This is a genomic window from Pseudomonas sp. 1L-E-NC-VB-C3 (genome assembly GCF_057291535.1).
On sequence record NZ_JBXAWD010000010.1, the window covers coordinates 226,085 to 277,428 of the forward strand.

A 51,344-nucleotide genomic window follows, 5' to 3' on the forward strand; every position below is an offset into this window, starting at 1 on the left:
CTGATCAACGTCGGCAAAGAGGTCGCCGATCTGACCATCGCGGTTCACCAGGCGCTGGATGACAACCACGTCAGTTCTTTTGAGAAAAACTTGATCCGCCAAGAGATCAATCACGTTCGGCAGAGCCTAGACGTGATGGATGCCTCGGTGAAGGCTGCCTGAATCCCGGGCACAAAAAAGCCGACGGAGAAGGTCGGCTGATTCGCAAAACTAGAGAGACACGATTATGCAGAGCCAGCCAAATTCTATCAATACCCAGAACAATGTCGCGACACGTTTTCAGAGTTCGCAAAGCGTGTCGCAGCACACGTCATCTCGTTTTGCCGAATTGAATATCGGAGCCTCGCTGTGAGCGTTCAAGCAATGTCATGGGCGCTGTCTTTGCCCACGCAAGTTCTCAAGGATGCCAGTGCCCGGCACGTTCTGCTGTGCCTGGCTAACTATGCCGGATCGAATGGTGCTGGCGCGTTCCCGTCGGCTACCACGCTGGCTCAGGACACCGGTCTTTCCGAGCGCACCGTGCGTTACAAACTGAATGACTTGGAGACGTCCGGGCTAATCAAGCAGGGCAACCAGGCGATCGCTGCTGTTCACATTGATCGCCACGACCGCCGCCCAGTCGTTTACGACCTTCAACTATTGCGGGGTGCAAATTCTGCACCCCGTTCCGAACGGGGTGCAGATGACGGCACGGGGTGCAATTCACAACAGAACGGGGTGCAACCTACGACAGAACGGGGTGCAGCGGCTGCACCCAATCCGTCACTTAACCATCAATTAACCGAAAAGCAGCAACAGCGCGAGATTGATGCCGCGATCGCGGAGCAGAACAACGCAGCAATCGAGCCGCAGGATAATCACCAGCGCTTCTCCATGTTCGCGACTTGGTTGCCGAACGAGAAAGCGTTGTCGGATCAGATCGCCATCGCGGGGCTTCCGGCCGACTGCGTCCCTGACGAAGCGGTTCGCAAGTTCAAGGGCTTTCACTGCGCCAAGCCAAACACTCTCGATTCCGGCTCCGGCTGGTGCTACCGCCTGGTCCAGTGGGTGAAGCGTGAGCGAGTGCAGGCAGCAGGTCGTGGTCAAGAGCCTGATTTCAACGACACCAGTTGGGGTGATGACCTGGGAGGTCTGTGATGAAGTCTGTTTCGAGTGTGCTGCAAATGTTACCCAATGTGGCGTCGGCTGAGGTCGCGCCAGTGAAGGCGGATGCGGGTACCGTCCAAGTCATCAACGCACTGTTCCGCGAGCTGATGGCAATCTTCCCGGCGTGGAAGCAGGCCTGGCCTGATCAAGAGGCCGTCAACGCCGCGAAAGCCACTTGGACCAAGGCGTTCATGGCCGAGAAAATCACGAAGGTCGAGCAGATTCGCTTCGGCATCGAGCAGTGCCGGAAGCTTGGCTCTGACTTCGCGCCGAGCGTAGGCAAGTTCATAAACCTGTGCCAGCCCACGCCTGAAATGCTTGGGCTGCCACCGCTCGAAACGGCGTTTCGCGAAGCGAGCCGCAATGTCCATCCGTCGATGGCCGGCCAAGCGAACTGGTCACATGATGCGATTTGGCACACGGCCAAGGAGTCGGGTTTCGAGAGTCTGAACCGCCTCGAAACCTCGCTGGCGCGCAAGCTGTTCGAGCGCAACTACGTGATCACCGTGCGCCGTTTGATCGATGGGTTGCCGCTCCAAAAGATGCCGCTGGCATTACCCGCCCGAGTTGACGGCCGCCGTACACCTGAGATCGGAAAGAGAGCGCTCTCCGAGCTGCGCGCCATGAGATCGGGGGCTGCCCGTCATGCCTCACCGCCGCCTGGCTGTTCCTGAAATCGATACCTATCGCTTCGCAGTGTTCTGCTGCTCGTTCAAGGTCGATCTGAGTTCGCCGCCTGATCACGCGCTGGCGCTGTTTGCCGACGAGGCCATGGCCAAGCGTTATGGCTCGTGGATGTGGCCTGGGACCTACGAAGTCGTCGACGTAGTGACGGGGAAGCCTGCATGCGAGTGAGCTCGAGGAAGCTTCGCGCCTCGGCAAATGGCCAAGAGTGCACCGTCCGGATGCCAAACATCTGCAATCACAATCCAGAAAACACCGTCCTCGCGCATCTGCCTTGCGGGCAGAAGGGTATGGGCATGAAAGGTTTTGACACCGTGGCGGTGTACGCGTGCAACGCTTGCCACGACGTGATCGACGGCCGCGCCGCCGGCGAGATCGACTGGCAGGACGTGCCGCGCGCCATCGCCGAAACCCACGAAGCCCTGATCAGGGCTGGAATTCTCACCGTTAAGGGGGCCGCATGAGTACCGCCGCGGTGAAGATCACCGAAGCTGAGATCAAGCGCCAAGTGGCCGGCACCGTACAGGACGTACGTGACATTGAGAATAAGGGCCTGTACCTGCGCTTCAACAAGGCTCGAACCGGTGGCTCGTGGTACCTGGTGTTGAAGGGCAAGTGGAATCCCATCGGGACGTTCCCCGAGCTAACTCACAAACAGGTTGTAGCGGCGCTGCCGTCGCTTCGGCTGCGCCTGGCCGCCGGGGAGGGTGCGAGCCTGTCGAAGTGGTACGCTGTTGGCGAACTGCTGGACTGGTTCGCGGATCGCATGTCGCGCGATCGCAATCTGTCGACCAAGCGCAAGAACACCGGTGCCTCGATCATCAAGTGTCACCTTAAACCGCGCCTCGGCAAACTGCCCCTGATCGGTATCGACAAGGCTGCGCTCGACACCTTGCTGATGTGGCCGCTGCAAGAGATGGTTTCCATCGACTACGTGCGTTCCGCATTCCAGCTACTGGCCCTGGCATTCCGGCAGGCGGCCAAGCTGGGGATGATCACGTCCAATCCGATGGCGGCGATCCGTTTCAACGACTTCTCCAAAGCGAAGGTCGGCATCAAGCCGTCCCGTCTGCGCGGCGTTCAGTTGGAAGGCCTGCTCGGGCAACTGGCCGACGTCATGACCACGGCGCCGCTGGATTCGATGCTCGCACTGATGATGCTCTGCCATGGCACGCGGATCGGTGAAACCCGGATGGCGCGCTGGTCACACATCAGCCTTGCCGAGCGCGAATGGTTCATCCCGGCCGAGAACACGAAAACCGGTGTCGAGCATCACCTGCCCCTGACCGAGCAAGTGTGCACGCTGCTGACCCGGTACCGCGAAGGCCAGTTCGCCCGAGGCTATGAGGGCCAGAGCCTATTCCCTGCGCGCAACGGCAAGGCGCTGGGCGAGGCTCAAGGTTGCGCAGTGTTTCGTCGGTTGGGGCAGGGCGAGTGGACCAGTCACGACCTGCGCAAGGTGGCCCGCACTGGCTGGGCAGATCTCGGCATCGACCACCTGATTGGCGAGCTGCTGATCAATCACGCGATGGGCCACAACGTGAAGGTGTACATCCAGTCGGACGTGATGAGCCGCAAGCGGGATGCCCTTGAACAGTGGCACGCGCATCTAGATCAGAAAGGCTTTGCAGCGATTCATGGATTGACCGGCTTTAGATTTGAAGATTCTGGTAATTCGCTGCAAGCCACAGACCATAAGGCCTGCGAGGCCATTGAAGAAACAACCATAGGCGAGGTTTCAAAACATGCAAAAAGGGCTAGTGCCTGGCTTCAAGCGGGATCGGATCGAGCTGGAGCCTTGCCCGATTTGCAAGGGGAAAGCGGTAGTAAGCGGGCTGTTTTATGAGCTGGTTTGTACTGATTGCAACGGTTCAGGTTGGGTTGTTCAGGGCAGCAAGTTGGCGCTTTCTTCCGATGAGTTGATCACCCAATTAAGTTTCAAATTGCAGAATGCTCAGCGTGAAATTTCAGCGTTAAAAGGTTCGCTGCTGATGAGCGAACCACAAAGCCAATACGAACGATCGAACCGCCTAGGGGCGGGCGGCACAAACTACACAGGGGATTGAAGGAATGATGATTCGTAAGCCGGCTGGCCGACCATTGGGAGACACCGAATACTTACTGGAGCAGTGGGGCTGGTGGAGGATGGATGGGATGGGGGTGCCAGGCTATACGTCCCCAACATTAGCTTTGATGCGTCAGGCGATCGCGCAGGTATCCGAAACCAAAAATTATTGCATTACTGATGATTGGGCAATTGCTATCGACAACGCCGTAGCGAAACTAGCGCATCGTGATCAACAGATGGGAGATATTATTTGGCTGTACTTTGGCACCAAATGGCCGATGGCTCGTGTAGGAAAACACTACGGGATTAGCGAGGGTAAGACTAGGGAGTTAGCCAGAGCTGGAGCTGCTTGGATTGACTGCGCTGTAGATTGGCTACGAACTGCGGCTTAAAAATGGCATGTTTTGATATTGCCCCTTCAGTAGCCATGGTTATGGCTACTGAAGTTTCTTAAAGTGGATTAGGTTGCCTTAGGCGCTTTCTCTGTTTTTGATGCACTGATCATCTTTCCGCCTTTTAATTGAATATTTGAGTTGTTGACGCCCTTTAGTATCAGTTCGTAAGGGTGGTGGGCCATTTTTTCCCGCTCTGTACGGTTCAAAAGCAGTAATTTTAAAACCTCGATATCCCTGTCGCTTGGTGAGGCTCCGGGTTTTAATCTTTTTATATAGTCATCAGCATCATAATATTTTTTCGCATCCTCTCTTAGCGCTAACAGTACTGCTGATCGGAAGTTTGATGTCCTGTAGATGTAGACGATAAAGGCAGCAAGGCTGATATAGAGGCCCACGATTCCGGAGACCGCTTGGCTGGTTAAAGCGGTGCCGGCAAATAAATAAATCAATAGAATTCCGATGTTCACCATTACAAATAGATTGATCATGACTGCCTTAAGTCGGCCAACACTTTGCATTTGCTCTTGAATTGTTCTTTCTAAAGTGTTTCCTCTATCGCTACGCTCTGATGCGCGCAACTGCTCACGTCGATCTTCGAGTAGTTTGGTAGGCTCGTGGGAGTTAAGAAATTTTATAACTTCAGCTTCTACAGCTAACCGGATGTCTGAATCGATTGAAGTATTAAGTTCTTTTAGTTGGGTAAGTTTTTTTCTTACAAGTGCCGGAAAGTTTTGAGTTAGCTGGAGTTCTAACTCTTGCTCAATAGCTTTTCGTTGGGTTTCGAGGCTTTTGTTTTCCGACGCTTTTCTGAGTTGTGAAATTTGGCCTTCGAGGATGTTTATTCTTTGAAGTAGTTTCTTTGTTTGGAAAAAATCTGACTCGGAATAAAACATAAAGCGAGTTATTTTGAGCGCTCTTGCCAGTATTCCGCTCTTTTCTAAAACAAAAATCATGGCACTTAACGATAGTATTATTCCTATAATCGGTGCTGTTTTCGTGAAAAATTCTTGAAGTGAGTCCATAGGTCGATGCATTCCTAATTTAATTATGGCGACGCAATGCGGCGCGAAACCCGCAGATGTTAAATGCAGGTGTGGCAAAAAGCCATTTTTCTCATGCTGCCTCCCGGCTCATTGCATTTACAAAAAAAGGAGTAAATGCATGTTGGAAAAGGTTTTCCGCGCGTAATACATCTGTTTTCATAGCAGCGTGTGTTGCTGTGAACGCAGCGAGACGCTTTCAAAAAACCGGCCAATAAGTCGGTTTTTTTGTACCTACTTACAAGCCTCGCCATTGAGCGGGGCTTTTTCGTTTTCGGCCCCATGCCTGGCTCTTTGCTCTTAGCGGATGACAGTGACATGGAGGCCGAACCTATTTGAGGACTACAGATGAGCACCGAGCAACAAGCTCTCGCGGATGTGCCCCTTTGGCTTTTGATCCTGCTGAGCATGGCGGGCCTGTCGGGGGAAATGCTGAGGGCGTCAGGAAGCGACCTTGGTCTTCGACAAATCCTGCAACGAGTGGCTTTGCGATTTCTCGCATCTGGTCTGTTGGGTATGGCGACGTTGCTGCTAGCGATGGCGCTCTGGAACAACCTTTACCTGGCTGCTGGATTGGGCATCGTCATTGCGGTGATTGGTGCTGATGTAGCCGGTGGTTTGTACACCCGGTTCTTGGCAAAGAAGGCAGGTATTCAAGTCGACGAATAGGTCGCTGACAATCAAATACTCTAAGGAGATCGTCCTATGCATGTCCGCGTAATAGGCGATGACGGGCAGGAGTTGTGGGTCAAAGGTGAACCCCGACCTGACCTGGAGCTGACATCGCCGGGGACCCTAGGGTTATCAGAAGGGTACGGGGTCGGAAACCCGCGGGAAAGCGTTAGCCGCAGGGCTGGAAAGTTAGTTGACAGCGGTTGACAGGTTGACAAGGAATGCCGGGTTTTCAGCGACAGAATTTGCGTGATCCAAACAAAGGTTTTTAGTGAAGTCCCCCCGGTTCTATTGGGCTGTAGGCGTTTTCATGCCTGTTCAATTTCTTGAACAGCAGCCCCTGTGCAATGGCCAGAAGGCTTGTCAACTAAGCCGGGTTAGTTGACAGGCTTAACAAGCCACGACGATGGAGGCCGCATGGCTTTTGTAACTCGCAAGGAGTACTGCGAGCTGAAGGGGTGGTCGAGGCAGTACGTCGGCAAGCTGGTCAAGAATCAACGACTGGTTCTGAACGCTGCCGGGCAGATTGATGTGGAGGCCAGCGAGCAGCTTCTGGCCATGACGAGCGACCCGAGTAAGGCCGCCGTCGCCGCTCGACATGAGCGCAATCGCCCGAAGCGGAGTGATCAGCCACCGCTGGAAATAGTCATCGCAGACTTTGTAGATGACCCCTCTGGTCAGGTACCCGACTTTCAAAAGTCACGCGCGCTTCGTGAGCACTACCTGTCGCTTCAGGAAAAAAACAACTTCCTTAAAGCCCAAGGCACCTTGGTAGAGCGCAAAGCGGTCGAAGATGCGGCCTATAACGCCGGTCGCTTACTGCGCGATCTTTTGCTTGGAATGGCGCCACAGCTATCACCGGAACTGGCCTCGCTGTCTGATCCATGGCAAATCGAAAAGCGTCTGACGGCGGCTTTACGACAAACACTGGAAGATGCTGAGCGGCTGTCTACAGCAGATTTAGAACAAGCCATTACCCCGAGCTAAACCTATGTCCTTAGAAATGTCGAACGGTGCGACGGTGTACCGCGAAGCGTATTTCCGTGGGCAGCGACCAGAGCCAGATGTCTGGATTGATCAGTGGGCCGACGAGTACATGCGCATTCCGCGCGACACGGGTGCGGCCGAGCCTGGTCAATACCACACTTCGCGCACCCCTTATGCGCGTGAGCCGATGCGCTGTCTGTCACCTGCCCACCCGTGCAAGCGGGTGGTGACCATGGTGGCTTCGCAGTTGATGAAAACGCAGATCGCCTTGAACTGGATCGGCGGCCTGATCCATATGGCCCCGTCCAACATCCTCACGTTGTTGCCCAGTCTGGGGTTGGCCAAGCGGGTATCGTCGCGGATTGGTAAAACCATCAAGGCTACGCCGGTGCTGCGTGAGCGCGTGGCGTCCAACCGCTCGCGAGATGCGCGCAACACCATGGACACGAAGGAGTTCGAGGGTGGTTCGCTGTACATCACCACGGCCGGTTCTGCGGCCAACCTGGCGGAGCTTTCCGCACGCTACATCTACGGCGACGAGGTTGATCGCTGGAGTGTGGACGTGGGCGAAGAGGGCGACCCGGTCGAACTGGCCGAGACTCGCGGCAGTACTTTCGGCCGTAACGCCAAATTTTACTTTTCCAGTTCGCCGACGGTCAGGGGGGCGTCACGGATCGCTGATCTGTTTGAGGTCAGCGATCAGCGTTACTACTACGTGCCGTGCCCAACCTGTGAACACATGCAGGTTCTGGAGTGGGAGCGTTTGCATTACTCGGCGGATTTTCAGGTTGTGCATTACCAGTGCGCCGGCCCCGACTGCGACGTCCTGATCGAAGAGCGCTATAAGGGCGAGATGCTGGCGAAAGGGGAGTGGCGAGCGCACACCCAAGGCGATGGCGAAACCATTGGTTTTAACTTGAATGCGTTGTACTCGCCGCCCGGCTGGACCGGTTGGGCCTCGTTGGCCAAGCAATTCGAGAAGGCTAAAAAGGCTCAGGCCAAAGGCGATCTGGAGCCGATGCAGGTGTTTTATAACACTCGTCTGGCCAAGGTCTGGGATAGCGCTCAGGAGCAAACCTCGGCCGATGTGCTGAGGGATCGGGCGCGGCTGGAAAACTACGGGCTTGGCTCAATGCCCGACGGCGTGTTGATGCTGACCGCTTCTGTTGACACCCAAGCCAACCGCCTGGAACTGATGGTGATGGGTTGGGGCGCTGGCATGGAGCGCTGGGTGGTCGACTTTCAGGTGATCTCCGGCGACCCCGCCGATGAGCGCACCTGGGCGGCGCTGGACGAGTTACTCAAGGCCCGTTACCGACACCCTTGTGGTGCTGAGCTGATGATCATGGCTACTGCGGTCGACTCCGGTGGTAACCATACGGATGAGGTCTATCAGTTCTGTCGTATGCGCCGCTGGCGCAGCGTGTTCGCCATCAAGGGGGCGAGCAAGCGGGGCCGGCCGGTGATTGCGCAGCGACCTTCGATGGTCGACGTGACATGGAAGGGCCTGACTGAACGGCATGGCGCCGAGCTTTGGATTGTCGGTACCGACACGGCGAAGGACTGGATCTATAACCGCTATGTATTCGACACCGGCCCGGGAGCGCTGCACTTTGCCAACGACCTGCCGGATGACTTTTTCGCCCAGTGCGTTGCTGAGCGCAAAGTCACCCGTTACGTCAGGGGGCATAAACGCATCGAATGGACCAAGGGCAAATCCGAGCGTAACGAAGCGCTCGATCTGTTGGTTTACAACCTGGCCATGGCCCATTACCTCGGCATCAACCGCTACCAAGATCACGATTGGGCGCGGATTCGACAGGCGGTCAACGAGTCGGTTTCGGGCGATAGCAGCCAACCCGTTCAGAGCGAACGGCTCAGCCGGCCAGTCGTAACACCGGCAGCACCGCAGGCGCCGCAACCAGCCGTGAAATCACGTCCGGCAGCCGCTCCCCCACAACGCCGCAGTTCCACCAGTGGCTACCTGAAGAGACGCTGATATGTCATTTACGAAAAAGCACCTCGACGCGGTTGAGGCGGCCATTGCTCGCGGTGAGAAAACTGTGCGCTACACCGACCGCACCGTGGAATACCGCACGGTCGATGAGCTGCTCAAGGCGCGCGAAGAAATACGCTCGTCGCTGGCCAGCGCCGCCGGGCCACGTTCGCGCGTGGTTCGCCTTTATCACGGGGGCAAGGGACTTTAATGGCCCGACATTTTCCGACGTTGACCCGTAACGGCTTTGTGCTGCCGTCCAACATCAAGGCCAGTTACGAAGGCGCTGGTGAAGGCCGCCGATCCGCTAACTGGGACGCTCCCGACAACGGGATCAACAGCATCAACACCCCGGCACTGCGCAATTTGCGCTCGCGCTCCCGGGCAGCGGTTCGCAATGACCCGTATGCCTTCAACGTGATCGACAAGCGCGTCAGCAACCTGATCGGCACCGGCATCACCCCTCGGCCAGCGACCGATGATGATGCCCTGCGCAAGCTGCTGCAGGAGCTGTGGAGCGATTGGGTTGATGAATCTGATGCGGATGACCGCACCGACTTTTACGGCCAGCAGGCGCTGGTGGCGCGCACGGTGGAAACATCGGGTGAATGCTTTGTTCGCTTGCGTCCTCGCAGTCGGGACGAAGGCTTGGCGGTTCCGCTGCAGTTGCAGATTCTGGCGCCGGAGTTCGTGCCGCACGACAAATTCGAGAGCACCAAGAACGGCAACGTAATCCGCGCCGGCATCGAGTTCACGCCCGGCGGCAAGCGGGTAGCGTATTGGATGTACCTGTCGCACCCGCGTGATGCGGCCTCGTTGAATGCCGGCTACAACCAGCTAGTGCGCGTCCCGGCCGCACAGGTGCTGCACATCTTCGAACCGGTCGAACCTGGCCAGTTGCGCGGTGTGCCGCGATTGTCGCCGGTACTCAAACGGCTGCGCAGTCTGGACAACTACGACGACGCGGTGCTGTTCCGTCAGGAGGTGGCCAACCTGTTCGCCGGTTTCATCAAGCGCCCTTCGCCTGACTCGGGTCCGGCTCCACGCGATCCGGTCACCGGCGCGTTATTGGATCTGGACCGCGACGGCTTCACGCCCATGGTTGCGCTCGAACCCGGCACCATGCAGGAACTCGGTCCGGGCGAAGAGGTGGAATTTTCCAAACCGCCGGACGCGGGCAACAACTACCCGGACTTCATGCGTCAGCAGTTGATGGCTGCAGCGGCGGGTAGCGGTACGCCTTACGAGATCCTCACCGGCGACATGCGCGGCATCAACGATCGAGCGCTGCGGGTGGTACTCAACGAGTTTCGGCGTCGCCTGGAACAACTGCAGTTCAGCGTGTACGTGCATCAACTCTGCCGCCCGGTACGGGCAGCGTGGATGGACATGGCGGTGCTGTCGGGTGTCTTGGTGCTGGACGATTACGCACAGAAGCGCCGCCAATACCTGCGCACCCGCTGGGTGCCACAAGGCTGGGCTTACATCCAGCCGGTGCAGGACGTGCAGGCGCGAGCGATGGAGGTTAGAGCCGGTTTTTCGTCGCGCAGCGAGATGGTCCTGCGTACCGGCTACGACGCCGAAACGGTCGATCTGGAAAACGCCGCCGATCTGAAGCGGGCCACAGAGCTGGGCCTCAACTACAACACCCTGGATGCCGTCGAAGACACCGACGACAAGGAGCAACCATGAGCAAGAGCGCGAAACCGCGTATTTACAACCGCGCCGGCAAACGCGTCGAGGTCAAGGACAAGACCTGGTATGCCGTTAATGCCAGCGGCGAAGCGGCCGATCGAGTGATCGAAGTTTTCGTCTATGGCGAGATCGGCGCGTGGGGCATAACTGCTAATCAGTTCGTGCAGGATCTGCGCGCCATGGATGACGGCGTTTCACCAGTGGTGGCCGCGTTCAACAGCATCGGCGGCGATTTGTTCGATGGTCTGGCCATGCACAACGCGCTGTCGCGGCTGGGCGAGCGCTGCACTGGTCGCATTGATGCACTGGCAGCGAGTGCGGCCAGCGTGGCCGTGTGCGGTGCACACCGCGTAGTCATCGCGGCGAACGCCATGTTGATGATTCATAACCCCTACACCTATACAGGCGGGGACGCTGAGGACTTTCGCCGGGTCGCTGATGTGCTGGATCAAACCTTGGAGGCGATCATTGCGGCCTATAAGGCCAAGGCGCCCAACATCGACGACGCAGAACTGCGGCGAATGGTTAATGCAGAAACCTGGCTGACTGCCAATGAAGCATTGGCCCTCGGTCTGGCTGACGAAGTCGGCGACGGCATCAAAGTCAAAGCGTGCCTCGGTCAAGGCGCGGTGCTGCAACGATTCCAGCACGCACCGGCTGATTTGCTGGCCCAGCTCGACGAGCCACCTGAAGCGGATCCGGATCTTGATCCTGTCGAACCGCCGCTGGTGCCGCCTGTAGTCTACTCGGCCAAGTTGGCATTGATGGTCACTCAGCGCTGCACGGCGGCGGGCATCAGCAACCTGGTCGAGCCGCTGCTTAAGTCCACCCAGCTTGAAAGCGAAGAGGTCGTTTTAGCCGGTCTGGCACGCGCCAAGGCGGTAAACGACCTCTGCGTGGCCGCGCGGTTGCCGGAATTCAGCGCCGAGTATGTCGCGGCAGGTCTGGACGAGGCGTCGGTACGGGCGCGTCTGTTCGACAAGATTGTCACCAGCGGCAAGGGCTTCGAAATCGACAACAGTCTGCCGCTGGCGGACGACCCAGCGCCCAAGGTGCTGGCCAAACAACCTGATCCCAACTCGATTTGGGCTGCTCGCCAAGCGGCCCAAACTGGAACCGCGCAAAGCGCGAAAGGAGCACGAGCATGACTATCAAACAGGAACCGATGCACGCAGGTGAATTCCTGCTGTCCGAAGGCGCCGGCACCATTTCGCGTGAAGCGATCAACGTCGCGGCCGGCCCAGCATTGTGGCCGGGACAAATCCTCGGGCTGGTGACCGCCTCCGGCGAATTCGCACCCTACGACCCGACTGCTGAGGACGGCACCGAAAACGCTGTCGCCATTCTCTACGGCCCGCTCGGTGAATCCGACGTGGTGCGTCGCGGTCGTGCCGTAGTGCGGTTGGCCGAGGTCAGCGAAGCGCACTTGACCGGCCTCGATCTGGCCGCTGAGAAAGCCCTGGCCGCACATTCGCTGATCGTCCGCTAAAGCATTTCCCTCTTATTTTGCATCCCGCCGCGTGCGGGATTTTTCGTTTCTGGAGAGTACCCATGGCCGATATCGCCATTTTTGAAGACGAAGCGTTTACCGTTACCTCGCTGACCGCTGCACTCAATGATCAACCGTACCTGCCGGGCCGTATCAGCGCCTTGGGCCTGTTCCGCGAGGAAGGCATCACCACCCTGACCGTGCAGATTGAAAAGGACGGTGACACCCTGGCACTGGTGCCGGCCGGTGAGCGCGGTGGTTCTGGCCTGGTGGTTGCTGCGAGCAAGCGCAACCTGATCCCGTTCAACACCGTCCACCTGCCTGAGCGCTTCACGATCAAGGCGGATGAGATCCAAGGCATCCGCGCCTTCGGCACTCGCACTGAGCTGCAGGCGGTGCAGGATGTTGTCAATGCACGCCTGGCAAAGGCACGTCGACAGTTGGACGCCACGCATGAATTCCAGCGCATGGGCGCACTCAACGGCCAGATCCTCGACGCTGATGGTTCGACGGTGCTGCTGGACTTGTATGAGCGCTTCGGTGTTCAGCGTCAGAAGTTGTCCATGGGGCTGACTGAAGCCGGTACCGAGCTGCGGGTCAAATGCGGTGAGGCGCTGGACATGCAGGAGGATGCGCTGGGCAGCGTGACCAGCACCGGCTCGCGCGCCTTCTGCGGCAAGAACTTCTGGAACAAGCTGATCGTTCACAAGTCGGTCAAAGAAACCTACCTCAACAGTCAGCAAGCGGCGGCCTTGCGTGGTGATGCGCGCGAAAGCTTCGAGTTCGGCGGCATCATCTGGGAGCGCTATCGTGGCAAGGTCGCCGGTGTGTCTTTCGTCCACGACGACAAGGCACTGCTGGTGCCTGAAGGCGTGCCGGATCTGTACATCTCGGTGTTCGCGCCGGCCGACTACATGGAAACGGTCAACACCCAGGGCATTCCGTACTACAGCATGATCGAGCCGCTGCCCTTCAACAAAGGCATGGCCGGTGAGGCGCAGTCCAACCCGCTGCACCTGTGCACCCGACCGCGCGCCCAGATCCTGCTGGAACTCTGACCGTGGGCTTTCGCGATCTGATAGCCGAAGTCGACGCGGTGGTGTTCGAAACGCTGGGCGACACCGCGCGGATCGAGGGTCGCGAAGAGCCAGTGCTCGGCATGTTTGCCGCGCCCTGGCTGCAACCCAAGTTCGGCAAGCTCAACACCGGGTTGCGTGAGCCTCGTTTCGAGATCCGCGTCAGCGATTCGCAAGGTCTGGAACAGGGCATGCTGGTCAGCGTTGACCTGCCTGCCTTGGATGGCGGCGGTGACTACGACCTAATCCAGCTCGAACCGAGCGGTGACGGGCTGGTCGCCCTGATTCTGAGGTTGCGGCCATGAGCGTCGGCAGCTATTTCAAACCCTCGGCCGGGGGCGGGATGATCTCTATCCAGTCCTCGGCCGCAGACTTTCAGGCGTTCCAGGACTTCGCCAAGGTGGTGCCGAAAGCGGCTGCTGCGGCGCATCGGCGCGCAATCAACAAGACGTTGGGCTGGTTGCGCACGCACATCGCCCGAGCCGTCAGCCGGTCAGAGCGCATTGCTGTTGCAGCGGTGCGTCAGCGGTTGCGCAGCTATCCGGTTTCCGGCGGTGCTGCGAGCGGCAAACTGTGGTTCGGGTTGAACGCCATCGAATCCAGCCGGATCGGCCGGGCGCGGCAAACCGGCAGCGGTGTGTCGGTGGCGGGACGGCGTTACCAAGGGGCTTTCCTCAAGAAGGTCTACGGCAACAAACCCGACATCTGGATCCGCACAGCCAGCAAGCATTTCAACGGGGACGATTACCCGGACAGCACGGTGTCACCTGGTCGCGGGCCGAGTTCGGGCTGGGTCGCCGAACACGGCAGTCGTTTCCCGCTGGCCAAAGCCAAAGTGTCGCTGGAACAGGCCCGACCGCATTTCGATAGCTGGGTCAAAAAGGCCGATGAGCGTCTGCTGGAGGTTCTCAAGCAGGAACTCAACTTTGAGCTGCAGAAATACCTTAAGAGGATCGGCAATGTCTGACGAACCGTTCAGCCTGGACCAGCTTTATCGGGCGGTAGAACAGCATCTGCGTACCCACTTGCCTGGCGTGCAGGCCGTCACAGCCTGGCCAGATATTAAGGATCGCGTGTTGCTGCCAGCGGTGTTTCTGGAGGTGGCCGAGATCGAGCCGGGTACCGATATCGGCACCGGCGAAACTTCGCTGGTGTGCAAGTTCGAGGCTCGGATCATTGTTGACCCGATCAAGCCGCACCATCATCAACAGGCCGTGCAATTGGCGACCCAGTTGGCGGTGCTGCTGCGTGCGCAGACGTGGGGGTTGGCAGTTGAACCCGCCGAGTTTGTGCAATCGCTGCAGGACTGGACCCAGCCGCACCTGGATGGATACACCGTGTGGCTGGTGGAGTGGACTCAGCAGGTTTATCTCGGCGTTGAGGAATGGCCGTGGCCGGACGAACCACCGGGGACGTTGGTGTTTGAAGTCGATCCGGGTGACGGGCAATTCAGGCCGGAGGATCTGCCATGACTTACGCGAGCGCCCAACATGACCGCATGATCGCGGGGGCGGTCAAGGCTTGCTATGTGGTCGCGGTGGATCTGTCCGCATCGCCGCCAGCGTGCAGGGTATCTGATGGTGAGTGGACCAGCGCCTGGGTGCGCTGGCACAGCATCGCAGCGGGCAAGGCCAGGCACTGGCGGGCGCCGTCTTTGGGCGAGCAGGGCAGTTTGATCAGTCCCAGCGGTGACGTGTCACAAGGCACGTTTGTCCCGGGCCTGTACGGGAATGCCGGACCGCCGCCGGACAACCGCGACCACGTCGAGGTCTGGCGTTTCGATGATGGCGGCTCGCTGGTCTACGACTGGCAGGCTAAGTCTTACACCATCACCTTGCCGAGTGGCACGGTGGCGATCAAGGTCGGCGGCACGGATGTCGTCGTTACGGATAACGCGGTAACGGTGAAGTCGGGAACGATCGATCTTGAAGCGACCGTGAATATCAAAGGGCCTGTCAATATCGACGGCCCGTTATCCGTAACGGGCAACATCGACGGCGCCGGCGACATCATGGCCGCCGGTATCAGCGACAACCACCACAAGCACTAACCCGAACATTCATCCAGCCCGCCGCGTGCGGGCTTTTTTGTACCTGGAGAAAATACATGGCCAAGATCAATGACCAGTCTGTCGAGGAGCAATCGCTGCCATTAACTCGACAACCCGCTACCGCTCTCCTGCGAGCGCCGGATCTGCTGCTGAAGTTTCGCGACAAGCTCTATACCTCGCGAACCCTGTGCATCCCTGGAACGGATCGCACCTTGGTGGTGGCCAAGCACACGGTCGAGGTGTCGGCGTCCGATGAGCAGGCTGTCAGCTTCCTGAAGACGCATCCCGAACTTGAACCGCTGGAGTGACCTAGATGATCGGAATGGATCGCCACACCGGCCAACCCATTTCCGGCATCAAGCACTTGCGCCAATCCATCGCAGACATCTTGGGCACGCCGCTGGGCAGTCGCCGGCACCGTATGGAGTACGGCAGCAAGCTGCGCCGGTTTGTCGATTTGCCCGTTAACGAGGGCTGGAAAAGCGCCGTACAGGCTGAAGTCGTCCGCGCTCTAGGGCGCTGGGAGCCGCGTTTGAAGCTGGATCAGGTGCGCGTTATTTCCGTCGTTGGCGGGCAAATCAATATGCAAATCGTCGGGAAGTACCTGGGCGACAGCGTCACGTTGGAGGTGGCCGCATGAGTACCGTTGATCTGTCGTCGTTGCCGGCACCGACCGTGTTGGAGCCTTTGGACTTTGAAGAGGTTTATCAGGACGGGCTGGGCGTGTTTCGCGGGTACATGGGCGGCAACTGGACGGCCGCGCTGGAAAGCGATCCGGTGGTCAAAGTGCTTGAGGTTGGGGCTTACAGCAAGGTCGGCAACCGCGCCCGGGTCAATGACGCCGGCAAGGCGCTACTGCTCGCGCACGCCATTCGCGGCGACCTCGATCAGTTGGGGGCTAACGTCAATCTGAAGCGCCTGGTGATTCAGGTGGCGGATCTGCAAGCGGTGCCACCGGTGCCCGAGGTCATGGAAGACGACGACCCGTTTCGCGAGCGCATCCAGTTGGCCTATGAGGGCTTGACCACGGCCGGCCCGCGTAACAGCTACATCCTGCACGCGCGTAACGCCTCGGGGCTGGTGGCGGATGCCACGGCTGAAAGCCCGGCGCCTTGTTACGTTACGGTAACGGTGCTGGGGCTGGACGGGGAAGGCGAAGCGGCGCCGGATCTGCTGGCGACGGTGGCCGCTGCGTTGAATGACGATGACGTGCGCCCGGTCTGTGATCGGGTGACCGTGCAGAGTGCGCAGGTGATCCGCTACGAGATTGACGCCATCTTGCATATGACCGGCGCCGGCCCGGAAGTGGATGCCAGTTTGGCCGAAGCGAAAAGCCGATTGGCCGGTTGGATCAATCCACGCAAGCGGCTGGGCGTCGAGGTCGCACGCTCCGCTGTTGATGCTCAGTTGCACGTTGCCGGCGTTGCCCGGGTTGAGTTGGTTGGGTGGCAGGACCTGGCCCCGACCAAGGCTCAGGCGGCGTTCTGCACGCGCTACAACGTGAGGCTGGCGGGCTGATATGAAAAGTCTACTGCCGCTTAATAGCACGCAACTGGAACGGGCCATGGAGGCCGCGTTTTTCGAAAAGACGATTGTCCCGCTGCGCGACCTCTACAACCCCGACACCTGTCCGGTGCATCTGCTGCCGCATCTGGCGTGGGCGTGGTCGGTCGATCGCTGGGATTACCGATGGTCTGAGGCGACCAAGCGCGCGGCCATCAAGGCGTCGTTTTACATCCACAAGCACAAGGGCACGATCGGCGCGCTGCGTCGTGTGGTCGAGCCGCTGGGCTATCTGATCGAGATTGTCGAGTGGTTCCAGACGGTGCCCGAGGGCGTGCCGGGCACCTTCGCGCTGAAGGTCGGCGTGCTGGACACTGGCATCACCGAGGAAATGTATCAGGAGCTAGAGCGCCTGATTGACGACGCCAAGCCTGTCACGCGGCACCTGACCGGGCTGGCGATCAGCCTTGAAACTCAAGGTGATTTGAATATCGCCGTGTCCCTTTACGAAGGCGACGAAATCGACGTTTACCCACCCGTCATGCGTGACATCGAGGTCACCGGCAGATTTGGCGTGGTCGGCCGCGAACATTCCATAGACACCCTGGACGTTTATTATGATTGATGCGAACTCGCAATTTTTTGCGATCCTCACGACCGTGGGGATGGCCAAGCAGGCGAACGCCGACGCGCTTGGCATTCCATGGCTGATCACGCAAATGGGCGTGGGGGATGCCAACCCGGGCGGGCTGGCCGATCCGCCTAATCCAGTGCCGTCGGCCGGTCAATCCAAGCTGCTCAATGAGTGGCGCCGCAAGCCGCTCAACCAACTGAAGATCGACCCGGTCAATCCGGCGGTGATCATCGCAGAGCAAATCATTCCCGCCGATGAGGGCGGTAAGTGGATTCGCGAAATCGGCCTCTACGATGCGGACGGCGATCTGGTAGCGGTGGCCAATTGCGCGCCGAGCTTCAAGCCGCTGCTGTCGCAAGGCTCGGGTCGCACGCAAATCGTGCGGATGAACTTCATCGTCACCAGTACCGGCAACATTCAGCTCAAGATTGACCCGTCGGTGGTGCTGGCGACGCGAGAGTATGTTGACGCAAAGATTCTGGAAGAGCTGTACAAACTCGACAACAAGCAGTCGGTGCGGGTCGCGACCACGGCCAACATTGCGCTGACCGGGCTTCAGTCCATTGATGGCGTGGCACTGGCTGTCGGTGACCGGGTATTGGTGAAAAACCAGAACGCCGCCAAGGACAATGGCATTTGGGTTGCAGCGGCGGCAGGCTGGTCGCGCGCAGTGGATGCTGACTCTAGTTCAGAGGTGACGTCGGCGTTGCTGGTGTCGGTCGAGCAGGGCGCAACGTTGGCCGATACCCGCTGGCAGTTGATCACCGACGGGGTCATTGTCCTGGGCGCCACGGCGCTGACGTTCCAGAACGTGACCCAAGGCTTTGCGCCCATCAATTCGCCGGCGCTGATCAATCCGACAGCAAATACCCCGGCTCAGTTTGATGTCAGTCAGAAACTCGCTACGACGGAGTTTGTGCAGCGCGCGGCGGGTAGTTTGGCCGGCTACGTTGCCTATGCGGTGAGTACGGATTTGACGGCGGCCGATGTTGGTAAGTACGTCTACGCAAGCGCGCCAGTCATGATGCTTACATTGCCTGATGCGGCCCTGCTGCCTGCTGGGAGCAGGATCTATATACAGGCCGCTGCTAACACTACCTGCACCGTAAAGTCCATCAACGGCAATTTAAGCGGGCCTAATGGCAATACACATGGCTCGCCCAATTTGGTGCTGGGTAATGGTACGGCGTCGGAGTTCATCGCGGCGGGCCTGGGCTGGCTAGCCGTTGGTGGATCTGGGATTGCGGTTCTAGCGGCTAGCGGTTATCAGAGGTTGTCGGGCGGTCTGATTATTCAATGGGGTAGCGCTCTGGCAACGGCGGCTGATTACTTAGTCACCTTTCCGATCGCCTTCCCAGTTGGGCCGATGTCGCTGGTCTTTGGGCAGAATGAGGGTAGTACCAGCTTCCATAACAACTACCTGACGGCTACCGGGTTCAAGTATCGAAACGCCGCTTCGACTTACCCCGATCAATTTACGTGGATCTGCATCGGTTACTAAGGGGGCTTATGTTTGCTTCAAAATCTACTGGCGGGTTTTACGACTCAGCTACTCACGTATCAATGCCCGGGGATGTGGTGGAAATCACCGCCGAAGCGCATGCCGCGCTTATGGCTGGGCATGGTCAGGGAAAAGTCGTTGGCTGGGGTGAAGATGGCTACCCGATGCTCATCGATCCGCCCTTGCCATCTTCTGGATATTTCGCGGAAGTTGAACGGTCATGGCGCGACGTGCAGCTAGCCGCTACTGACGGCGTTGTTGCTCGGCATCGGGACGAGCTGGAGGCGAGCGTCGAGACGACTTTATCCCCTGATCAATACACCGAACTTCAGATGTACCGCCGTTCATTGCGCAATTGGCCGGAGGCGGGGGAGTTCCCGCTAGTCGACCATCGCCCGATCGCGCCGCCTTGGCTCATAGAGCAAACCCAATAAACGCCCCGCACTGACGGGGCGTATTTCATTCCGTACGCGTAACACCAACACCCTCACAGCCTCGCTTATGCGGGGCTTTTTCGTTTCTGGAGACTGACCCTTATGAGTTTTTTCCACGGCGTCACGACCACCTCGGTCGACACTGGCGCGCGCACCATCTCGCTGCCGTCGTCGTCGATTATCGGTCTGTGTGACACCTTCACCCCGGGTGTCCTCGGCGGCGGTACGGCCAAGGCGGGCGAGCTGAAGTTGATCACCACCGAGCGCGAAGCCATTGCCGCCTTCGGCGCCGACTCGGCGATCACCAAGGCCTGTCAGGCCATCTACGTCAAAGCCAAGGCGGTGATCGTCGCCATCGGTGTAGCCAAGCTGGAAGACCCTGCGCTGCAAACCTCGGCGATCATCGGCGGCGTGCTGGAGTCGGGGCAGCGTACTGGCCTACAGGCGCTGCTCGACGGCAAAAGCTTGTTCAACGCCCAGCCGCGATTGCTGATCGCCCCGGGCCACACCGCGACTCAGGCGGTGGCCACGGCCATCGACAGCGTGGCGCAGAAGCTGCGTGCCATCGGCATCATCGACGGGCCGGGTACGACCGACGAGGCTGCTATTGCCTACGCCGAGAACTTCGGCAGTCGCAACCTGTTCATGGTCGACCCGGATGTGAAGTACTGGGACACCGTCACCAGCTCGACGGTCGATGCACCCGGCTCGGCTTGGGCGGCAGGCCTGTTTGCGTGGACGGATGCTGAGTACGGTTTCTGGGCCTCGCCATCGAACAAGGAATTGACCGGTATCACCGGTACCGGCCGCGCGGTCGAGTATCTGGACGGCGACGAGACGTGCCGGGCCAACCTGCTCAACAACGCCAATATCACCACGATCATTCGCGACGACGGTTACCGCCTGTGGGGCAACCGCACACTGTCGAGCGATCCGAAGTGGGCATTCGTTACCCGCGTTCGCACGCTGTTCATTCTCATGGATGCGGTGCAGGCCGGGCACAAGTGGGCGGTCGACCGATCGATCACCAAGACCTACGTGACCGATGTCACCAACGGTCTGGATGCGTTCATGCGCGATCTGAAAGCCCAGGGCGCGATCATCAACTTTGAAGTGTTCCCCGACACCGAACTGAACACGGCCAGCCAGATCGCCCAGGGCAAGGTGTATTGGCGCATCCGTTTCACCGACGTACCGCCGGCGGAAAACCCGAATTTCCTTTTTGAAGTCACCGATCAATGGATGACCGAAGTGCTTGAAGCAGCCTAAGGGGGCGTAACCAATGATTCCTCAGACTTTGTACAACACCAACCTGTTCGTCGACGGCGTGAACTTCTCCGGCGACGTGCCGAGCCTGACGCTGCCCAAGCTGACCACCAAGACTGACGAATATCGTGGCGGCGGCATGGCCGGGCCCATCGAGATGGATCAGGGGCTGGAGAAAATGGAAGCCTCGTTTGTCACCAAGGGCGTGCGCCGCGAGTCGCTGAAGTACTTCGGCCTGGCCGACGGCACAGCGTTCAACGCCACGTTCCGAGGTGCCTTCAAGGGCCAAAAGGGCACGGTGACAGCGGTCGTTGCCACCCTGCGCGGTCGCCTCAAAGAGGTCGATCTCGGTGACTGGAAAGCGGGCGATGCTGCTGAGATCAAACACGCCGTTGCGGTCACGTATTACAAGCTCGAAATCGATGGGCGCCTGATGTACGAGGTCGACATGGTCGCCGGCATTCAGGTGATCGACGGCAAAGACCAACTGCTCGAAGTGCGCAATGCGCTCGGCCTGTAAGGAAAGATTTAGATGACTCAAGCAATCGCTCAAAACCTGCCGGCCTGGCTGTCGCTCAGTGCGCTCGGCGCCGTTGTAACGCTGACCCGACCAAGCAAGGCCAACAGCATCGACGTCGAGGCGTTGAACCTGCGTAACCCGACTGTGCGGGAAGTGCGCGCGGCCGACCGTGCTGCCAACGGCGACGACGAACAACGCGAACTGATGCTGTTCGCAGGTCTCGCCGAAGTCGGACTGAAGGATCTGGAAGGCCTCAAGCTGACGGATTATCGCCGCGTGCAAACGGCGTATTCGCACCTGGTACCGAGAACTGATTATTCGGACTCGATGCCGGCGTGGTTGTCGCTGACCACCGATCAGGTGCAGGTAACGCTGTCGTACCCGAGTGAAATCAACGGCGTGACGGTCGACAAGCTGGTTTTGCGTTCGCCGACCGTGGGCGACGTGCGTGCGGCCAACCGTGAAGTGGGTGGTGATGATGAGCAGCGCGAGCTGGTGTTGTTTGCTGCGTTGTCCGGTGCGCCTGTCGCGGATCTGGAGGGGCTGAAGCTGGTGGATTTTAACCGCTTGCAGGCCGGCTATTTTCGCATGGACAACGACGACGGGCTTTAACCCCAGCGTGATCAAGTCGGCGGCGAAACGTCTGGCGGCGGAAACCGGATTTTCCGCCGCCGAGATCCAGTCGATGCCGTTTGCGGAAATGGTGTGGTGGCTCACGGATTGAGCCGCCATCGGTAATGCTGGGCACATGGGGGCCGTGATATGGCAAACAAACTCGCCCTCGGGCTGGTGATCGGCGGTGCCGTCAGTTCCACGGTCGGCGCCGCGTTCAAGGACGTGACCGGGCGCATCAAGCGCCTCGAGACAGAAGGTAACAAAGCGCGGGTGCTGCAGCGCACGATTGGCGACACCATCCGCCTGCGCGAAGAATGGAAAAAGGCTCACGACACCGGCGCGGCTGGTGCATCCAAATTACTCAACCGTTTGAACTCGAACCTCGACAGCTTGAAAAAGCAGGGGATCGAGGTGGGTCGGCTGGAAAAAGCCTATCGCTCGATGGGGCAGACGGCCAACAAAGCCGAGCTGAAAGCCAAGGGTCATCAGCAGATTGATTCTGGCGTAAAGGGTATGAAGGGCGCCGTCGGTGCAGCGGTGGTCGGTGTCGGTGCCATGGCGGTACCGACCAAGGTCAGCGCTGACTTTGGCGCGATTGTGCGTGACATCGCGATCAAGGCCGGCATTGCCAACAAGCCGCAAGAGCAGGAGATGTCGCGCAAGATCATAGACACTTCGCGCGACACAGGCATGGCGCGCAACGATGTGGCCGACGTGGTCAATCAGTTGGTCGGTGCCGGTATGGACCTGAGCAAGGCACTGGAGTACGCACCTGTCGCGGCCAAGTTTGTCGTGGGGCAGGGATCCAGCGGCGTCGACACGGCGAAGATGATCAACGCTCTGGGACAGAACGCCAAGATCACCGACCCCAAGCAGATGCAGCAGGCGCTGGAGGCGATCGCGTACCAAGGGCAGGCGGGCAGCTTTGAAGCGGCCGACATGGCCAAGTGGTTTCCCGAACTGCTGGCCAACATGGCCAGCAACGGCATCACCGGCTTAGACGCGGTGACGCAACTGGGCGCCATGTTGCAGGTGCAGATGAAGCAGGCCGGCAGTTCGGACGAAGCAGCCAACAACCTGAAAAACTGGATGGGCAAAATCGGTTCGACCGATACGGTCAAGGCTTATGAAAAAGCCGGGATTGATTACAAGGGATCGATGCAGACCGGTTTGCAAAACGGTATGTCGACGCTTGAGACCAGCATGGCGCTGGCTCAGAAGTACATTCAGGCAACCGATCCGAAGCGTGCGGCGGCCATGGCCGAAGCGACGTCAAAAATCAGCAAGGAAGCCAATCCCGAAAAGGCCAAGGCCATGATGGCCTCGCTGGAAGAATCCCTGCGCACCGGCGACCTGTTCGCCGACATGCAGGTCAAGGCCGCACTGTCGGCCTACATGCAGAACAAGGCGCTGTACAGCCAGCTCAAAAACGATTCGCGTGACGCGACCGGGATCCTCGACAAAAACCTCGCCGAGCGGCGCGAGTCGTCATCGCAGAAATGGGCGGAAATGGCCCAGTCGATGGATGACGCCATGCGTAGCGTCGGTGATGCGCTGCGCCCGGTGACGGACACCGTGGCCGAGTCGTTGACCAAGGTGACTAAAGGCATTACGTCGCTGACGGATAGCGCGCCCGGGGTGGTTGCCGGTATCGCCACGGTCGGGGCGGGGCTGATCGCCTTAAAAGGTATCTTCAACACGATCAAGATCAGCAAGGGGCTGCTAAACCTTGCGCGTGGGTCGCGCGGTGGCAGGAATGGGAGCGAAGCCCCAAATAAAAACCCCGGAGAACTTGATCTGGTAGCGACTGGCCTGGATGTTGTTTCACGGGTGAAGGAAGCGGCAACAGGCGATGGCCTTGGTACTGAAAGTGGTGCAGGTAACGACGGCGTCAAGAAGGTTTTCGTCGTCAATGCCGGCGCTATGGGTGGCGGTGTGGATGCGTCGGGCGAATCGCGCCGACGTGGACGTGGGTCAAGGCGCAGCGCTCGGCGCCGGTCGTTGCCGAGTTCGAGGGGGCCTCGCCCGTCTGTGCCTCGTCCCCCTGTTTCGATCCCATCGCCATCAGTCCCTTCCGTTCAAACTGGGGCATTGTCCAAGCTCGGCGTCGTCGCAGGAACCGTCGGTAAGGTCGGCAAGGCGGCCAAGGTCATTCCTGGCGGCACGCTGCTGGAGTCCGGCGCGATGGCTTTTGAAACCTTTCAAAACGCCAAGACCAAGGACGAAAAAGCCGAGGGCTACGGTGCGGCTGCGGGCAATCTCGCCGGCACGATGGCAGGCGCAGCAGCAGGCGCCGCCATCGGTTCGGTTGTGCCGATCATTGGCACCGCGATCGGCGGCCTGATCGGTGCTTACCTGGGCAGTCAGGGCGGCGCGGCGCTGGGCGGGTCGTTGGGTAAGTCGCTGTTCGGCGGCGAGGATGAAAAGCCCGAGCAAACGGCAAAGGCGCCGGTGCCGTCCACGCCGCTCATGATGGCGTCAGCGGCGCAGCAAGGCCCGGTGCTGGGGGATGTCGCGCGCTCGATGGCGGTGACGGCGCCGCTCAAGTCGGCGGCGCTGGCTATCCAGCCCAAGGAGCCGGCGAAGGCGGAGCCGACCAAGGTGGATCAGCAGTTTCAGTATTCACTGAGTATGCCGGTGACCGTGCAGGGCGACGTGAAAGACCCGCAAACCTTGGCGCAGGATCTGATGCCGCACATGCAGCGAATGATGGCGGATGCGGCGAAGAGTAACGCCGCCAAGCTGTACGACGAACCCCATGTCTAAGGAGGTTTCATGGCTTACATGGAGCAGATGCAATCAAGTCTGAAGTATCTGGTGGATGCGGCTGAAACCGGGCGGCGTAGCGCCGATGGCATGCTGTCCCCGGTCAATGGCGCGATCCGCGAACTGACCGGCGCCGCATCCGAACTGGAAAACATCCCGTTTGTTGGTCCGGCCATCGGCGCCAAACTTCAGCGAGTGATGCGTGGCGTCGACGCGGCTCAGGCCAAGGTCGGTCAGGTGGTAGCGGTGTACGGCCGCGCCACCCGGGCGGCGGCTGAAGTGCAGGATCGGCTGGGCACATTGAAGGAGCAGGCGGGCAAGGCGGCCACGGCGATCAACAACGTTGCCGGCAAGGTCAGTCCGTCGCTGGCCAACATCGTGCCCACCAGTTCCTTTGCCGTGGAGGCCACGCCGGCGCCGGAGGCGGTGAAGCCGTTCCCGCATCTGATGATCATTCAGCCGCGCGATCCCAAGATTGAGCCGTATTACTTCAACCTGGACACCGCAGCCTTTGATGAGCTGAGCCGTTCGACTGAATTCCGCTGGGCTTCGCAGGAGCGGTTGACGCGCCGGCCGGCGAAGCAGGCCATCGGTATGGGGGATGAAAAATTGACGCTCAAAGGCACGATCTACCCAAGCTTCAAAGGTGGATTGAAGCAGCTCGATACGCTGCGCTCCATTGGGGCCAGGCTTCAACCGCTGACCCTGACCACGGGCTATGGCGAGGTGATCGGGACTTGGTGCCTGAAAAACATAAACGAGGAACAATCCGCGCTGCTGCACGGCGGGATAGCTCGAAAACAGGGTTTCACTTTGGAGTTTGAACGCTATGGCGACGACATGCAGGACGTCTGACGGCGACATGCTCGATGTCATTTGCAACAACGTTTACGGCCATCTGAATGGCAGCGTCGAGGCCGTGCTCGATGCCAACCAGGGGTTGGCCGATGAGCCTCAGCCGTTCCGGTCTGGCGTGATTATCGTCCTGCCAGATCTGCCGAGTCCGACCAGTGAGGGCGTCAGCTTGTGGGATTGACCCGGGGCGATGCCTTCGCCGGCGCCGCGTCGCGTTACGCGTAACGACACCTTGTTTTTCTGGCCCGCCTTGTGCGGGTTTTTTTATTGGAAAAAAACCATGACTCCGATGTTTCGAATCGTCGCCGATGGGTCCGACGTCACGGCCAAGATCAATGATCGGCTGTTGTTGCTGCGTACCTCTGACAAGCCGGGCATGGAGTCCGACGAGTTTGAGTTGCGTATCGACGACCGTGACGGGCAAGTGCAATTGCCTCGTCGCGGCAGCTCAATCGAGATTTACCTGGGGTATGCCGAAACAGCCCTGACGCGCATGGGCAGCTATACCGTGGACACGGTCGAGGTGTCAGGCCCACCCGATACCATCGTGATCAAGGGCAAGGCCAGCGACATGCGGGGTAGTGGCAAGACCATCCGCAGCGGAAGCTGGGAAGACGTGCCGTTGTCGAAGATCGTGGCTGACGTGGCTGCGCGTAATGGATGGACGCCGGTGTGTCCGGTGTCCACCAAGGTCGCCCGGGTCGACCAGCTCAACGAGTCCGATTTTAATTTCATCACCCGGCTGGCCAAGCAATACAACTGCACGGCCAAGGTGGCCGACGGCAAGTTGTTGGTGATGCCGCGCCAAGGTGGCCAGACAGCCAGCGGCAAGACGTTCGGCGCCATTACCCTGACTCGACGCGACCTCAGCCGTTGGCAATTCAGTCTAGGCGATCGCAACTCACACAAGGCGGTCGCGACCAAGCACCAGAACAAGAAGGACGGCAAGCTGGAGGTGGTCACCATCGACAACGATGACTCCCCGGACGGTCTGCCGGCGGTGCATACCGATCGCCATATCTACCCGAACAAGACCGCCGCCGAAGCGGCCGCCAAGGCCCGTCTGTCAGCGTTCAATCGCTCGACCGCCGACGTGCGATTTGAGATGCCCGGCCGAACAGACATCTTTGCCGAGCGGCCGATTCTCGCCCAAGGCTTTAAGGAAGGGCTTGATGGCGAATACCTGGCGGATTCGGTCGAGCAGGTGTTCACCCAGTCCGGCTGGTCCACCACGGTCGAATGCAACGCCGGCAAAGCAGGTAAATCCAAGGGCAAGAAAAAGAAGGGACTGAAACCACCGCTCAAGGTTGTGAACATCGAGAAGCAGTAACCGCACCCCATGGCCGCCTGAGTGCGGTTTCTTTATATCTGGAGTTTGTATGTCCATCACTGAACAACAGCTGCAAAGCATCATGCCCAACGCCCGCCGCCAAGCGGGCGTTTTTGTATCCGCCCTTAACGCAGCCATGGCCCATCGACAGATCAATACGCCGAAACGCCAAGCCGCATTCCTGGCGCAAGTCGGTCACGAGTCGGGTCAGCTGCAGTATGTCCGGGAACTGGGCGGCGACCAGTACCTGAGCAAGTACGACACCGGCAACCTGGCTGCGAGACTGGGCAATACGCCGGCAGCGGATGGTGACGGCCAGCGCTATCGCGGTCGCGGCCTGATCCAGGTCACCGGCCACGACAACTACCTACGCTGCAGCTTGGCGCTGTTCGGTGACGAGCGATTGCTGCGCACACCTGAACTGCTGGAACTGCCGCAGTGGGCCGTCGAATCGGCGGCGTGGTTCTGGTCAGTGAATGGACTGAACGCGCTGGCCGATCAAAATGAATTCAACACGATCACCCGCAGGATCAACGGCGGCCTCAATGGCCTGCAGGATCGGCTGGAGTTGTGGGGGCGGGCGAGGGCGGTGCTATGCGTATCGGCGAACTGATTCCGACGCCGTATCGGCTGGTGACCAAATGTGTCCTGCTGGCCGTTTTAGCCGGTGCCTCCGCCGCCATCGCCTGGCAATTACAGGATTGGCGGTACGGCAAACAACTCGCAGAGCAGGCCCGACTCCACACCGAAACCCTTAACCAGTTGGCCCTGGCCACGGTGGCGCAGCAGCGTGCCGAACAGGACAAACGCTTTGGGCTCGAGCAGCGCCTGGCAACCAGTGAACAAACCCATTATCGAGCCTTAAGCGATGTCCAACGTGATCAAGGTCGCCTGCGCGACCGCCTTGCCACTGCTGATCTGCGCCTGTCAGTCCTACTCGATGCCACCACCGGCGCCGGCAACGGATCGTTGTCAGCCACCACCGCCACCGGCGGCGTGGTTCATGGCCCCACAAGAGCCGAACTTGACCCAGCGCATGCTCAACGAATTATCAGCGTCACCGATGACGGTGACCGGGGGCTGATCGCGCTGCAGGCGTGTCAGGCCTATGTTCGAGCGCTGTCGTTTAGCCAGCCTTAACCTAAACCGCCTATCATTTTTTTTGCTGATTCAGTCAGAAGCAGCGGTACTAACGGCGTAACAACGGTCACGGCGTCAGCAAGCCCTCCCAGCATATTCAATATCCTAGAGCCAATATCGGTTTCGTTGAGAGCATTTCTATAGTCACCATCAAAAGCGCTATGGCCTAACAAAGATTCTATAGATGTGATAACTGGGACTTCGCCGCCGATTCGATATTCTTCTAGAGCGATCACGATCTTTCTAAGTGACCGAGCCAGGTATTCCTTAACTTTATCTTCGAACTCGCCTGATAAAACTTCTTCAATCAACTCATTAAGAGAGCTGATGAATTCACTGATCTGGCTCCCGGTGAGCCTGCTTGGGATCTTTAATTCTAGCAAGTCTGCTGCTGAGGTTAAGTGATCAATCGCCGTTATTGTTATCTTTTGAAGGAAGGATTCGAATGTTCCATTAATATTTTGAACTGAAAATGCGGAGTCAATGGCACTTTTCCAAGTTGATGTGGCACGTGCCTGCCGTGGGAATAGTTCGTTGACTAGGTTGAACGTTTCATCTGAAAGATTCATCACTTTCGATAAGCGTTCATGCAGCAAAGATAAACTGTTCCCTGTGTCGAGTATCTGAGCCCACGCGGTTCGGGTGGCCGTGTTTTTGTCGATGTCCTGGGCCTGAAGCAAAACGTCCAGAAGGCGCGCGGCAGGATTTCCATTTTGCATATTTTCGAGGGTCCTTTCTGGTGATTCGTAGCTGTCTAAAACTACCTCACTCCATCCCAGATTTACTAGGGTAAAATCCGCTAAAATGATACCAGAGTTTTAGACAGGAAATTGCCGAAAGCCACATTGTACGTGGCCTATGCACTGCTCAAGCCCATACTGCTGCATCAGTGGCGTGTTGGTGGGATTGCAGTTCGGCAGGGCGCCCTAAGGCGCTGCGGGAAACTCATCTAGATGGCGCCATGTACCCCGACGGCATCATTCTTCGCTTCAGTTGAGTTGCGGTGTTCCATTACTCCATCCACAAACTGTAGGATCAGGAGCTATCAACATCACAAGGGACGGTCCATGAAACACCTCAGCACCACCAAAGCAGCCTCTATTGTTCGCCTTGCTGCGGCAAGCCATGACGAATACCGTCAGCGTCATCCTGGGAACCGCATTTTAGGAGCGGGGGAGTTGAAAGCTCTGATTCTTGAGCCTGATAGCCAGGAGGAAATTGCTTTCGTCGAGGCGATGCGTGCGCTTTCTGATGATGAACTCCTCGACCTGGTTGCCTTGATGTGCGTAGGCCGCGGCGAGCACGTTGAGAATCCTGAGGATCCAGAGTCGATTCGCGGCGCATTTGAAGGCCATGCCCACTCATTCTCAAAAGACTCGCATAAAGAATTGCTGGATTATATTTCCGGCAAGGGGGCGGTTATTCACCGGTACCTCGCGCGAGGCCTTGATCGGGTGAGATTCGCGTACAAGTAGGGCTGTTAATAAATTTAATCATCGCCGGGACGGCGTAACCACTGTAGGAATATACAACGCTAAGTTATTGATTCTTATAGGGTGATGTTCCGGTTTTTCACCCACTGAAAATCTAGCATTTTCCCTTTTGAATCATATGCTTGCGTAGGTTTCGTGGTCACCTTGACATGGTGGTGCTTCACCCTCACCTCAAAGCCCCGCGGTGGCCGCGGGGCTGTCACGCCTTTACTTGCCGAGCTTCTTGCGGACGTCGGTCACCATAGGACCGACTGCTTTCACAGCTGCTTTTAGCTGGTCCGCTGTCACGCCGAATTTAGTCGACCAGTATTTCAACTCCCAATCCTCGGAAGTGTTTACCCGGTCTCTGTCTTTGGGGCCGCGGTTTTTCAGATCATCAGCCATCTTCAATTTCCTTTTTGGTAGCCTGGGGCAGTCCAGGCCAATCCAGCATAGACCATCAATCCCGGTCGTCTGGGTGGACTACCTTTCTGCGCAAAACCTCCGCTACAGCCCACGGTGTACCGTTTGCATAAGCACAAAAAAACGGATGTTTTGCTACCCTGAAAACAGGCTGTTATCTTTTTAAAACAATAACTTAGCCCGCTACAGTACCCAGCATGGGGTGCTAGGGACGAGTGCGACGGTCTTGACAGACTTCTGTCATTCGGGGGCCATAAGTACCGCGAGCGTCATCTTGATGAATTCTTCGTTCTTGCCGATTGCCCAAAGGGCACCGCGGACGTTCTCGGCGACGTCCGCAGATCCGCGCTGCTCGACCCAGTTTGACAATTCCATGATGGCGGCTTCGAGGGCGAGTTGGTTTTCATTGATTTTGTAAAGCAGGGAAGGGATCAGGTCTGAATTTGGCATTAGGCGTTCCTCCGTGAAAAAGCCAAGCGTAGCACCGTGTTACATGAAGAATTTTTTGCGTTTGGCAGGACGCCGGAGAAGGGAGAAAAAGCAGAAAGTTTTGTAACGCGGGCCAAAAAGTTTTGTAACGCTTCAGCTAGTGCGGCGGAAATCCCAAACCCCAGAAACGACAAAGCCCTGAATAATCAGGGCTTTGTCGGTACAAATATGGCGGAGGCGATGGGATTCGAACTCATGGACCTGTTACAGTCGACGGTTTTCAAGACCGTTGCCTTAAACCACTCGGCCACACCTCCGTTTGCGTTGCGGGCGCCATAATACCTGAATGAAACACACTGTCAAACTCTCTGCATGGCTTGTTACAGAGCGTCTGTTATGATCTTTGCGACTGAACGTTTCAAACCAACAGGAGTGTCGCCATGCGCGAACAGGATTACGCAGTTAATAACAGCGTGCAGGCTGAGCAGCTAGAGGTTAGCCGCGTCCTGCGCAACACTTATGGTCTCTTGGCTCTGACTCTCGCATTCAGCGGCGTGATGGCCTTCGTAGCCCAGCAGATGCGTGTCGGCTACCCGAACATTTTCGTGGTGCTGATCGGCTTCTACGGGCTGTTCTTCCTCACCAACAAACTCCGTGATTCCGCGTGGGGCCTGGTATCCGCCTTCGCGTTGACCGGTTTCATGGGTTTCCTGCTCGGCCCGATCCTCAACCGTTACCTGGGCATGCAGGGCGGCGCTGAAGTGGTCAGCTCGGCTTTCGCCATGACCGCACTGGTGTTCGGTGGTCTGTCGGCCTACGTGCTGATCACCCGCAAGGACATGAGCTTCCTTGGCGGCTTCATCACCGCAGGTTTCTTTGTCCTGCTGGGCGCTACGCTGGCGAGCTTCTTCTTCCAGATCAGCGGCCTGCAACTGGCGATCAGCGCCGGCTTCGTGCTGTTCTCGTCGGTCTGCATTCTGTTCCAGACCAGCGCGATCATCCACGGCGGCGAGCGCAACTACATCATGGCGACCATCAGCCTGTATGTATCGATCTACAACCTGTTCGTCAGCCTGCTGCAACTGTTCGGCATCATGAGCCGCGACGACTGATCGTAATGGCTGCAATAAAAAACCCGCTTCGGCGGGTTTTTTATCGTCTGGACAAAGGTGTCTGCTCAGTTGATGACGATGCTGCCGTCCACTTGCTGACGGTAGATCGTGTAGGGCAGCAGCAAGGTGTCGAGCGCGCCGGAGACCACGGCGTCTACCAGCACCACCGGAATCGCCGCGTTGCGGTGATCATCGGGATCGATGCCTGAGGCCAGCGGAGCGTTCAGCGTGCAGAAGTCATAAGCGAGGCCGCTGTAGATTCTCGGTACCGCGCCGCAATAACTTTTCTGCTGCTTGAGTCCGTCAACAGCAGCCTGATCGTTGCGCGCCACCGTTTGAATCGTGCCACAACCGCCGAGCAGCATGCCGGCCAGCAGTATTGCCTGAATTTTCATAGCGCCATTCCTTAGCCGCGAAAAACCCCAATCTACCCTGATCATTGGTAAAAGACACCTACGCCATCGGTGGCAGGCGTCGCTTGACCGGGGTCTTCTTGACGATCGCGGTGTTGGTTTCGGCCAACGTATTCAGTCGGTCGAGCAGGGTATCGAGCTGCTCCATCGAGCGCACGTGCAGGCGGGCAATAAAGCAGTCGTCGCCGGTGACCTTGTCGCACTCGGTGAACTCCGGGATCGACATGATCTGCCGCTCAACCTCCTGCAGTTGCCCTGGCAGCGGCCGCACACGGACGATCGCCTGCAACTGATAGCCGAAGCATTTCGGATCGATCTCTACCGTGTAGCCCTTGAGCACGCCACGTTCTTCCAGACGCCGCAACCGCTCGGCCACGCTGGGCGATGACAGGCCGCTGGTCTGCGCCAGCGCTTTGAGCGAGCGACGCGAGTCTTCCATCAGCGCGCTGATAAGGATCTGATCGATATCGTCAGTCACATTCAAACTCCGGATTAGGCGAAGGGCGCAAATCACCCTCGATAAAAAAGGCGAAAACCAAGTTTAGCCTGCTTTATGCGCTGGAGCAGCCCGAGGTGCGCTTGGCATACTTTTGCCACGCTTCGCTCACAGCCTCAGGAGAAGATGATGGACAACGCAATTCGCCGCGGTTCGCTGGAAATGACCGCCGCCATGCTCATATCCGGAACGATCGGCTGGTTTGTGCTGGTGTCCGGGCAACCGGTGCTCGACGTGGTGTTCTGGCGCTGCGTGTTCGGCGCCGGCACCTTGCTGTTGGTCTGCGCCGCGTTCGGATTCCTGCGTCCGGGGATTCTGACCCGCACAACGTTTCTGCTGGCGGTGCTCAGTGGAATGGTGATTGTCGGCAACTGGGTGCTGCTGTTCGCATCCTATTCCCGCGCCTCGATTGCCATTGGTACGGCGGTCTATAACGTGCAGCCGTTCATGCTGGTCGGCCTGGCGGCGTTGTTCCTCGGCGAAAAAATCACCTTGCGGAAGCTGTTCTGGCTGGCGATTTCGTTCATGGGCATGCTGGCGATTGTCAGCGCCCATGGCACGCAAGGCGAGGAGGGTAACGATTACTTGATGGGAATTGCCCTGGCGTTGGGCGCGGCGTTTCTGTATGCGATTGCCGCACTGATCATCAAGCGCCTGACCGGCACGCCGCCGCACCTCATCGCGCTGGTTCAAGTGTGCACCGGTGTGTTGTTGCTCGCGCCGTTCGCGCATTTCGATGCGTTGCCACAAGGCGCCGATGCGTGGGCGAGTCTGCTGACTCTCGGGATCGTGCACACCGGTCTGATGTACGTTTTGCTGTACGGCGCGATTCAAAAATTGCCGACGGCATTGACCGGCGCGCTGTCCTTTATATATCCGATCGCGGCGATTTTCGTTGACTGGTTCGCCTTCGGCCATCGCCTCCAATTGCTGCAATGGATAGGCGTCGCAGCGATCCTGCTGGCCGCCGCCGGCATGCAACAAGGTTGGGGCTGGAAAGCCCGGCGGCTGGCGGCGCAGTAAGGATCAGATGTTCCAGCGCGGTGCGGTGGCTGCCAAGCGTTGGCGCATCTCGCTGATATTGGCAGCGAGTTGTCGGGTCAGCATACGGTAGCCGTCGAGTGTATTGGCAACTGGCGCGTCGAGGTTCGCTTGCGGGAGTTCCATCGGCCGCTCCAGCCGTTGCGAGGCACCGGTCTTCAAGGCGCGAGCCATCCCGATCAGTTGCACGCGAATCTGCCGGTGTTCGGCCTTCAGCGCCGTTTGCAGATGTGCCGTGGCCTGCGGGTCACTTGCGTTGGGGCGGATATTGCCGAGGATCTCCAGCGTGCTGATGCACATGCGCAGGTTGCGCTGAATCGCGTCCAGCTCGGTCATGGAGATTTTCACTTCCTTGGACACCGACGGCATCAGCGAACGTAATTGCACCATCACCGCGCCGAGCTTGCTCATCAGCCGCACGTGTTCGTCGGCGCTGACCGCTTCACCGTTGATGATGCGCCCGTACACCGTGGCGCAATCGCGCAAGGCATCGGCGAGGTTGTAGCGCCACGAGTAGACCGCGTACAGCGGCAGGGCGAAGGAAAACGCCAGGGCGAGGGCGATGCCGATCAGGATGTCGACGCCGCGCCACAGACCATCGGTGATCGGGTTGTCGCCATGCCCGGCGACGATGAACACGGCGATGGCGGAGAGCAGGGCGGTGTAGCCGCCCTTGCCGATCGCGTGATAGGAGAAAAAACCACAGACCACGGCCATGGAAAAATAGGTCAGCCACGGCATGCCCAGCCACGCATGTTGCGCCACCAGTGCCAACCCGACTCCTGCACCGATCAAGGTACCGATGGCGCGCTCGGCGGCTTTTTTGCCGATGTTGCCGTGGTGCTGCAAACCGCCGATCACCACCAGCATGGTCACCGATGCCCATTCGCCGTGGGGCAGATTGATGCCAGTGGTCAGCAGAATCGTCGCCAACAATCCCAAGGCCACCCGCACGGAATGGATCAGTCGGGCGTGACGGTAGCGCCGATACGGGTCCAGTAACGGACGCAGGATACGGCGCAACAGCGGTGGCAGGCGGTGGGTGCTGTAAGTAGTCAGTGCGAACCTCGTGAGTCAGTCAAATCAGTGGAAGGGGAAAATGTAATTCATCCAGGCGGACATGCGCAGCAGGATTTTGCGCATCGCGCCGATGTGGTGAAAGTGCTGACTGTAAAGCGCCGCTTGCCCGTAGGCGCCCCCCGGCATGAGCGCGCTGTATTCGGCGAACGCTGGGTCAGTGATTTCAATGATCACCGGCACCCGTCCGGCCGGTGGTGAGCCGGTGTAGCTGATCAGGGTACCGGAAGGTTGCACCTGGCCCTCGGCGATCACCCCGATCACACTTTTCACCCGACCGGCGAAGACCTTGCCGGGAATGCCGTCGAAGGCGACTTCGGCCTCGTCGCCCACGGTCAGACGCAATAGGCTGTTCTGACGCATCCAGGCAGCGAAGTACTGACCTTCCTGCGGAATAAACACCATTGACGGGCGCAGCGGCAGCTTGCTCGCCATCATCCCCGGTCGCAGCGAAACGTGGGTGACGAAGCCTTTGCTCGGTGCTCGAACCACGGTGTTGTCCAGCTCGAACTGCGCATTGTCCAGTTGCGCCTGCAGATCGTCGGTGCGGGCGATGGCCGCGTCCAGTTCACGCTGGGTGCCGAAGTTGCGGCGGATCAGTTCGGTGATGCGGTAGCGGTCGCCTTTGGCTGCAACCAGTTGCGCCTTGAGCGATTTCAGGCGGTTCTGGAAAGGCGTGGGATCGATGCGGAACAGCACGTCGCCTTTTTCCAGGGGTTCGTTGCCCTTTACCGGCACGTCGATGACCTGGCCGCTGACGATCGGAATAACCGGCACCGAGACGAAGTAGGAACGCGCCACCTCAGAATAGGGATGGTTGTAGTTCATGGTGAAAATCAGCGCGCCGATGATCAGCACGCCACCCAGGACAGCGGTGGGCACCGTCCATTTGTTCAGCGGAATGCGGAAGATCTTGAAAATCGCGACGCAGAGCGCGGCATACGTGAGGATGAGCAACAGATCCATGCTCAGATCCCCCGGCTGTCAGATTGCGGCGCAACCGGCGACTGCGCTTCGAGCCGCTCGATCCGGGCTTGCAGCTCGACGACCTGCTGCTCCAGTTGATTGACGTGATTCTGAATGGGTTTGCCATCGCCGAACCCCCAACCACGATCCTCGCGATAGGCCATCGCCCAGATCCACAGAAACGGCCACAGCGCATGCAAGGTGAACAGGCTGACCCAGCCAGTGGCATGGATCGCGTCCTGATGCGGGTGGTTGCGGTGGACGGCGATCTCGTACGGAATGTCATGCAGCACGATAATCCCGTAAAACAGCACGAGACCGACAAAAACCAACAGACCCAATGCGAAGTAATCGAGCATGGTCAGCCTCCCGGGCATCCAGCAATGCTGGGCTCAGTGTAGTCACTGAATTGCCGGGTAGCTGACGGATCGGCAGGATCATTCAATCCTGCCGATCATCCGTCAAAAGATGTAATCGGTGGTCAGGAAACTCGAATCACGCCCGCGAATGATCTCGCTGATCAGGTCCTTGTTGCTCTCCTGGAATTTGGTCGCCACCAGGGTGCGGATCGAAAACACTCGCAATGCATCGTGAACCGACAGCGTGCCTTCGGCGGAGTTTTTGCGGCCATTGAACGGGTAAGTGTCCGGGCCGCGCTGGCACTGGGCGTTGAGGTTGATCCGCCCGACCTGGTTGGCGAAAGTGTCGACCAGCCGGCCGACGGCCACCGGGTTGGTGCCGAAGATACTCAACTGCTGGCCGAAGTCCGATTCCAGCACGTAGTCGATCACGGTATCGAGGTGGCGGTACGGCACGATGGGCACGACCGGGCCGAACTGTTCTTCCTGATAAACGCGCATCTGCGGATTCACCGGATACAGCACTGCCGGGTAGAAGAACGAGGCGTGGGACTCGCCACCATTCGGGTTGACCACCTGGGCGCCTTTGCTTTGCGCATCCGCGACCAGACCGTGCAGATAGTCGACTTTGCCCGACTCCGGCAGCGGCGTCAGCGCCACGCCGCTGTCCCACGGCATACCCGGTTTGAGCGTGGCCAGTCTGGCGTTGAATTTCTCGATGAAGCTGTCGACCACGTCTTCATGTACGAAGAGGATTTTCAGTGCGGTGCAGCGCTGACCATTGAACGACAGCGAGCCGGTGACCGCTTCGCTGACGGCGTTGTCGAGATCGACTTCGGGCAAAACGATTCCCGGGTTCTTTGCATCCAGACCGAGAGCGGCGCGCAAGCGGTGTGGTTTCGGGTGCAGCTTCTTCAGGTCGCTGGCAGCCTTGTTGGTGCCGATGAAGGCGAAGATGTCGATCTTGCCGCTGGCCATCAGAGCGCTGACGGTCTCGCGGCCGCTGCCGTAGATGACGTTGATCACGCCGCTCGGGAAGCTGTCGCGGAAGGCTTCGAGCAACGGCCGAATCAGCAGCACGCCGAGCTTGGCCGGTTTGAACACCACGGTGTTACCCATGATCAGCGCCGGAATCAGCGTGGTGAAGGTTTCGTTCAGCGGGTAGTTGTAAGGCCCCATGCACAAGGCGACGCCGAGCGGCACGCGGCGAATCTGGCCGAGGGTGTCCTGCTCCAGCTCGAAGCGGCTGGAGCGGCGGTCGAGTTCTTTCAATGCGTTGATGGTGTCAACGATGTAATCGCAGGTGCGATCGAACTCTTTTTCCGAGTCCTTGAGGTTCTTGCCGATCTCCCACATCAGCAGCTTGACCACCGCCTCGCGCTGCTCGCGCATGCGGCCGAGGAATGCTTCGACGTGCTGGATACGCTCGGCCACGCGCATGGTCGGCCACAGGCCTTGGCCGCGATCGTAAGCGCGAACGGCAGCGTCGAGGGCGGTGAGCGCGGTGTCGGCATCCAGCAGCGGCGTGCTGCCGAGGATCACCTGTTCTTCGCCGTTTGCGCCTTTCAGATAAACCGGGCTGCGCACCTGCGCGAGCGGGCCGTCCCAGCGGCGCAATTGACCATCGACCAGATATTCACGCTGCTCGACCTGAGCGTCGAGGCGATATTTTTCCGGGATGTCGCTGACCGAAGGGAACAGGTTGCCAAGGATGTTTGCTGTGGTCATGTCACTACCCTGTGTTGAAGTCGGCGTGCCGATTGAAAGTCTTGTGAAGGTTATACGCCTGAACGGGCCGGGATTTAACCCCGTGAATGTCACGCGAATGTCACGCAACGGTGCAACCACAGTCCACCTTGTGGGAGCGAGCCTGCTCGCGAAGGCGGCGGCACATCCAACATCCTCATCGCCTGACACAGCGCTTTCGCGAGCAGGCTCGCTCCCACGGTCGATCATCTACATCCGTCAATCCATCTTCGGTAATGAAGCTTTTATGACAAAAGTTCGGTAGCACATAGCCAGTCCGGTCATGCCTGTGTAACGCGCTTGAGGGCCTTTCGAGGCGCACTTTGCGAGTCGGGGCGGGACGCCGGGAGTGAGGCAATGGGGACTATGGAACGCTATTCGAAAGTGGGCATGCAGGAGCTCGATCAACGCCTGTCGAAGATCGTCGAAGCCGCGCGCAAGAAGCCGGTTTCGGTGTATCGCTACGGCGCGCCGTGGGTCTGGATCGTCTCGCAGGAGGACTGGCAGGGCGCTCTGAAAGAGGTCTCCAGCTACATTCCGCCGGGCCATTCGCTGGTGTTGCTGCGCCCGCAGATCGACGATCTGCTCGACGCCCACCAGGACCTGCTGCGCGACCTCAATGCCGCACCCGGCATGCTAATTCCCGCGCAGACGGTGATGCACATCCTGCTCCTGCAATTGCTGTATTCGGTGCCCAGCGAGCAGCAGCTCTATGAACAGCTCAATTACAACCTGCTGTTCCGCTGGTTCGTCGGCCTTGGCCTGAACCAGAAGGTCTGGAGTTTCACCGCCCTCAGCCGTGACATCGCCACGCTGCTCAACGAGCCGCGCGCGGTGCTGCTGATTCAGAAAATCATCGGCGAAGTGTTCTGTGGTGCCTTGCTGCAAATGCCCGAGTTCTCGCTGAACTTTGCGCTGTTGCACACCTGGCTGGGCAAGCACGCCTGCGCCACAACGATCAGCAATTGACGCATCACACCGGGCGCTAACGCCTACAGGTCATCGCGAATTTCAGGGGGTAGTGTGGAACGGATTTTCACGTCACGGCTGGCGCTGTGGGGCTGGCTGCTGGTGACGGCGGGCGCGCAGCCGGCACTGGCCGAGGAGGGCACAGAAGCGCCCGCCGCGCAGCGACTGGTCGACGTCAACGAATACTTCGTGCGCGGCAATACCGTGCTCGATGCCCGGGCGATCGAAGAAGCGGTGTACCCGTTTCTCGGCCCGCAGAAAGCCTTGAGCGACATCGAAGGCGCCCGCGATGCGTTGCAGAAGGCCTACCAGGAACGCGGCTATCAATCGGTATTTGTCGAGCTGCCCGAGCAGGCTGTGGCTGATGGCATCGTCTATCTGCAAGTCAGCGAAACCAAGGTCGGCCGGGTGCGCGTGGTCGGCGCCAAACACTATTCGCCGCTGGACATTCGCGACAACGTCCCGGCGCTGAAAGAAGGCGAGGTGCCGGACTTCGCCAAGGTCCAGGGCGAACTCGCGCAACTTAACAAGACCCCCGGTCGCCAGGTCATGCCGCTGGTGCGCGAAGGGCAGCGCCCCGGCACCATGGATGTCGACTTGCAGGTCGAAGACCAGAACCCATGGACGGCCAGCGTCGGCCTCAATAACGACTACAGCGCCGACACCGAAAAGCTGCGCAGCGTCACCAGCCTCGGTTACAACAACCTCTGGCAACTCGGTCACAGCGTCAACCTGACGTTCTTCACCGCGCCGCAGGAAACCGACAACGCCAAGGTCTGGTCCGGGTCCTACACCGCGCCGCTGAGCGAGCGCTGGAGCGTGCAATTCTCCGGTTACCAGTCCGACAGCAACGTCGCCACCATCGGCGGCAGCAACGTGCTCGGCAAAGGTCACAGCTACGGCGTCGCGGCAATTTACACGCTGCCCTCGAGTGGCAACTGGTCGAACTCGCTGTCGGCCGGCATCGACTTCAAGGACTTCGACGAGCGCCTGAGCCTGTCCGGCGAAAGCGACAAGGTGCCGCTCAAATACGCGCCGTTCACCTTCGCCTACAACGGCTATCGCTACAGCGAAAAGAGCCAGCTCGGTCTCGGTCTGAGTCTGGTTGCCGCCACGCGCAGCGTGTTCGGCTACGGCAGCGACGACGAAGACTTCGACTACAAACGCTATCGCGCCAAACCGGGTTTCGCCGTGCTCAAGGGCGACACCAACTACACCTGGACCTTCGACAGCGACTGGCAGAGCGCAAGCAAAGCGGCGTTCCAGCTCGCCTCGGGGCCGCTGGTTTCCAATGAACAATTCTCCGCCGGCGGCGCCACCTCGGTGCGCGGCTATCTCGCGGCTGAACGTACCGCCGATGACGGCTACCTGCTCAGCCAGGAATTGCGCACACCGTCGCTGGCGAAATTCGCCGGCACGTGGATGCAGGACTGGCGCTTCTACGCCTTCGCCGAAGGCGCGCAGTTGTACCTGCGCGACGAACTGCCGGACCAGGACGCCAATTACGCCCTGGCCAGCGTCGGCCTCGGCACCCGCGCCAGCCTCAGTAAGTGGCTGTCCGGCAGCCTCGACTGGGGCTACCCGCTACTCGAAGGGCCGAACACCTCAAAGCAGGAATCGCGCCTGCACTTCAACCTCCAAGCCACTTTCTAACGGAGCACGTCCATGCAACGCCTCTTCCTTTCGTTGTTGATCTGCCTGGGCTTCGTGCTCCCGGCCACGGCTCAGGCCTGGTGGCAGGACGACTGGCATTACCGCAAACAGATCGCCGTCGACACCACGCCACAAGGCGCGGCGATCAATCAGGCCCTTGGCCGCACCGCGCTGCTGGTGCGCCTGCACACCGGCAACTTCACCTTCGACGGCGTTAAAGAGGACGGCTCGGATCTGCGCTTTGTCGCGGCGGATGACAAAACCGTGCTCAACCACCAGATCGAAAGTTTCGATGCGCTGATGGGGATGGCGCTGATCTGGGTCGATGTGCCGAATGTAGAGGGCGGTCAGCGTCAGGACATCTGGATGTATTACGGCAACCAGAAAGCCCCGGCTACCGGCAACGGCCAACTGACTTTCGATCCGAATTACACCGCGCTGTATCACTTCGACGGCGCCACCGGCACCCCGGCGAAAGACACCACGGCGTACGGCAACACCGCGCAAAGCGCGACCGGCACAGCGATCGATGGCGTCGTCGGCCGTGCGTTGCAGTTCAGCGGTCAACCGTTGCTGCTGCCGGCCAGTCCGTCACTGCAACACAACGCCGGCAGCGCGTTCACCTTCAGCGCCTGGCTGCGTCTGGATCAGGCGAGTGGCGAGCAACTGATTCTCGCTCGACGCGAAGGCTCGCAGAGCCTGCTGATCGGCGTCAGCCAAGGCCTGCCGTTCGTGGAAATCGACGGCCAGCGCGCCGCTGCCACCCAAGCGCTGGCGCCGGGGCAATGGCAACACCTCGCACTAACCGCCGAGGGCTCGAAAGTCACCCTGTACATCAACGGTCGCGAGAGCGCTGCATTGGCCCAGGCGATGCCGGCATTCAACTCGGTCATGGCCATCGGCGCTGATCTGCAGGAAGGCGCGTTGCAGCCATTCTCTGGCGCCATCGACGAACTGCGCCTGTCGAAAATTGCCCGACCTGCTGCGCTGTTGCTGGCCGATGCCACCTCGCAAGGCGCCGAGTCGAAACTGGTCGCTTACGGCGTCGATGAAGAACAATCCGGCTTCGGTTTCGGCAGCCTCGGCTTCCTCCTCAACGCGGTGCCGATCGACGCTTGGGTGATCATCGCCGTGCTGGTGCTGATGATGTTCCAGTCGTGGATCATCATGCTACGCAAGAACCGCAGCCTCAGCCGCGTCACTGCGGCCAACGAAGACTTTCGCGTGCAATTCGCCAAGGTCGGCACGCGTCTGGAGATGTTCGCCGACGACGCGCAACTGGCTCAGCGTCTGCAGCATTCGTCGCTGTGGCGCCTGTATCTGGTGGCGGTCAAAGAGATCCGCACCCGCCGCGAGCAGGGCGCCGATACCTCGTCGGTCTCTGCCGCGACCATCGAAGCCATCCGCTGCTCGATGGACGGTGTGCGCACCCGCGAGAACCAGCAACTGAGTTCGAAACTCTCGACCCTGTCCAACGCCATCGCCGGCGGTCCGTATATCGGCCTGCTAGGCACGGTGCTGGGGATCATGGTGGTGTTCCTCGGCACGGCGATGGCCGGCGACGTGAATATCAATGCCATCGCGCCGGGCATGGCCGCCGCTCTGTTGGCCACGGCGATGGGCCTGTTCGTCGCGATCCCGGCGCTGTTTGGCTACAACCGCCTGATCACCCGCAACAAGGAAGTCAGCGCCGACATGCGCGTATTCGTCGACGAGTTCATCACCCGTCTGGCGGAGATGCACGGCGAGAGCCAGTTCAGTGAGGCGTCGCACCAGCGCGGCCATCACGCCAACCACTCCGTACCGGCCTGAGGAGCACTGCCATGGCGTCCGTAAATGCCTCCCACGACGATGATGACGATGCCGCAGTCGACAGCATCAACATCACTCCGCTGGTCGACGTGCTGATGGTGGTGCTGGTGATGTTCATCCTCACCGCCACCGCGCAGGTTTCCGGGATCCAGATCAACCTGCCCAAGGCCAGCGCTTCGGTGTCGCTGTCGGAGGCCAAGACCAAGGCGATCTCGGTCAACGACGGCGGCCAGGTGTTTCTCGATGCCTATCCCGTGACGTTGGCGGAGCTGGAAGAACGCCTGCGCATCGAGAAAGCGCAGAGCCCGGATTTTCCGGTGATCGTGCGTGGCGATGCGACGGTGCAGTACCAGAAAGTCATCGAAGTGCTGGATCTGCTGCGCCGGCTCGAACTGTCCCAGGTCGGTCTCGTCACCGGCAAACCGAGTCAGGGCTGAGTCATGACCGCACAACTCCCAATCGAGCCGCCGCCAGTGAAAAAGACGCCGTTGCGCTATGTGAAGTGGGGCGCCGGATTGCTGGTCGGCGCACTCGCCGCGTGGTTCCTCTGGCAGTGGGCCAACGACATGGCCGGCGTGCGTCGCGAAGCGCCGAAGGTGCCGACGATCATTCCGTTGCCGCCACCGCCACCACCGCCGCCGGAGAAACCGCCAGAGCCGGAAACGCCGGTGGAAGAAAAAGTCGTCGAGCCCGAGCCAACGCCTGAGCCGGAGGAGGTCAAGCCTGAAGAAGAAGCACCGCCATCGCCCGCCGACGATCTGGCCAACCCGATGCAAATGGACGGCGACGCGCAGTCCGGTAGCGACGCTTTCAACATCGGCGCGGGCAAGGGCGGCGGCATGGCTGGCGCGGGTGGTGGGCGTTTGGGTACGGGCACGTACAGCCAGTTTCTCGCGTTCACCTTCCAGCGTTTGCTGCGCGAGAACCCCGAGCTGCGCAACCTCGCGTTCTCGCTACAGGCCGATGTATGGCTGAGCAGCGTCGGCGAGATCACCCGTGTCGAGCTGATCAAGTCCAGTGGCAACCCGCAAATCGATACCCAGGTGCTGGCCGCTTTACGCGGTGCGCCAGCCCTCAGCGAACGGCCTCCGGCCTCCATCACTTTGCCCGTGCGCCTGTCCCTGCAAGGGCGGCGTCCGGGTTAATTCACTTATTCAAGCTTCGGCAAAAGGAGTTGTGTGCAGATGATTTCCAACGTGAATCGATTGTCCCTGGCGGTCGGCATGGTCGTCGCGACCCTGGTCGGTCAGGCCGTGGCAGCGCCTGCGCCGTCGGAGAACGCCACGATCAATCTGATCCGCTTGCTGGTCGAGCAGGGCATTCTCAAGCAGGACAAGGCCGACGCGCTGATCGCCCAGGCGCAGAACGAAGCGGCGCAGGCGAAGCAGGCAGCGGCTTCTACCGCAGTTGCGGCCGGGCCGGTCGCCGCGCCGGGCGATGTGCGCGTGCAGTACGTGCCGGCAGCGGTGCGCGACCAGATCCGCGATCAGGTCAAAGCCGAGGTCATGGCCACCGCCAAACAGGAAAACTGGGCCGCGCCCAATACCTTCCCGGACTGGGCCTCGCGCATCAGCTTCGACGGCGACATTCGCCTGCGAGACGAATCGCGTTACTACTCGGGCAACAACAGCAACGAAATCGTCGACTTCGCCAAGCTCAACAACAATGGCCCGTACGACGTGAACCCCAACAGCAGCACCAGCCTGCCGCCGTTGCTCAACACCCGCGAAGATCGCGAAAATCTCTTTCGCCTGCGCGCACGCCTGGGCATGAAAGCGCTGATCTCGGAAGAGTGGACCGCCGGCATTCGCATCGGCACCGGTTCGGACAACAACCCGGTATCGACCACGCAGAACCTCGGCGGCGGCTTCGCCAAGAAAGACATCTGGCTCGATCAGGGCTATCTGACCTGGAAGCCAATGGACGAATTGACCCTGGCCGGCGGGCGCTTCGCCAATCCGTTCATGTCCACCGACATGCTCTATTCCAATGACCTGAATTTCGACGGTGTGGCGGCGATTTTCGATCACAAGCTCAACCGCGATTGGGGCGTGTTCGGCACGGTCGGCGCGTTCCCGGTGGACTACACCAACGACACTTCCAGCAGCAACGGTTTCGACAAGGAAGAGAGCGACAACAAGTGGCTGTACGGCGCGCAGCTCGGCGCGAAGTGGGCGATCAATAGCAACAACCGCCTCAAAGGCGCGCTGGCCTATTACCGCTTCGATGACATACAGGGCCAGCGCTCCAGCCCCTGCGAACCGTGGGCCGGCGCGCCGGGTTGCGACAGCGACGGCACTCGCGCAGCGTTCATGCAGAAGGGCAACAGCGTGTTCCTGCTGCGTGACATCACGCCGAACCCGCTCAACCCGAGCGCTACGCCGCAGCCGCAATTCGTCGGGCTTGCGTCCGAGTTCAACCTGCTCGACCTCAACGTCGTGTGGGACGCCGACTTGCCGCAGGATTTCAAACTGCGCAGCCAGGGCAACTACATCCACAACCTCAGCTACGACGAAGGCGACATGCGCAAGCGTTCCGCCGGGCAGATCGTCAACAACCTCGACAGCAACGGCGAGATCGAAAGCGGCGCCAACGCGTGGATGGTGCAGTTCACCCTCGGCAACGCGCTGGACCTCAAGCGCAAGGGCGACTGGAACCTGTTCGCCGGCTACAAGTACATCCAGCCGGACGCCTTGCCCGACGGCTTCAACGACTCGTCGTTCCACCTCGGCGGCACCAACGCCAAAGGTTATTTCATGGGCGGCAACTACGGCCTGGCGAAGAACGTTTCCGCCACGGGTCGCTGGATGAGCACCGAAGCGGTGTACGGCGCGCCGTTCGACATCGACGTCTTGCAGCTTGAGATCAATACGCGCTTCTAAAGCGCCGGGAGAGCTTTATGAACACGCGTTTTCTCGCGCTGGGCCTGGGTTTGCTGCTTGCCACCGGGGCGAACGGCGAAGGCATGGAAGAACGCTTGCGCACGCAATTACGCAGCACCACCCAGCAATTGCAGGCCCTGCAAAGCCAACAGGCCCAGGCCAGCGCCGCGCAACTGGCGGCGCAGAACGAGGCCAAGGCAGCGCAGGCGCAAATCAAGCAATTGACCGCCGAACTGGCCAGGGCCAAGGGCCTCGCCGAGCAACTCGCCGGGCAGCAACAGAGCCTGCACAGCCAGGCGCAGGCGCAAGTCGCGGCCAGTGCGGAGCAGACCGGCAAGTTCAAGAAAGCCTACGACGAGTTGCTCGTCCTCGCTCGCGGCAAGGAAGCCGAACGCTCGAAGCTGCAAGCGCAACTGGCGGAACGTGACACACAAGTGCAGCAATGTTCAGCCAAGAATCAGCAAATGTACGGCGTCGCCAAACAGATCCTCACGGCCTACGAAAACATCGACGTCGCCGAAGTGATGAAGATCCGCCAGCCCTTCGCCGGCAGCGCCCGGGTCAAGTTCGATGAACTGGCCCAGGGCTTCGGCGACGAGCTGTACAAAACCCAATTCGACGCGCCGCAAGCCGCGATCGCTCACTGATAACAAGGAAGAAAGACATGACTCAATTGATCACCCACGTTTCCCCGCAATCGCTGACCGACGTCCTGCAAGCAGCCGGTTATCGCGTCAACCAGAGTGAACAGAACGGCATCGTCCAGCTGCTCAGCGCCAGTCAGGGCATCGGCTACGCCGTGCGCTTCGGCAACCCGGCGGTGGAGCAGGGCAGCTTTGTTGATTTCACCTTCAGCTGCGCGCTGCGCGTGCAGGGTGATTTGCCCCAAGGCGTGGCCGAGCAGTGGAACGCGACGCGGCGGTTTGCACGGTTGTCGTTGCAGGGCGAGTTTCTGCTGATGGAAATGGACGTGGTCGTGGCCGCAGGGGTGAGCAACGAGCACCTGCGCGGCAACCTGGAGTTGTGGGATCGCCTGTTGCAGGAGTTCATCGTTTACCTGCGCGATTTCAGCCAGACCACTGCTGTGCAAGCCGCCAAGTCCGCTGTCGCCGAAGCAGAGGAAGCCGCGCTGTGAAGAAGCCTGGCATGGTGATCGGCGCCGGAGCGCTGGCGTTGTTGGTGGTGGCCGTGGCGCTGGTGCTGCGACCGGGCAGTGATCCGGTCGCCGCCCAGCAGCCGTCGCCGTTGCCGGCGGTTGCAGCCGGGCCAGCAGTCGCGCGGTTGGGCAATCAGCAGGTTTCGCCAGAGGAATTGCAGGCGCTGCTGGCCACCGTCCCGGCGCAAACCCGCGAGCAATTGCGCGGTAACCGTGAGGCGCTGGAGCGCTGGATTCGTGCGCGACTGGCCGAAAAAGCCGTGCTGGAACAGGCCGATGCGCAGGGTTGGGCGCAGCGTCCGGACGTCGCCCGGCAGACTCGCGCAGCGACTGAGCAAATCGTGTTTCGTGATTATTTGCGCTCGGTGAGTCAGGTGCCGGCGGAGTATCCAAGCGCAGCTGAATTGCAGCAGGCGTACGACGCCGGCAAGGCCAATTGGCAGACGCCGCCGATGTACCGGGTCAGTCAGATTTTCCTTGGCGTCAGTGACGCAGCGAATGTGGAAACGGTGCGCAAACAAGCCGCTGAATTGAGCAAGAAGGCGCAATCAGCACCGGCTGATTTTGCGGCGCTCGCTACGCAATATTCGCAGGATCGCGTCACGGCAGAGCGGGGCGGTGATACCGGCCTGCAACCGTTGCAACAACTGGTGCCGGAAGTGCGCAGCGCCGTGGCGCGGCTCAAGGTGGGCACCGTGTCAGATCCTGTGCAAAGCGCCGCCGGTTTTCATGTAATCAAACTCACCGAACAGCAACCGGCCCGCACCGCGACGCTGGAGGAACTGCGCGACCAACTGACCCAGGCCCTGCGCGCACAACGCCAGGAACAGATCGCCCAGGCTTATCTGGACGGCATGCTCAACACCGCCACCCTGAGCATCGACGGTGCCGAACTGAACAAAGTGATAGGTAACTGACACACAGTGTTTCTGTAGGAGCTGTCGAGTGAAACGAGGCTGCGATCTGTTGATTTTGCTTTTAAAGATCAAAAGATCGCAGCGTGCCGCAGCTCCTAAAAGATTTGCGTAACGACACCACATTAGATCGACAGGGAGTCATCAATGTCATTCACCGAACCCGCAGGACGCTCGGGCACTGCTGATTTCCAATCGCCCCCATCCCGCTCCGAACCCTGGCTAAACCAGGCCGCGACCATCGACAGCGAAGTCGCCCAATACTTCCTCGTCAGCGCCCGCTGCGGCTGCTTCATGCAAGCCGCGCGCAGCCTCAACGTGCGCTCAACTGTATTGCGCAAACAACTCGCGCAACTCGAACAGCAACTGCAACGCAGCCTGTTCAGCTTCCAGGGCAGCGCCCTCAGCCTGACCCGCGAAGGCCAACAGTTGCAGGCCCGACTCATCACCCTGGCCCACGAACGCAAACTCCCGGTCATCGAACAACCGCTGATTCGTCTGGCCATCGCCGAATCGATCCTGCACGACATCCTCGGCCGCGACCTCATCGCACTGCTGCGGCGCAACGCCAGCCTGCGCCTGGAAATTATCGCGCTGGATAGCGAACTGGCATTGCGTGCGGTCAGCGCCGACATTGTCCTGTGGCTTGCTCCTGGCGAATGCCCAAACTCCGGCCCGACCTTTTCCACCAGCCAACCGCAACACCTCGCGCGGATCGAGTACCTGCCGCATATCGCCAAGCGCTATTCACGGGTGACAGCGCGACCGGAAACGCCGGAAGATCTGGCTGATTTCATGTTGGTGCACTGGCAGCATGACCGACAGGTTGAGAGCTTTCGGCCGTGGAATGAGTTGGTGGAGGAGAGGTTGGCTGGGGTGGTGCAGATGCAGTCTTATGGATTGATGCTGGAGATGATTCGCTGCAGCGCGTGCATCGGGTTGCTGCCGGCATACATGAGCCGCTTCGACCGTGGCCTCATCGCACTGCCCGGATTATTCGCCGAACCGATGCAGCTACACGCGTGGCTCGCCGTCAACACCGACTCGCAAAACTCCCCCGAAATCAAAGCCCTCACCGACCTCATCCAGCAAACCTTCAACGAACGCCACGAATGGTTCCAGCCGTAACCCGCCCCCGTGTGGGAGTGAGCCTGCTCGCGAAAGCAATCCGCCAGTCGAAGCCTCAGTGACTGACCCACCGCCTTCGCGAGCAGGCTCGCTCCCACAGGAATCTTCATTGCTTACGCGTTGATCGTTCCCACGCTCCGCGTGGGAACGCAGCCCGGGACGCTCTGCGTCCCCACCAGAGCTGGAACGCGGAGCGTCCCTTGAGGCATTCCCACGCAGAGCGTGGGGACGAACATCAAAACCTTCAACGAACGCCACGAATGGTTCCAGCCTTAACCCGATCCCCTTGTAGGAGTGAGCCTGCTCGCGATGGCGCCAGCCCAGACACTGCACCCGTAACTGAATAAACCGCATCAACAGTGGGAGCGAGCCTGCTCGCGAAAGCAATCCGCCAGTCGAAGCCACAGTGACTGACCCACCGCTTTCGCGAGCAGGCTCGCTCCCACAGGAATCTTCATTGCTTACGCGTTGATCGTTCCCACGCTCCGCGTGGGAATGCAGCCCGGCACGCTCTGCGTCCCCTCAGAGCTGGAACGCGGAGCGTCCCTTGAGGCATTCCCACGCAGAGCGTGGGGACGATCATCAAAGGCCCGCTACTGCGGCAACTCCAGATTATCCAGCACCCGATTCACCGCTAATTCCCCGAGCATGATCAACTGCGCAATCCCCATCAGCGTTCGGCGCTGGGATGGCTTGACCAATCCGGCGAACTCCTGGGCGATGGTTTTGGCCGAGGCGAGGGTTTCGCAGGCGTTGGCCAGCAGGTCTTCGTTTTTGGTGTCGGCGGTGACGGTGTACATGGCGCGGGGGCTGAAGGGCGGCGGGGTGGAGCCGGGTGGGCAGAAGTAGTGGTCGAGGGCGCGGTCGGCGGCTTGGTGAAGTTTTTTTGAGTCGAGGGATTCGTAGGGTGAGGTGGGGTCGGATTCGGGTGGGTTGGGTGTTGGTTTGATCATGGGTGAAGCCTCTAGAGTGGTGAAGCTGCCACCGTTCGCTGCTAACGAAGGAGGTGGCGGCTGTACGCGGGTTAGCAGACCAGGACTCTAGAACCCGGCGCACCGAAGTGCCCCACGCAAAGCCGCCATAACGGCAAGACCTTGTGCGTCTAGAGATAACCCGGGCTGCTAAACCCGATCACTGAACATTCAGCGATCGGACCACAATAGAATCCGCCCCCAAGGCGCACAAGCCGGCGGATTCTGGCGTAGCTGTAGGCCATGGCGCAAGAATTTGTAGCCTGGAAGGCGTGTCAGCGCGTGTCTTTTAAACGCCTGGTTTAAATCAAAAAATTGCGCCAAACCTGACGGCCCTTTCGCGATCAGAAGAAAAGCCTCGATCACGCCCTGCTATTTAAATCTCTCGTCAAATAAATCCGTCCTCTTTGTGTAGGCCCCTTTGTGCACGCTTTGTGCAAATCGACCTACCAGTCGAAACCAGGTAGTTAAACTCTCTGTTTGAAACGTTGTGTAACTTTAGATCCTAGCCACACAGACTGCTGTGTAAGTGAAAGGGGAAGAGGCACCTGTTGACGCGTTTGTGAAATTAGTGCGGGCCCATGTGAATCGAACCATGTCAGAGCTTATATATCCCCAAAAGTAATTGGCTTCGTAAAGCGGTCTGTATTTAACGTTAAGTAGTGCAATCTCGCCCAAGGTGCTCGGAAACGGACTGCCCCCCACGCGCGCGATCCAAGCACTGGCCGCAGCGTGTGTAAAGTTGGCGCCGCCAATTAAAACCGTTTGCACGTTGCTTACTACGACAGGGATTTCTTTAAGTTGTCCGCTAGCGTCAGATACGATCACTTTAGCTGCACCATTCCCGATTGAACGAATCATGCCGTTGCCGTCCACAGATACAACGTTGGGCATGCTCGACCTGTAGGTGTACGGTGCTTGCCCGCCTGTCGCCGCCCGGGTCGCGGTTGTATCTGGGAAATCGTTTCCAGTTAATGCCCAGCCAAGCGCGGCATGGTCGACGACGTAATTTCTCCCTGAGAGATGTACGGGTGATATGTCGACCAATAGCGGTGGAACAACTTTTAGAGTTCTTGGGATGGAAACTTTTCCACTACCATACAGTGCCTTGACTTTATAGCTGTGATTTCCTGCGGTCAGATCTTCACTGTATTTCCAAACGCCTTCGTGGTTCACCGGGACTTTGATTCTGAACTCTTCTTTATCAGATACCTCGACCCATTGATCTTTCGAGGCCAAGCCTTGCATTGCTACTGAAGTGTCTGCAGTAGTTCCACCTTCTTCAATTTCGGCGTTACTTGGCAATCCTTTCACCGAATCAATCGTCGGGGCAACTTCAGCTGCCACAGTAAAACTCCGCGCGCCTGAATCAACTTCACCACTGTGATACAACGATCTCGCAAATAACCGGTGCTTCCCTTCAGCAACAGTTACTTCCCGTGTCCAGATCCCCGTCTGCGGGTCGGCCGTCGCTCGCCCTTTGGCAACAGTGCTCGACCCATCATCATCGAACACCTCGATATCCAGTCCCTTACTCGCAGTCCCCGACAACGTTAAGCTAGTGCTGACCGTCCATCCCCCTTCCAGCACTTCCTCACCGTTCGAGTCCAATACCCTGTCCAGTGTCGGCACAACCAGTTCCACAGACTTGATCGTGTAAACCCGATCCGGAAATTTCACTGCGTTCGTTTCGATATTGCTTTTGTCGAGCGCCACCAGGTACTTAAGCGTCAGTGTCGTGCCATGCCCCAATTGAACGAGATAACTGTTTGCCAGCGTCTGTGGCCAGAATCCCTGGTTGATCCAAGTGCTGTTGACTCTAGCTGGCAACCCAGCCCAGAGAGTCAAGTCATGTGCAGTGCCATCAGCCTTCTTGCCCTCTAGCCGCAGCCAGCAGGGCTGTTCGGCTTCAATCAAGGTATGCAGCAGCGCATGAATGGTTGCGTTTTTGGTGCCAAGCGCCGTTATGTCGAGAAAATTGTTGGCATCGGCCTCGACAATTTTCGGGGAGTTCAAAGCGGTTGCCGGCAGCGGCAGAATGTCCAGCAGCAACACAGCCGACTCCACGGGTTTGTCGTCGCGGTCGATAAAATAACTGACTGCAACCCGTTGGCCCAGGCTGTAGGCGAGCACCGAGCGCGGTACCGCAATCTCCAGGCCGGCACTGACCAGCCGAGGCGGGCTTGGGTAGGAGCCTTCAGGGACAGCCGTCGCGCCTTGCCAGTTCACCCACAACGTGTCGGTGGGCAGTAACGAACCCTGCGGTACGAGGACTCTGATTTCCGGAGTGGTCGGACTGAACTGATTGCCGTTCATGCCACGGACGGTGGGTGCCAGCAGAGAAAGGCGACCGAGGTGAATGTCCACACGCTTTTCACCTGACATGACGGCATTGCCCAATTGGTCAAATACTCTGAATTCCGCCACAGCATTCGGGTTGTCACCGGCACGCTGGAAGGTATC

58 protein-coding genes, 1 tRNA gene and 1 pseudogene (1 of these 60 cut by a window edge) are annotated in these 51,344 nt (G+C 59.3%); 47 read left to right on the forward strand and 13 right to left on the reverse strand.

From position 1 onward, the window contains the following. The 7 genes from AC0Z5Z_RS18100 to AC0Z5Z_RS18130 form a co-directional block, all read left to right on the forward strand. Positions 1-162: the 3' portion of a phage regulatory CII family protein gene (locus AC0Z5Z_RS18100; RefSeq protein WP_485611453.1), read on the forward strand. It extends 261 nt beyond the left edge of the window; only the last 162 of its 423 coding nucleotides appear in the window; its start codon lies beyond the left edge, outside the window; the stop codon is at positions 160-162. Positions 163-348: 186 nt separating this feature from the next. Further along, complete coding sequence (locus tag AC0Z5Z_RS18105) at positions 349-1,137, forward strand: helix-turn-helix domain-containing protein (protein ID WP_485611454.1); 789 nt, start codon at positions 349-351, stop codon at positions 1,135-1,137. Continuing rightward, on the forward strand, positions 1,137-1,820 hold the full coding sequence (locus AC0Z5Z_RS18110; protein ID WP_485611455.1) for a replication protein P: 684 nt from the start codon (positions 1,137-1,139) through the stop codon (positions 1,818-1,820). The genes AC0Z5Z_RS18105 and AC0Z5Z_RS18110 overlap by 1 nt, the downstream gene beginning before the upstream one ends. Next, positions 1,792-2,001 (forward strand): hypothetical protein, encoded by a 210-nt coding sequence (locus tag AC0Z5Z_RS18115; protein ID WP_485611456.1) that lies wholly within the window; start codon positions 1,792-1,794, stop codon positions 1,999-2,001. The genes AC0Z5Z_RS18110 and AC0Z5Z_RS18115 overlap by 29 nt, the downstream gene beginning before the upstream one ends. Further along, positions 1,992-2,294 carry a nuclease domain-containing protein gene (locus AC0Z5Z_RS18120; protein WP_485611457.1) on the forward strand — a complete coding sequence of 101 codons (303 nt, stop codon included), beginning with the start codon at positions 1,992-1,994 and terminating at the stop codon, positions 2,292-2,294. The genes AC0Z5Z_RS18115 and AC0Z5Z_RS18120 overlap by 10 nt, the downstream gene beginning before the upstream one ends. After that, on the forward strand, positions 2,291-3,676 hold the full coding sequence (locus tag AC0Z5Z_RS18125; protein WP_485611458.1) for a tyrosine-type recombinase/integrase: 1,386 nt from the start codon (positions 2,291-2,293) through the stop codon (positions 3,674-3,676). The genes AC0Z5Z_RS18120 and AC0Z5Z_RS18125 overlap by 4 nt, the downstream gene beginning before the upstream one ends. A 224-nt stretch (positions 3,677-3,900) precedes the next feature. Beyond that, positions 3,901-4,290 carry an antiterminator Q family protein gene (locus tag AC0Z5Z_RS18130; protein WP_485611459.1) on the forward strand — a complete coding sequence of 130 codons (390 nt, stop codon included), beginning with the start codon at positions 3,901-3,903 and terminating at the stop codon, positions 4,288-4,290. Positions 4,291-4,358: 68 nt separating this feature from the next. On the opposite strand, the gene AC0Z5Z_RS18135 is transcribed toward AC0Z5Z_RS18130, so the two are convergent. Next, the gene (locus AC0Z5Z_RS18135) at positions 4,359-5,315 is read right to left on the reverse strand and encodes a hypothetical protein (RefSeq protein WP_485611460.1); all 957 of its coding nucleotides are present in this window, start codon (positions 5,313-5,315) and stop codon (positions 4,359-4,361) included. A gap of 366 nt (positions 5,316-5,681) precedes the next feature. Between AC0Z5Z_RS18135 and AC0Z5Z_RS18140 the strand changes: the two genes are divergently transcribed. From AC0Z5Z_RS18140 to AC0Z5Z_RS18270, 27 genes are all read left to right on the forward strand, one after another. After that, complete coding sequence (locus tag AC0Z5Z_RS18140) at positions 5,682-6,002, forward strand: phage holin family protein (RefSeq protein WP_258449127.1); 321 nt, start codon at positions 5,682-5,684, stop codon at positions 6,000-6,002. 420 nt (positions 6,003-6,422) lie between these two features. Further along, the gene (locus AC0Z5Z_RS18145; RefSeq protein ID WP_137218942.1) at positions 6,423-6,992 is read left to right on the forward strand and encodes a terminase small subunit; all 570 of its coding nucleotides are present in this window, start codon (positions 6,423-6,425) and stop codon (positions 6,990-6,992) included. 4 nt (positions 6,993-6,996) lie between these two features. Continuing rightward, positions 6,997-8,991 carry a phage terminase large subunit family protein gene (locus AC0Z5Z_RS18150; protein WP_064390997.1) on the forward strand — a complete coding sequence of 665 codons (1,995 nt, stop codon included), beginning with the start codon at positions 6,997-6,999 and terminating at the stop codon, positions 8,989-8,991. Between the two features lies 1 nt (position 8,992). Beyond that, positions 8,993-9,199, forward strand: coding sequence for a phage head-tail joining protein (locus tag AC0Z5Z_RS18155; protein WP_041481045.1), 207 nt, complete (start codon positions 8,993-8,995; stop codon positions 9,197-9,199). Continuing rightward, positions 9,199-10,680, forward strand: coding sequence for a phage portal protein (locus AC0Z5Z_RS18160; protein WP_485611461.1), 1,482 nt, complete (start codon positions 9,199-9,201; stop codon positions 10,678-10,680). The genes AC0Z5Z_RS18155 and AC0Z5Z_RS18160 overlap by 1 nt, the downstream gene beginning before the upstream one ends. Next, on the forward strand, positions 10,677-11,831 hold the full coding sequence (locus tag AC0Z5Z_RS18165) for a head maturation protease, ClpP-related (protein WP_485611462.1): 1,155 nt from the start codon (positions 10,677-10,679) through the stop codon (positions 11,829-11,831). The genes AC0Z5Z_RS18160 and AC0Z5Z_RS18165 overlap by 4 nt, the downstream gene beginning before the upstream one ends. Next, a complete protein-coding gene (locus AC0Z5Z_RS18170) occupies positions 11,828-12,172 on the forward strand; it encodes a head decoration protein (protein WP_485611463.1) in 345 nt (114 codons plus the stop codon). Before AC0Z5Z_RS18165 ends, AC0Z5Z_RS18170 begins: the two co-directional genes overlap by 4 nt. 62 nt (positions 12,173-12,234) lie before the next feature. Next, positions 12,235-13,230: a major capsid protein gene (locus AC0Z5Z_RS18175; protein ID WP_041481041.1), complete on the forward strand. Its 996-nt coding sequence runs from the start codon at positions 12,235-12,237 to the stop codon at positions 13,228-13,230. 2 nt (positions 13,231-13,232) lie between these two features. Next, positions 13,233-13,553 (forward strand): head-tail joining protein, encoded by a 321-nt coding sequence (locus tag AC0Z5Z_RS18180; protein ID WP_034155914.1) that lies wholly within the window; start codon positions 13,233-13,235, stop codon positions 13,551-13,553. Beyond that, positions 13,550-14,215: a hypothetical protein gene (locus AC0Z5Z_RS18185; RefSeq protein ID WP_485611464.1), complete on the forward strand. Its 666-nt coding sequence runs from the start codon at positions 13,550-13,552 to the stop codon at positions 14,213-14,215. The genes AC0Z5Z_RS18180 and AC0Z5Z_RS18185 overlap by 4 nt, the downstream gene beginning before the upstream one ends. Next, positions 14,208-14,720: a hypothetical protein gene (locus AC0Z5Z_RS18190; protein ID WP_485611465.1), complete on the forward strand. Its 513-nt coding sequence runs from the start codon at positions 14,208-14,210 to the stop codon at positions 14,718-14,720. Before AC0Z5Z_RS18185 ends, AC0Z5Z_RS18190 begins: the two co-directional genes overlap by 8 nt. After that, entirely contained in the window at positions 14,717-15,298 is a 582-nt protein-coding gene (locus tag AC0Z5Z_RS18195) for a phage baseplate assembly protein V (protein WP_485611466.1), read from the forward strand. The genes AC0Z5Z_RS18190 and AC0Z5Z_RS18195 overlap by 4 nt, the downstream gene beginning before the upstream one ends. 56 nt (positions 15,299-15,354) lie before the next feature. Next, positions 15,355-15,606: a hypothetical protein gene (locus tag AC0Z5Z_RS18200; protein WP_485611467.1), complete on the forward strand. Its 252-nt coding sequence runs from the start codon at positions 15,355-15,357 to the stop codon at positions 15,604-15,606. A gap of 5 nt (positions 15,607-15,611) precedes the next feature. After that, positions 15,612-15,938 (forward strand): GPW/gp25 family protein, encoded by a 327-nt coding sequence (locus tag AC0Z5Z_RS18205; RefSeq protein WP_485611468.1) that lies wholly within the window; start codon positions 15,612-15,614, stop codon positions 15,936-15,938. Beyond that, positions 15,935-16,816, forward strand: a complete 882-nt coding sequence (locus AC0Z5Z_RS18210; protein WP_485611469.1) for a baseplate assembly protein — start codon at positions 15,935-15,937, stop codon at positions 16,814-16,816. Before AC0Z5Z_RS18205 ends, AC0Z5Z_RS18210 begins: the two co-directional genes overlap by 4 nt. Position 16,817: 1 nt before the next feature. Beyond that, positions 16,818-17,426, forward strand: coding sequence for a phage tail protein I (locus AC0Z5Z_RS18215; protein ID WP_485611470.1), 609 nt, complete (start codon positions 16,818-16,820; stop codon positions 17,424-17,426). Further along, positions 17,419-18,936, forward strand: a complete 1,518-nt coding sequence (locus AC0Z5Z_RS18220; RefSeq protein ID WP_485611471.1) for a phage tail protein — start codon at positions 17,419-17,421, stop codon at positions 18,934-18,936. Before AC0Z5Z_RS18215 ends, AC0Z5Z_RS18220 begins: the two co-directional genes overlap by 8 nt. 8 nt (positions 18,937-18,944) lie before the next feature. Continuing rightward, entirely contained in the window at positions 18,945-19,370 is a 426-nt protein-coding gene (locus AC0Z5Z_RS18225; RefSeq protein ID WP_485611472.1) for a phage tail protein, read from the forward strand. Positions 19,371-19,472: 102 nt separating this feature from the next. Beyond that, positions 19,473-20,639, forward strand: a complete 1,167-nt coding sequence (locus AC0Z5Z_RS18230) for a phage tail sheath subtilisin-like domain-containing protein (protein WP_485611473.1) — start codon at positions 19,473-19,475, stop codon at positions 20,637-20,639. Positions 20,640-20,652: 13 nt separating this feature from the next. Further along, complete coding sequence (locus tag AC0Z5Z_RS18235) at positions 20,653-21,156, forward strand: phage major tail tube protein (RefSeq protein ID WP_485611474.1); 504 nt, start codon at positions 20,653-20,655, stop codon at positions 21,154-21,156. Positions 21,157-21,168: 12 nt separating this feature from the next. Beyond that, positions 21,169-21,768: a phage tail assembly protein gene (locus AC0Z5Z_RS18240; protein ID WP_485611475.1), complete on the forward strand. Its 600-nt coding sequence runs from the start codon at positions 21,169-21,171 to the stop codon at positions 21,766-21,768. A gap of 150 nt (positions 21,769-21,918) precedes the next feature. After that, a complete protein-coding gene (locus AC0Z5Z_RS18245; protein ID WP_485611476.1) occupies positions 21,919-24,537 on the forward strand; it encodes a phage tail tape measure protein in 2,619 nt (872 codons plus the stop codon). A gap of 9 nt (positions 24,538-24,546) precedes the next feature. Then, positions 24,547-25,392 carry a phage tail protein gene (locus AC0Z5Z_RS18250; protein ID WP_485611477.1) on the forward strand — a complete coding sequence of 282 codons (846 nt, stop codon included), beginning with the start codon at positions 24,547-24,549 and terminating at the stop codon, positions 25,390-25,392. After that, positions 25,367-25,573 (forward strand): tail protein X, encoded by a 207-nt coding sequence (locus AC0Z5Z_RS18255; protein WP_064596196.1) that lies wholly within the window; start codon positions 25,367-25,369, stop codon positions 25,571-25,573. The genes AC0Z5Z_RS18250 and AC0Z5Z_RS18255 overlap by 26 nt, the downstream gene beginning before the upstream one ends. A 99-nt stretch (positions 25,574-25,672) precedes the next feature. Beyond that, positions 25,673-26,722 (forward strand): phage late control D family protein, encoded by a 1,050-nt coding sequence (locus AC0Z5Z_RS18260; protein ID WP_485611478.1) that lies wholly within the window; start codon positions 25,673-25,675, stop codon positions 26,720-26,722. 49 nt (positions 26,723-26,771) lie between these two features. Then, positions 26,772-27,335 carry a glycoside hydrolase family 19 protein gene (locus AC0Z5Z_RS18265; RefSeq protein WP_485611479.1) on the forward strand — a complete coding sequence of 188 codons (564 nt, stop codon included), beginning with the start codon at positions 26,772-26,774 and terminating at the stop codon, positions 27,333-27,335. After that, entirely contained in the window at positions 27,317-27,862 is a 546-nt protein-coding gene (locus AC0Z5Z_RS18270; protein WP_485611480.1) for a lysis system spanin subunit, read from the forward strand. Before AC0Z5Z_RS18265 ends, AC0Z5Z_RS18270 begins: the two co-directional genes overlap by 19 nt. Here AC0Z5Z_RS18270 and AC0Z5Z_RS18275 read toward each other — a convergent pair. Continuing rightward, entirely contained in the window at positions 27,859-28,581 is a 723-nt protein-coding gene (locus tag AC0Z5Z_RS18275; RefSeq protein WP_485611481.1) for a hypothetical protein, read from the reverse strand. The two genes, AC0Z5Z_RS18270 and AC0Z5Z_RS18275, sit on opposite strands and share 4 nt — an antisense overlap. A 348-nt stretch (positions 28,582-28,929) precedes the next feature. Between AC0Z5Z_RS18275 and AC0Z5Z_RS18280 the strand changes: the two genes are divergently transcribed. Continuing rightward, complete coding sequence (locus AC0Z5Z_RS18280) at positions 28,930-29,337, forward strand: DUF3775 domain-containing protein (RefSeq protein WP_056785721.1); 408 nt, start codon at positions 28,930-28,932, stop codon at positions 29,335-29,337. Between the two features lie 225 nt (positions 29,338-29,562). On the opposite strand, the gene AC0Z5Z_RS18285 is transcribed toward AC0Z5Z_RS18280, so the two are convergent. The 3 genes from AC0Z5Z_RS18285 to AC0Z5Z_RS18295 all read right to left on the reverse strand — a co-directional run bounded on the left by AC0Z5Z_RS18285 (position 29,563) and on the right by AC0Z5Z_RS18295 (position 30,503). Beyond that, positions 29,563-29,739, reverse strand: a complete 177-nt coding sequence (locus tag AC0Z5Z_RS18285; RefSeq protein ID WP_008076910.1) for a DUF3606 domain-containing protein — start codon at positions 29,737-29,739, stop codon at positions 29,563-29,565. A 258-nt stretch (positions 29,740-29,997) separates the two neighbouring features. Beyond that, the gene (locus AC0Z5Z_RS18290; RefSeq protein ID WP_485611482.1) at positions 29,998-30,207 is read right to left on the reverse strand and encodes a hypothetical protein; all 210 of its coding nucleotides are present in this window, start codon (positions 30,205-30,207) and stop codon (positions 29,998-30,000) included. A gap of 208 nt (positions 30,208-30,415) precedes the next feature. Then, a tRNA-Ser gene (locus AC0Z5Z_RS18295) sits at positions 30,416-30,503 on the reverse strand. Positions 30,504-30,626: 123 nt separating this feature from the next. On the opposite strand from AC0Z5Z_RS18295, the gene AC0Z5Z_RS18300 reads away from it, so the two are divergent. Then, positions 30,627-31,298, forward strand: a complete 672-nt coding sequence (locus AC0Z5Z_RS18300) for a Bax inhibitor-1/YccA family protein (protein ID WP_008006561.1) — start codon at positions 30,627-30,629, stop codon at positions 31,296-31,298. Positions 31,299-31,363: 65 nt separating this feature from the next. On the opposite strand, the gene AC0Z5Z_RS18305 is transcribed toward AC0Z5Z_RS18300, so the two are convergent. Then, complete coding sequence (locus AC0Z5Z_RS18305; protein ID WP_130910296.1) at positions 31,364-31,693, reverse strand: YceK/YidQ family lipoprotein; 330 nt, start codon at positions 31,691-31,693, stop codon at positions 31,364-31,366. Between the two features lie 58 nt (positions 31,694-31,751). Continuing rightward, positions 31,752-32,189 carry an Lrp/AsnC family transcriptional regulator gene (locus AC0Z5Z_RS18310; protein ID WP_485611483.1) on the reverse strand — a complete coding sequence of 146 codons (438 nt, stop codon included), beginning with the start codon at positions 32,187-32,189 and terminating at the stop codon, positions 31,752-31,754. A gap of 147 nt (positions 32,190-32,336) precedes the next feature. Between AC0Z5Z_RS18310 and AC0Z5Z_RS18315 the strand changes: the two genes are divergently transcribed. After that, entirely contained in the window at positions 32,337-33,230 is an 894-nt protein-coding gene (locus AC0Z5Z_RS18315) for a DMT family transporter (protein WP_485611484.1), read from the forward strand. A 3-nt stretch (positions 33,231-33,233) separates the two neighbouring features. Here the strand turns inward: AC0Z5Z_RS18315 and AC0Z5Z_RS18320 are convergent, their stop codons facing one another. The 4 genes from AC0Z5Z_RS18320 to AC0Z5Z_RS18335 form a co-directional block, all read right to left on the reverse strand. After that, positions 33,234-34,274, reverse strand: a complete 1,041-nt coding sequence (locus AC0Z5Z_RS18320) for an FUSC family protein (RefSeq protein WP_485611492.1) — start codon at positions 34,272-34,274, stop codon at positions 33,234-33,236. A gap of 57 nt (positions 34,275-34,331) precedes the next feature. Continuing rightward, positions 34,332-35,291 carry an HlyD family secretion protein gene (locus AC0Z5Z_RS18325; protein ID WP_056785734.1) on the reverse strand — a complete coding sequence of 320 codons (960 nt, stop codon included), beginning with the start codon at positions 35,289-35,291 and terminating at the stop codon, positions 34,332-34,334. A gap of 2 nt (positions 35,292-35,293) precedes the next feature. Continuing rightward, positions 35,294-35,650, reverse strand: coding sequence for a DUF3302 domain-containing protein (locus tag AC0Z5Z_RS18330; RefSeq protein ID WP_016774599.1), 357 nt, complete (start codon positions 35,648-35,650; stop codon positions 35,294-35,296). A gap of 102 nt (positions 35,651-35,752) precedes the next feature. Then, a complete protein-coding gene (locus tag AC0Z5Z_RS18335; RefSeq protein ID WP_236169733.1) occupies positions 35,753-37,378 on the reverse strand; it encodes an NADP-dependent glyceraldehyde-3-phosphate dehydrogenase in 1,626 nt (541 codons plus the stop codon). 375 nt (positions 37,379-37,753) lie between these two features. Between AC0Z5Z_RS18335 and AC0Z5Z_RS18340 the strand changes: the two genes are divergently transcribed. The 10 genes from AC0Z5Z_RS18340 (at position 37,754) to AC0Z5Z_RS18385 (ending at position 47,910) form a co-directional block, all read left to right on the forward strand. Continuing rightward, entirely contained in the window at positions 37,754-38,365 is a 612-nt protein-coding gene (locus AC0Z5Z_RS18340; protein WP_080902524.1) for a transposase, read from the forward strand. Positions 38,366-38,419: 54 nt separating this feature from the next. Then, positions 38,420-40,018: a ShlB/FhaC/HecB family hemolysin secretion/activation protein gene (locus tag AC0Z5Z_RS18345; protein ID WP_095179900.1), complete on the forward strand. Its 1,599-nt coding sequence runs from the start codon at positions 38,420-38,422 to the stop codon at positions 40,016-40,018. A 12-nt stretch (positions 40,019-40,030) separates the two neighbouring features. Next, the gene (locus tag AC0Z5Z_RS18350) at positions 40,031-41,830 is read left to right on the forward strand and encodes a DUF2341 domain-containing protein (protein WP_485611485.1); all 1,800 of its coding nucleotides are present in this window, start codon (positions 40,031-40,033) and stop codon (positions 41,828-41,830) included. Between the two features lie 11 nt (positions 41,831-41,841). Further along, a complete protein-coding gene (locus tag AC0Z5Z_RS18355; protein ID WP_003201710.1) occupies positions 41,842-42,267 on the forward strand; it encodes an ExbD/TolR family protein in 426 nt (141 codons plus the stop codon). Positions 42,268-42,270: 3 nt separating this feature from the next. Then, the gene (locus AC0Z5Z_RS18360; RefSeq protein ID WP_406229042.1) at positions 42,271-42,975 is read left to right on the forward strand and encodes an energy transducer TonB family protein; all 705 of its coding nucleotides are present in this window, start codon (positions 42,271-42,273) and stop codon (positions 42,973-42,975) included. Between the two features lie 39 nt (positions 42,976-43,014). Beyond that, on the forward strand, positions 43,015-44,712 hold the full coding sequence (locus AC0Z5Z_RS18365) for a putative porin (RefSeq protein ID WP_406229043.1): 1,698 nt from the start codon (positions 43,015-43,017) through the stop codon (positions 44,710-44,712). Between the two features lie 17 nt (positions 44,713-44,729). Beyond that, entirely contained in the window at positions 44,730-45,359 is a 630-nt protein-coding gene (locus tag AC0Z5Z_RS18370; RefSeq protein WP_406229044.1) for a DNA repair protein, read from the forward strand. 17 nt (positions 45,360-45,376) lie between these two features. Then, positions 45,377-45,847 carry a YbjN domain-containing protein gene (locus tag AC0Z5Z_RS18375; RefSeq protein ID WP_150635405.1) on the forward strand — a complete coding sequence of 157 codons (471 nt, stop codon included), beginning with the start codon at positions 45,377-45,379 and terminating at the stop codon, positions 45,845-45,847. Further along, complete coding sequence (locus tag AC0Z5Z_RS18380) at positions 45,844-46,785, forward strand: peptidylprolyl isomerase (protein WP_485611486.1); 942 nt, start codon at positions 45,844-45,846, stop codon at positions 46,783-46,785. The genes AC0Z5Z_RS18375 and AC0Z5Z_RS18380 overlap by 4 nt, the downstream gene beginning before the upstream one ends. Before the next feature lie 144 nt (positions 46,786-46,929). Further along, on the forward strand, positions 46,930-47,910 hold the full coding sequence (locus AC0Z5Z_RS18385; RefSeq protein ID WP_485611487.1) for a LysR substrate-binding domain-containing protein: 981 nt from the start codon (positions 46,930-46,932) through the stop codon (positions 47,908-47,910). A gap of 593 nt (positions 47,911-48,503) precedes the next feature. Here the strand turns inward: AC0Z5Z_RS18385 and AC0Z5Z_RS18390 are convergent. Together AC0Z5Z_RS18390 and AC0Z5Z_RS18395 are read right to left on the reverse strand one after the other, a co-directional pair. Then, positions 48,504-48,863: a DUF6124 family protein gene (locus AC0Z5Z_RS18390; RefSeq protein ID WP_485611488.1), complete on the reverse strand. Its 360-nt coding sequence runs from the start codon at positions 48,861-48,863 to the stop codon at positions 48,504-48,506. A 516-nt stretch (positions 48,864-49,379) separates the two neighbouring features. Further along, positions 49,380-51,344, reverse strand: a pseudogene (locus AC0Z5Z_RS18395) (hypothetical protein); the annotation flags it as partial.

Excerpts from the sequence above, each read along its gene's own strand:
- AC0Z5Z_RS18145 (WP_137218942.1), top strand. The coding sequence starts at position 6,423 with ATGGCTTTTGTAACTCGCAAGGAGTACTGCGAGCTGAAGGGGTGGTCG.
- AC0Z5Z_RS18390 (WP_485611488.1), bottom strand. The coding sequence starts at position 48,863 with ATGATCAAACCAACACCCAACCCACCCGAATCCGACCCCACCTCACCC.
- AC0Z5Z_RS18290 (WP_485611482.1), bottom strand. The coding sequence starts at position 30,207 with ATGCCAAATTCAGACCTGATCCCTTCCCTGCTTTACAAAATCAATGAA.
- AC0Z5Z_RS18210 (WP_485611469.1), top strand. The coding sequence starts at position 15,935 with ATGAGTACCGTTGATCTGTCGTCGTTGCCGGCACCGACCGTGTTGGAG.
- AC0Z5Z_RS18325 (WP_056785734.1), bottom strand. The coding sequence starts at position 35,291 with ATGGATCTGTTGCTCATCCTCACGTATGCCGCGCTCTGCGTCGCGATT.
- AC0Z5Z_RS18330 (WP_016774599.1), bottom strand. The coding sequence starts at position 35,650 with ATGCTCGATTACTTCGCATTGGGTCTGTTGGTTTTTGTCGGTCTCGTG.
- AC0Z5Z_RS18285 (WP_008076910.1), bottom strand. The coding sequence starts at position 29,739 with ATGGCTGATGATCTGAAAAACCGCGGCCCCAAAGACAGAGACCGGGTA.
- AC0Z5Z_RS18355 (WP_003201710.1), top strand. The coding sequence starts at position 41,842 with ATGGCGTCCGTAAATGCCTCCCACGACGATGATGACGATGCCGCAGTC.
- AC0Z5Z_RS18370 (WP_406229044.1), top strand. The coding sequence starts at position 44,730 with ATGAACACGCGTTTTCTCGCGCTGGGCCTGGGTTTGCTGCTTGCCACC.
- AC0Z5Z_RS18120 (WP_485611457.1), top strand. The coding sequence starts at position 1,992 with ATGCGAGTGAGCTCGAGGAAGCTTCGCGCCTCGGCAAATGGCCAAGAG.
- AC0Z5Z_RS18125 (WP_485611458.1), top strand. The coding sequence starts at position 2,291 with ATGAGTACCGCCGCGGTGAAGATCACCGAAGCTGAGATCAAGCGCCAA.
- AC0Z5Z_RS18190 (WP_485611465.1), top strand. The coding sequence starts at position 14,208 with ATGTCTGACGAACCGTTCAGCCTGGACCAGCTTTATCGGGCGGTAGAA.
- AC0Z5Z_RS18365 (WP_406229043.1), top strand. The coding sequence starts at position 43,015 with ATGATTTCCAACGTGAATCGATTGTCCCTGGCGGTCGGCATGGTCGTC.
- AC0Z5Z_RS18255 (WP_064596196.1), top strand. The coding sequence starts at position 25,367 with ATGGCGACGACATGCAGGACGTCTGACGGCGACATGCTCGATGTCATT.
- AC0Z5Z_RS18110 (WP_485611455.1), top strand. The coding sequence starts at position 1,137 with ATGAAGTCTGTTTCGAGTGTGCTGCAAATGTTACCCAATGTGGCGTCG.
- AC0Z5Z_RS18185 (WP_485611464.1), top strand. The coding sequence starts at position 13,550 with ATGAGCGTCGGCAGCTATTTCAAACCCTCGGCCGGGGGCGGGATGATC.
- AC0Z5Z_RS18200 (WP_485611467.1), top strand. The coding sequence starts at position 15,355 with ATGGCCAAGATCAATGACCAGTCTGTCGAGGAGCAATCGCTGCCATTA.
- AC0Z5Z_RS18160 (WP_485611461.1), top strand. The coding sequence starts at position 9,199 with ATGGCCCGACATTTTCCGACGTTGACCCGTAACGGCTTTGTGCTGCCG.
- AC0Z5Z_RS18205 (WP_485611468.1), top strand. The coding sequence starts at position 15,612 with ATGATCGGAATGGATCGCCACACCGGCCAACCCATTTCCGGCATCAAG.
- AC0Z5Z_RS18260 (WP_485611478.1), top strand. The coding sequence starts at position 25,673 with ATGACTCCGATGTTTCGAATCGTCGCCGATGGGTCCGACGTCACGGCC.
- AC0Z5Z_RS18175 (WP_041481041.1), top strand. The coding sequence starts at position 12,235 with ATGGCCGATATCGCCATTTTTGAAGACGAAGCGTTTACCGTTACCTCG.
- AC0Z5Z_RS18300 (WP_008006561.1), top strand. The coding sequence starts at position 30,627 with ATGCGCGAACAGGATTACGCAGTTAATAACAGCGTGCAGGCTGAGCAG.
- AC0Z5Z_RS18270 (WP_485611480.1), top strand. The coding sequence starts at position 27,317 with ATGCGTATCGGCGAACTGATTCCGACGCCGTATCGGCTGGTGACCAAA.
- AC0Z5Z_RS18335 (WP_236169733.1), bottom strand. The coding sequence starts at position 37,378 with ATGACCACAGCAAACATCCTTGGCAACCTGTTCCCTTCGGTCAGCGAC.
- AC0Z5Z_RS18135 (WP_485611460.1), bottom strand. The coding sequence starts at position 5,315 with ATGGACTCACTTCAAGAATTTTTCACGAAAACAGCACCGATTATAGGA.
- AC0Z5Z_RS18165 (WP_485611462.1), top strand. The coding sequence starts at position 10,677 with ATGAGCAAGAGCGCGAAACCGCGTATTTACAACCGCGCCGGCAAACGC.
- AC0Z5Z_RS18195 (WP_485611466.1), top strand. The coding sequence starts at position 14,717 with ATGACTTACGCGAGCGCCCAACATGACCGCATGATCGCGGGGGCGGTC.
- AC0Z5Z_RS18225 (WP_485611472.1), top strand. The coding sequence starts at position 18,945 with ATGTTTGCTTCAAAATCTACTGGCGGGTTTTACGACTCAGCTACTCAC.
- AC0Z5Z_RS18230 (WP_485611473.1), top strand. The coding sequence starts at position 19,473 with ATGAGTTTTTTCCACGGCGTCACGACCACCTCGGTCGACACTGGCGCG.
- AC0Z5Z_RS18215 (WP_485611470.1), top strand. The coding sequence starts at position 16,818 with ATGAAAAGTCTACTGCCGCTTAATAGCACGCAACTGGAACGGGCCATG.
- AC0Z5Z_RS18170 (WP_485611463.1), top strand. The coding sequence starts at position 11,828 with ATGACTATCAAACAGGAACCGATGCACGCAGGTGAATTCCTGCTGTCC.
- AC0Z5Z_RS18385 (WP_485611487.1), top strand. The coding sequence starts at position 46,930 with ATGTCATTCACCGAACCCGCAGGACGCTCGGGCACTGCTGATTTCCAA.
- AC0Z5Z_RS18130 (WP_485611459.1), top strand. The coding sequence starts at position 3,901 with ATGATGATTCGTAAGCCGGCTGGCCGACCATTGGGAGACACCGAATAC.
- AC0Z5Z_RS18360 (WP_406229042.1), top strand. The coding sequence starts at position 42,271 with ATGACCGCACAACTCCCAATCGAGCCGCCGCCAGTGAAAAAGACGCCG.
- AC0Z5Z_RS18155 (WP_041481045.1), top strand. The coding sequence starts at position 8,993 with ATGTCATTTACGAAAAAGCACCTCGACGCGGTTGAGGCGGCCATTGCT.
- AC0Z5Z_RS18140 (WP_258449127.1), top strand. The coding sequence starts at position 5,682 with ATGAGCACCGAGCAACAAGCTCTCGCGGATGTGCCCCTTTGGCTTTTG.
- AC0Z5Z_RS18280 (WP_056785721.1), top strand. The coding sequence starts at position 28,930 with ATGAAACACCTCAGCACCACCAAAGCAGCCTCTATTGTTCGCCTTGCT.
- AC0Z5Z_RS18305 (WP_130910296.1), bottom strand. The coding sequence starts at position 31,693 with ATGAAAATTCAGGCAATACTGCTGGCCGGCATGCTGCTCGGCGGTTGT.
- AC0Z5Z_RS18340 (WP_080902524.1), top strand. The coding sequence starts at position 37,754 with ATGGGGACTATGGAACGCTATTCGAAAGTGGGCATGCAGGAGCTCGAT.
- AC0Z5Z_RS18220 (WP_485611471.1), top strand. The coding sequence starts at position 17,419 with ATGATTGATGCGAACTCGCAATTTTTTGCGATCCTCACGACCGTGGGG.
- AC0Z5Z_RS18150 (WP_064390997.1), top strand. The coding sequence starts at position 6,997 with ATGTCCTTAGAAATGTCGAACGGTGCGACGGTGTACCGCGAAGCGTAT.
- AC0Z5Z_RS18115 (WP_485611456.1), top strand. The coding sequence starts at position 1,792 with ATGCCTCACCGCCGCCTGGCTGTTCCTGAAATCGATACCTATCGCTTC.
- AC0Z5Z_RS18350 (WP_485611485.1), top strand. The coding sequence starts at position 40,031 with ATGCAACGCCTCTTCCTTTCGTTGTTGATCTGCCTGGGCTTCGTGCTC.
- AC0Z5Z_RS18250 (WP_485611477.1), top strand. The coding sequence starts at position 24,547 with ATGGCTTACATGGAGCAGATGCAATCAAGTCTGAAGTATCTGGTGGAT.
- AC0Z5Z_RS18315 (WP_485611484.1), top strand. The coding sequence starts at position 32,337 with ATGGACAACGCAATTCGCCGCGGTTCGCTGGAAATGACCGCCGCCATG.
- AC0Z5Z_RS18245 (WP_485611476.1), top strand. The coding sequence starts at position 21,919 with ATGGCAAACAAACTCGCCCTCGGGCTGGTGATCGGCGGTGCCGTCAGT.
- AC0Z5Z_RS18265 (WP_485611479.1), top strand. The coding sequence starts at position 26,772 with ATGTCCATCACTGAACAACAGCTGCAAAGCATCATGCCCAACGCCCGC.
- AC0Z5Z_RS18375 (WP_150635405.1), top strand. The coding sequence starts at position 45,377 with ATGACTCAATTGATCACCCACGTTTCCCCGCAATCGCTGACCGACGTC.
- AC0Z5Z_RS18240 (WP_485611475.1), top strand. The coding sequence starts at position 21,169 with ATGACTCAAGCAATCGCTCAAAACCTGCCGGCCTGGCTGTCGCTCAGT.
- AC0Z5Z_RS18275 (WP_485611481.1), bottom strand. The coding sequence starts at position 28,581 with ATGCAAAATGGAAATCCTGCCGCGCGCCTTCTGGACGTTTTGCTTCAG.
- AC0Z5Z_RS18235 (WP_485611474.1), top strand. The coding sequence starts at position 20,653 with ATGATTCCTCAGACTTTGTACAACACCAACCTGTTCGTCGACGGCGTG.